The 56031-nt window shown below is 60.9% G+C and carries 53 protein-coding genes (1 of these 53 only partly in view); 40 read left to right on the top strand and 13 right to left on the bottom strand.

The window, feature by feature from the left end:
• A protein-coding gene (locus ACF8MC_RS19995) for a zinc/cadmium/mercury/lead-transporting ATPase (protein ID WP_164105558.1) crosses the window boundary here: on the bottom strand, window positions 1–1584 show its 5' portion. 735 nt of this gene lie to the left of the window's left edge; 1584 of the gene's 2319 nt are visible here — the first part of the coding sequence; it begins with the start codon at window positions 1582–1584; its stop codon lies off the left edge, out of view.
• Window positions 1585–2265: 681 nt separating this feature from the next.
• Between ACF8MC_RS19995 and ACF8MC_RS19990 the strand changes: the two genes are divergently transcribed.
• The gene (locus tag ACF8MC_RS19990) at window positions 2266–3729 is read left to right on the top strand and encodes a serralysin family metalloprotease (RefSeq protein ID WP_033636674.1); all 1464 of its coding nucleotides are present in this window, start codon (window positions 2266–2268) and stop codon (window positions 3727–3729) included.
• Between the two features lie 55 nt (window positions 3730–3784).
• The gene (locus tag ACF8MC_RS19985) at window positions 3785–4162 is read left to right on the top strand and encodes an AprI/Inh family metalloprotease inhibitor (protein WP_038874139.1); all 378 of its coding nucleotides are present in this window, start codon (window positions 3785–3787) and stop codon (window positions 4160–4162) included.
• A 42-nt stretch (window positions 4163–4204) separates the two neighbouring features.
• Here ACF8MC_RS19985 and ACF8MC_RS19980 read toward each other — a convergent pair whose 3' ends face one another.
• Window positions 4205–4831 (bottom strand): lysoplasmalogenase, encoded by a 627-nt coding sequence (locus ACF8MC_RS19980; protein ID WP_033636676.1) that lies wholly within the window; start codon window positions 4829–4831, stop codon window positions 4205–4207.
• Between the two features lie 159 nt (window positions 4832–4990).
• On the opposite strand from ACF8MC_RS19980, the gene ACF8MC_RS19975 reads away from it, so the two are divergent.
• Window positions 4991–5347, top strand: a complete 357-nt coding sequence (locus ACF8MC_RS19975) for a DUF2500 domain-containing protein (protein WP_033649654.1) — start codon at window positions 4991–4993, stop codon at window positions 5345–5347.
• 3 nt (window positions 5348–5350) lie between these two features.
• Here ACF8MC_RS19975 and ACF8MC_RS19970 read toward each other — a convergent pair whose 3' ends face one another.
• Complete coding sequence (locus tag ACF8MC_RS19970) at window positions 5351–5623, bottom strand: DUF1145 family protein (protein ID WP_004934327.1); 273 nt, start codon at window positions 5621–5623, stop codon at window positions 5351–5353.
• On the bottom strand, window positions 5613–6233 hold the full coding sequence (rsmD, locus tag ACF8MC_RS19965; protein ID WP_033636678.1) for a 16S rRNA (guanine(966)-N(2))-methyltransferase: 621 nt from the start codon (window positions 6231–6233) through the stop codon (window positions 5613–5615). The genes ACF8MC_RS19970 and rsmD overlap by 11 nt, the downstream gene beginning before the upstream one ends.
• Before the next feature lie 242 nt (window positions 6234–6475).
• On the opposite strand from rsmD, the gene ftsY reads away from it, so the two are divergent.
• The 4 genes from ftsY (at window position 6476) to rpoH (ending at window position 10905) form a co-directional block, all read left to right on the top strand.
• Entirely contained in the window at window positions 6476–8110 is a 1635-nt protein-coding gene (ftsY, locus tag ACF8MC_RS19960) for a signal recognition particle-docking protein FtsY (protein ID WP_353038711.1), read from the top strand.
• Between the two features lie 5 nt (window positions 8111–8115).
• Window positions 8116–8787, top strand: coding sequence for a cell division ATP-binding protein FtsE (ftsE, locus tag ACF8MC_RS19955; protein WP_004934337.1), 672 nt, complete (start codon window positions 8116–8118; stop codon window positions 8785–8787).
• Window positions 8777–9730: a permease-like cell division protein FtsX gene (gene ftsX, locus ACF8MC_RS19950; protein ID WP_033636680.1), complete on the top strand. Its 954-nt coding sequence runs from the start codon at window positions 8777–8779 to the stop codon at window positions 9728–9730. The genes ftsE and ftsX overlap by 11 nt, the downstream gene beginning before the upstream one ends.
• A gap of 317 nt (window positions 9731–10047) precedes the next feature.
• The gene (gene rpoH, locus ACF8MC_RS19945; protein WP_004934345.1) at window positions 10048–10905 is read left to right on the top strand and encodes an RNA polymerase sigma factor RpoH; all 858 of its coding nucleotides are present in this window, start codon (window positions 10048–10050) and stop codon (window positions 10903–10905) included.
• 63 nt (window positions 10906–10968) lie between these two features.
• Here rpoH and ACF8MC_RS19940 read toward each other — a convergent pair whose 3' ends face one another.
• The 3 genes from ACF8MC_RS19940 to panM are packed head-to-tail and all read right to left on the bottom strand — an operon-like array spanning window position 10969 to window position 14634.
• Window positions 10969–12984, bottom strand: a complete 2016-nt coding sequence (locus ACF8MC_RS19940) for a hypothetical protein (protein WP_164105574.1) — start codon at window positions 12982–12984, stop codon at window positions 10969–10971.
• Window positions 12985–13027: 43 nt separating this feature from the next.
• Window positions 13028–14245: a DUF3142 domain-containing protein gene (locus ACF8MC_RS19935; RefSeq protein WP_164105560.1), complete on the bottom strand. Its 1218-nt coding sequence runs from the start codon at window positions 14243–14245 to the stop codon at window positions 13028–13030.
• The gene (panM, locus tag ACF8MC_RS19930; protein WP_033655138.1) at window positions 14242–14634 is read right to left on the bottom strand and encodes an aspartate 1-decarboxylase autocleavage activator PanM; all 393 of its coding nucleotides are present in this window, start codon (window positions 14632–14634) and stop codon (window positions 14242–14244) included. Before panM ends, ACF8MC_RS19935 begins: the two co-directional genes overlap by 4 nt.
• A 405-nt stretch (window positions 14635–15039) precedes the next feature.
• On the opposite strand from panM, the gene ACF8MC_RS19925 reads away from it, so the two are divergent.
• The 12 genes from ACF8MC_RS19925 to ACF8MC_RS19870 all read left to right on the top strand — a co-directional run bounded on the left by ACF8MC_RS19925 (window position 15040) and on the right by ACF8MC_RS19870 (window position 27327).
• Window positions 15040–16155, top strand: a complete 1116-nt coding sequence (locus ACF8MC_RS19925) for a branched-chain amino acid ABC transporter substrate-binding protein (protein ID WP_164097856.1) — start codon at window positions 15040–15042, stop codon at window positions 16153–16155.
• A gap of 117 nt (window positions 16156–16272) precedes the next feature.
• Window positions 16273–17199 (top strand): high-affinity branched-chain amino acid ABC transporter permease LivH, encoded by a 927-nt coding sequence (livH, locus tag ACF8MC_RS19920; RefSeq protein ID WP_015376290.1) that lies wholly within the window; start codon window positions 16273–16275, stop codon window positions 17197–17199.
• Window positions 17196–18479: a high-affinity branched-chain amino acid ABC transporter permease LivM gene (locus tag ACF8MC_RS19915; protein WP_033649658.1), complete on the top strand. Its 1284-nt coding sequence runs from the start codon at window positions 17196–17198 to the stop codon at window positions 18477–18479. Before livH ends, ACF8MC_RS19915 begins: the two co-directional genes overlap by 4 nt.
• Window positions 18476–19246 (top strand): high-affinity branched-chain amino acid ABC transporter ATP-binding protein LivG, encoded by a 771-nt coding sequence (gene livG, locus ACF8MC_RS19910; RefSeq protein ID WP_033636686.1) that lies wholly within the window; start codon window positions 18476–18478, stop codon window positions 19244–19246. Before ACF8MC_RS19915 ends, livG begins: the two co-directional genes overlap by 4 nt.
• Window position 19247: 1 nt before the next feature.
• Window positions 19248–19949 carry a high-affinity branched-chain amino acid ABC transporter ATP-binding protein LivF gene (gene livF, locus ACF8MC_RS19905; RefSeq protein ID WP_033649661.1) on the top strand — a complete coding sequence of 234 codons (702 nt, stop codon included), beginning with the start codon at window positions 19248–19250 and terminating at the stop codon, window positions 19947–19949.
• A gap of 44 nt (window positions 19950–19993) precedes the next feature.
• Complete coding sequence (locus ACF8MC_RS19900; RefSeq protein WP_004934394.1) at window positions 19994–21181, top strand: PLP-dependent aminotransferase family protein; 1188 nt, start codon at window positions 19994–19996, stop codon at window positions 21179–21181.
• 188 nt (window positions 21182–21369) lie between these two features.
• On the top strand, window positions 21370–22689 hold the full coding sequence (ugpB, locus tag ACF8MC_RS19895; RefSeq protein WP_033636688.1) for a sn-glycerol-3-phosphate ABC transporter substrate-binding protein UgpB: 1320 nt from the start codon (window positions 21370–21372) through the stop codon (window positions 22687–22689).
• A gap of 78 nt (window positions 22690–22767) precedes the next feature.
• Window positions 22768–23655, top strand: a complete 888-nt coding sequence (ugpA, locus tag ACF8MC_RS19890; protein WP_015376293.1) for a sn-glycerol-3-phosphate ABC transporter permease UgpA — start codon at window positions 22768–22770, stop codon at window positions 23653–23655.
• On the top strand, window positions 23652–24497 hold the full coding sequence (ugpE, locus tag ACF8MC_RS19885) for a sn-glycerol-3-phosphate ABC transporter permease UgpE (RefSeq protein WP_019455301.1): 846 nt from the start codon (window positions 23652–23654) through the stop codon (window positions 24495–24497). The genes ugpA and ugpE overlap by 4 nt, the downstream gene beginning before the upstream one ends.
• A gap of 5 nt (window positions 24498–24502) precedes the next feature.
• Entirely contained in the window at window positions 24503–25573 is a 1071-nt protein-coding gene (locus ACF8MC_RS19880) for a sn-glycerol-3-phosphate import ATP-binding protein UgpC (protein ID WP_060425126.1), read from the top strand.
• Complete coding sequence (gene ugpQ / locus ACF8MC_RS19875) at window positions 25573–26310, top strand: glycerophosphodiester phosphodiesterase (RefSeq protein WP_060426715.1); 738 nt, start codon at window positions 25573–25575, stop codon at window positions 26308–26310. The genes ACF8MC_RS19880 and ugpQ overlap by 1 nt, the downstream gene beginning before the upstream one ends.
• Window positions 26311–26370: 60 nt before the next feature.
• Entirely contained in the window at window positions 26371–27327 is a 957-nt protein-coding gene (locus ACF8MC_RS19870; protein ID WP_049212052.1) for an AEC family transporter, read from the top strand.
• On the opposite strand, the gene ACF8MC_RS19865 is transcribed toward ACF8MC_RS19870, so the two are convergent.
• Window positions 27308–27637 (bottom strand): hypothetical protein, encoded by a 330-nt coding sequence (locus ACF8MC_RS19865; protein ID WP_033649665.1) that lies wholly within the window; start codon window positions 27635–27637, stop codon window positions 27308–27310. The genes ACF8MC_RS19870 and ACF8MC_RS19865 overlap by 20 nt on opposite strands.
• 151 nt (window positions 27638–27788) lie before the next feature.
• Between ACF8MC_RS19865 and ACF8MC_RS19860 the strand changes: the two genes are divergently transcribed.
• On the top strand, window positions 27789–28649 hold the full coding sequence (locus ACF8MC_RS19860) for a carboxylate/amino acid/amine transporter (protein ID WP_033649666.1): 861 nt from the start codon (window positions 27789–27791) through the stop codon (window positions 28647–28649).
• Window positions 28650–28671: 22 nt separating this feature from the next.
• Here the strand turns inward: ACF8MC_RS19860 and metR are convergent, their stop codons facing one another.
• On the bottom strand, window positions 28672–29616 hold the full coding sequence (gene metR / locus ACF8MC_RS19855; protein ID WP_033649667.1) for an HTH-type transcriptional regulator MetR: 945 nt from the start codon (window positions 29614–29616) through the stop codon (window positions 28672–28674).
• A 90-nt stretch (window positions 29617–29706) separates the two neighbouring features.
• On the opposite strand from metR, the gene metE reads away from it, so the two are divergent.
• Window positions 29707–31995, top strand: a complete 2289-nt coding sequence (gene metE / locus ACF8MC_RS19850) for a 5-methyltetrahydropteroyltriglutamate--homocysteine S-methyltransferase (protein WP_080353490.1) — start codon at window positions 29707–29709, stop codon at window positions 31993–31995.
• 84 nt (window positions 31996–32079) lie between these two features.
• On the opposite strand, the gene ACF8MC_RS19845 is transcribed toward metE, so the two are convergent.
• Window positions 32080–32907: a dienelactone hydrolase family protein gene (locus ACF8MC_RS19845; RefSeq protein ID WP_033655132.1), complete on the bottom strand. Its 828-nt coding sequence runs from the start codon at window positions 32905–32907 to the stop codon at window positions 32080–32082.
• Between the two features lie 488 nt (window positions 32908–33395).
• Between ACF8MC_RS19845 and udp the strand changes: the two genes are divergently transcribed.
• The 12 genes from udp (at window position 33396) to hemB (ending at window position 44016) form a co-directional block, all read left to right on the top strand.
• Window positions 33396–34157 (top strand): uridine phosphorylase, encoded by a 762-nt coding sequence (udp, locus tag ACF8MC_RS19840; RefSeq protein WP_004934432.1) that lies wholly within the window; start codon window positions 33396–33398, stop codon window positions 34155–34157.
• Window positions 34158–34287: 130 nt separating this feature from the next.
• Window positions 34288–35070: a tyrosine-protein phosphatase gene (locus ACF8MC_RS19835; RefSeq protein WP_164105562.1), complete on the top strand. Its 783-nt coding sequence runs from the start codon at window positions 34288–34290 to the stop codon at window positions 35068–35070.
• Window positions 35071–35149: 79 nt separating this feature from the next.
• Window positions 35150–35680 carry a DedA family protein gene (locus ACF8MC_RS19830; RefSeq protein WP_033649669.1) on the top strand — a complete coding sequence of 177 codons (531 nt, stop codon included), beginning with the start codon at window positions 35150–35152 and terminating at the stop codon, window positions 35678–35680.
• A 140-nt stretch (window positions 35681–35820) separates the two neighbouring features.
• Entirely contained in the window at window positions 35821–37368 is a 1548-nt protein-coding gene (rmuC, locus tag ACF8MC_RS19825) for a DNA recombination protein RmuC (RefSeq protein ID WP_033655131.1), read from the top strand.
• Window positions 37369–37446: 78 nt separating this feature from the next.
• Entirely contained in the window at window positions 37447–38202 is a 756-nt protein-coding gene (ubiE, locus tag ACF8MC_RS19820) for a bifunctional demethylmenaquinone methyltransferase/2-methoxy-6-polyprenyl-1,4-benzoquinol methylase UbiE (protein ID WP_025304918.1), read from the top strand.
• Between the two features lie 13 nt (window positions 38203–38215).
• Window positions 38216–38824, top strand: coding sequence for an SCP2 domain-containing protein (locus tag ACF8MC_RS19815; RefSeq protein ID WP_033636702.1), 609 nt, complete (start codon window positions 38216–38218; stop codon window positions 38822–38824).
• Window positions 38821–40452, top strand: a complete 1632-nt coding sequence (gene ubiB / locus ACF8MC_RS19810; RefSeq protein WP_033655130.1) for a ubiquinone biosynthesis regulatory protein kinase UbiB — start codon at window positions 38821–38823, stop codon at window positions 40450–40452. The genes ACF8MC_RS19815 and ubiB overlap by 4 nt, the downstream gene beginning before the upstream one ends.
• Window positions 40453–40532: 80 nt before the next feature.
• Entirely contained in the window at window positions 40533–40796 is a 264-nt protein-coding gene (tatA, locus tag ACF8MC_RS19805; RefSeq protein WP_033636704.1) for a Sec-independent protein translocase subunit TatA, read from the top strand.
• 3 nt (window positions 40797–40799) lie between these two features.
• The gene (gene tatB, locus ACF8MC_RS19800; protein ID WP_033649672.1) at window positions 40800–41369 is read left to right on the top strand and encodes a Sec-independent protein translocase protein TatB; all 570 of its coding nucleotides are present in this window, start codon (window positions 40800–40802) and stop codon (window positions 41367–41369) included.
• A 3-nt stretch (window positions 41370–41372) separates the two neighbouring features.
• Window positions 41373–42143 carry a Sec-independent protein translocase subunit TatC gene (gene tatC / locus ACF8MC_RS19795; RefSeq protein WP_033649673.1) on the top strand — a complete coding sequence of 257 codons (771 nt, stop codon included), beginning with the start codon at window positions 41373–41375 and terminating at the stop codon, window positions 42141–42143.
• Between the two features lie 53 nt (window positions 42144–42196).
• Window positions 42197–42979 carry a 3'-5' ssDNA/RNA exonuclease TatD gene (gene tatD / locus ACF8MC_RS19790; protein WP_033655127.1) on the top strand — a complete coding sequence of 261 codons (783 nt, stop codon included), beginning with the start codon at window positions 42197–42199 and terminating at the stop codon, window positions 42977–42979.
• 14 nt (window positions 42980–42993) lie between these two features.
• Complete coding sequence (gene hemB, locus ACF8MC_RS19785; protein ID WP_033636707.1) at window positions 42994–44016, top strand: porphobilinogen synthase; 1023 nt, start codon at window positions 42994–42996, stop codon at window positions 44014–44016.
• A gap of 45 nt (window positions 44017–44061) precedes the next feature.
• Here hemB and rfaH read toward each other — a convergent pair whose 3' ends face one another.
• A complete protein-coding gene (gene rfaH / locus ACF8MC_RS19780) occupies window positions 44062–44550 on the bottom strand; it encodes a transcription/translation regulatory transformer protein RfaH (protein WP_004934466.1) in 489 nt (162 codons plus the stop codon).
• A 245-nt stretch (window positions 44551–44795) separates the two neighbouring features.
• On the opposite strand from rfaH, the gene pepE reads away from it, so the two are divergent.
• From pepE to fre, 3 genes are all read left to right on the top strand, one after another.
• Window positions 44796–45521 (top strand): dipeptidase PepE, encoded by a 726-nt coding sequence (gene pepE, locus ACF8MC_RS19775; protein ID WP_033636709.1) that lies wholly within the window; start codon window positions 44796–44798, stop codon window positions 45519–45521.
• A gap of 86 nt (window positions 45522–45607) precedes the next feature.
• Window positions 45608–47104 carry a 4-hydroxy-3-polyprenylbenzoate decarboxylase gene (gene ubiD, locus ACF8MC_RS19770; protein WP_025304926.1) on the top strand — a complete coding sequence of 499 codons (1497 nt, stop codon included), beginning with the start codon at window positions 45608–45610 and terminating at the stop codon, window positions 47102–47104.
• 50 nt (window positions 47105–47154) lie between these two features.
• Window positions 47155–47856 carry an NAD(P)H-flavin reductase gene (gene fre, locus ACF8MC_RS19765; protein ID WP_004934474.1) on the top strand — a complete coding sequence of 234 codons (702 nt, stop codon included), beginning with the start codon at window positions 47155–47157 and terminating at the stop codon, window positions 47854–47856.
• A gap of 172 nt (window positions 47857–48028) precedes the next feature.
• Here the strand turns inward: fre and fadA are convergent, their stop codons facing one another.
• Window positions 48029–49192, bottom strand: a complete 1164-nt coding sequence (gene fadA, locus ACF8MC_RS19760) for an acetyl-CoA C-acyltransferase FadA (RefSeq protein ID WP_025304928.1) — start codon at window positions 49190–49192, stop codon at window positions 48029–48031.
• Window positions 49193–49202: 10 nt separating this feature from the next.
• Window positions 49203–51392: a fatty acid oxidation complex subunit alpha FadB gene (gene fadB / locus ACF8MC_RS19755; RefSeq protein ID WP_164105565.1), complete on the bottom strand. Its 2190-nt coding sequence runs from the start codon at window positions 51390–51392 to the stop codon at window positions 49203–49205.
• A gap of 430 nt (window positions 51393–51822) precedes the next feature.
• Here fadB and pepQ point away from each other — a divergent pair, with 430 nt between their 5' ends.
• Genes pepQ through hemG form a run of 4 tightly spaced genes read left to right on the top strand, consistent with a single transcriptional unit; the run spans window position 51823 to window position 55810 of the window.
• Window positions 51823–53154 carry a Xaa-Pro dipeptidase gene (gene pepQ, locus ACF8MC_RS19750; RefSeq protein WP_033649681.1) on the top strand — a complete coding sequence of 444 codons (1332 nt, stop codon included), beginning with the start codon at window positions 51823–51825 and terminating at the stop codon, window positions 53152–53154.
• A complete protein-coding gene (locus tag ACF8MC_RS19745) occupies window positions 53154–53768 on the top strand; it encodes an IMPACT family protein (protein ID WP_164105568.1) in 615 nt (204 codons plus the stop codon). Before pepQ ends, ACF8MC_RS19745 begins: the two co-directional genes overlap by 1 nt.
• Before the next feature lie 35 nt (window positions 53769–53803).
• Window positions 53804–55255, top strand: a complete 1452-nt coding sequence (trkH, locus tag ACF8MC_RS19740) for a Trk system potassium transporter TrkH (protein ID WP_004934492.1) — start codon at window positions 53804–53806, stop codon at window positions 55253–55255.
• A gap of 21 nt (window positions 55256–55276) precedes the next feature.
• Complete coding sequence (gene hemG / locus ACF8MC_RS19735) at window positions 55277–55810, top strand: menaquinone-dependent protoporphyrinogen IX dehydrogenase (RefSeq protein WP_033655124.1); 534 nt, start codon at window positions 55277–55279, stop codon at window positions 55808–55810.
• Window positions 55811–56031 lie beyond the last annotated feature (221 nt).

The raw sequence follows: 56031 nt of genomic DNA, 5'->3' as shown, positions 1-56031 counted from the left end.
CGGCAGCTCGGCCCCGCTTGCGGCGGCGCGGTTGATGATCGCCTGCGCCAGCGGGTGATGTGAACCGGCCTCCACCGCGGCGGCAAGCTGCAGCAGCCGCTGTTCGGTGAGCGCGCCGATCGGCAGCACGTCGGTCACCGTCGGCTTGCCTTCGGTCAGGGTGCCGGTTTTATCGAAGGCGATGGTTTGTATCTGGCCCAGTTGCTCCAGCGCCGCGCCGCCTTTAATCAGCGCGCCGCGCCGCGTGGCGGCCGCCAGCCCGGATGTAATGGCCGCCGGGGTCGAGATCACCAGCGCGCACGGACAGCCGATCAGCAGCAGCGTCAGGCCGCGATAGATCCAGGTATCCCACGGCTGCGAGAACAGCAGCGGCGGCACCAGGATCACAGCGACGGCCAGCAGCATAATGGCCGGGGTGTAATAACGGCTGAACCGATCGAGGAAGCGTTCGATCGGCGCGCGGCGCTCTTCGGCTTCTTCAATCAGCTGCAAAATGCGGTCGATGGCGTTTTTGCCGGGCTCGGAGATCACCTTCATCTGCGCCGCCTGATCGACGGACAGGCTGCCGGCGGCCACTTTCTCGCCCTGCTGGCGCTCGACCGGCACCGATTCGCCGGTCAGGGCGCTTTCGTCGAAGCTGGCGAACGGATTGAGCAGCTCGGCGTCGGCCGGCAGGCGCCCGCCGGGCGCGATTTCAATCACGTCGCCAGGGCGCAGGCTGGCGACCGGCACGCGTTTGCGTTCCGTGCCTTGCAGCAGCAGCGCGTCTTCCGGCACCAGCTCCATCAGCGCCGTCACGCCGCGTCGCGCGCGGTTGGCGGCGTAGGATTCCAGCAGTTCGCCGACCATAAACAGCAGCAGCACCATCGCCGCTTCGGCGGTGGCGCCGATGAACAGCGCGCCGATGGCCGCCACGCTCATCAGCGTTTCGATGGCGAATGGCGTGCCGGAGCGGATCAAACGCAGCGCCTTGGCGGCGACCGGCGCCAATCCGACCAGCGTGGTGGCGATAAAGGCGATGCGCCCCAGCTCCGGGTTAACCCGATCCAGCACCCAGCTGACGACCATCAGGGTAGTTAACAGCAGCAGCGGTGCGAATTCGCCGAAGCGTGAGGTTTTCGGCGCGGCGGCTTTGGCATTCTGAGTGCCGAGCAGGGTAAAGCCGGCCTGGGCGACCGCGTCCTGGATCCGCAGGCTGATGTCGGACTGTGCGTCGACTACCAGTTTCTCGGTCGCGAACAGCACCCGCGCGCTGTCGACGCCGGGGAGTGCGGTGACGGCATTTTCGATTTTCTTGGCGCAGCTGGGGCAGTCCATGCCGGTGACTTTCCAACTGAAACGTTGGCTGCCGGAAGGGGGAGCGGCGGCCAGCCTGTCGCTTTCCTCGTCCGGATCGTCGGGCGTGGCGGCGCAGCAGCCGCTATCGCCATGATCGTGATGATGGTGGGCCTGTTCGGCCTGCGCGGCGGCGTTTTTCGGTTCGCTGCTGCAGCCATGCTGCGTTTTGCTGTGGCTGTGGTTGCAGCCGCATCCGCCTTCGGCGTGGTGATGTTCCTGATGATTATGGTTTTGCTGATTGTGCATAACGTCCCCCTTCGGGCTGTTAAACGGGTTTGCTCAACTGACTCTACACCCTGGAGTCCACTCCAGAGTCAAGCGCCGGATGAGAATTATTGCTAACGGCGTTCAAGCGTAGAAAGGGGGATTCATTCAATAATGAATAATGCGAATTTTAATCTATCGGCTTTTCTTATCCCCTATTTGGGGAAACAGGCTCGCCGTCGATAGTTTAAATAAGAAAATAATATTCCTATAGAAACTAAAAAATCGCCCGACCTAATAATAAAGAGTTATTAATCTATAACGCTTTAGCAAAATTTACCTTTTACCCTGGGGAAAGCCAGCATGATTCGCTTGAGTCTGCAGGCCGCATTGCTATTGAAGTTTGGTGCCAACTTCTCCTCATCAAGTTTCATTTGTTTTGTAAAGAAGCCAAAAAAGCAGCATAACAAACTTTCGTTGCGATAATAAATGGTTGATTATTTTATGTGCAGTTTTGCGGCCCTGCCTATAATTGGAATCGATTACCATTTTTAATGGTGATCTTATTTGCTGATATATATGCATTAATTCTACCTAACACACTGCCGGCAACGGCGCATAAGCCCCTTCCAGCAAGCCTGAGGTTCATTAACCGTGGCTTACGGGGAGGTTATGTCTATCTGTCTGATTGATATCAATCAGGTAATGAGTGGAATCGAACCAATGCAATCTACTAAAAAGGCAATTGAAATTACTGAATCCAGCCTCGCGGCCGCGACAACCGGCTACGATGCTGTAGACGACCTGCTGCATTATCATGAGCGGGGTAACGGGATTCAGATTAATGGCAAGGATTCATTTTCTAACGAGCAAGCTGGGCTGTTTATTACCCGTGAGAACCAAACTTGGAACGGTTACAAGGTATTTGGCCAGCCGGTCAAATTAACCTTCTCCTTCCCGGACTATAAGTTCTCTTCCACCAACGTCGCCGGCGACACCGGGCTGAGCAAGTTCAGCGCGGAACAGCAGCAGCAGGCTAAGCTGTCGCTGCAGTCCTGGGCCGACGTCGCCAATATCACCTTCACCGAAGTGGCGGCCGGTCAAAAGGCCAACATCACCTTCGGCAACTACAGCCAGGATCGTCCCGGCCACTATGATTACGGCACCCAGGCCTACGCCTTCCTGCCGAACACCATTTGGCAGGGCCAGGATCTGGGCGGCCAGACCTGGTACAACGTCAACCAATCCAACGTGAAGCATCCGGCGACCGAAGACTACGGCCGTCAGACGTTCACTCATGAGATTGGCCATGCGCTGGGCCTGAGCCACCCGGGCGACTACAACGCCGGTGAGGGTAACCCGACCTATCGCGACGTCACCTATGCGGAGGATACCCGCCAGTTCAGCCTGATGAGCTACTGGAGTGAAACCAACACCGGTGGCGACAACGGCGGCCACTATGCCGCGGCTCCGCTGCTGGATGACATTGCCGCCATTCAGCATCTGTATGGCGCCAACCTGTCGACCCGCACCGGCGACACCGTGTACGGCTTTAACTCCAACACCGGTCGCGACTTCCTCAGCACCACCAGCAACTCGCAGAAAGTGATCTTTGCGGCCTGGGATGCGGGCGGTAACGATACCTTCGACTTCTCCGGTTACACCGCTAACCAGCGCATCAACCTGAACGAGAAATCGTTCTCCGACGTGGGCGGCCTGAAGGGCAACGTCTCGATCGCCGCCGGTGTGACCATTGAGAACGCCATTGGCGGTTCCGGCAACGACGTGATCGTCGGCAACGCGGCCAACAACGTGCTGAAAGGCGGCGCGGGTAACGACGTGCTGTTCGGCGGCGGCGGGGCGGATGAGCTGTGGGGCGGTGCCGGCAAAGACATCTTCGTGTTCTCTGCCGCCGGCGATTCCGCACCGGGCGCTTCAGACTGGATCCGCGACTTCCAGAAAGGGATCGACAAAATTGACCTGTCGTTCTTCAACAAAGAGGCGCAGAGCAGCGATTTCATTCACTTCGTCGATCACTTCAGCGGCACGGCCGGCGAAGCGCTGCTCAGCTACAACGCTTCCAACAACGTGACCGATTTGTCGGTGAATATCGGTGGCCATCAGGCGCCGGACTTCCTGGTGAAAATCGTCGGCCAGGTTGACGTCGCCACTGACTTTATCGTGTAACACAGCAACGGAACGCCCGGCGCAGTCTCGGCCGGGCGTGATGCGGGAGCCCGGTATGAAAGGTACTTTAACGCGCACCGCTTTGGCGGCGGGCGGCATGATGGTGACAAGTGCGGTCATGGCCGGCAGCCTGGCGCTGCCGACCGCGCAGTCGCTGGCGGGGCAATGGCAGGTGGCCGACAGCGAGCGGCAATGCCAAATCGAGTTTTTGGCGAATGAGCAAAGTGAAACCAACGGCTATCAGCTGGTGGATCGGCAACGGTGTTTGCAAAGCGTGTTTGCGGCGGAAGTCGTGGGCTGGCGCCCGGCGCCGGACGGCATCGCTCTGCTGCGGGCGGATGGCAGCACGCTGGCGTTCTTCTCGCGCGACGGCGATCTGTATCGCAATCAGCTGGGCGCCGATGATGCCCTGACGTTGAAAGCGCTGGCTTGATAATGAAAAACGGGTTCGGCGCGCCGAACCCGCGGCAGAGAGTTACAGGTAGAGCGAACGCACGATCAGGAAGTGGCCGGAGAAGTAACAGAAAGCCACGATGGCGTCCGCCGCGCGGAAGGTGAAACGGTAGCGGTTGAGCAGCCAAACCACGTTGGCCAGCAGCAGCAGCGAGGTGCCGGTCAGCAGCGAGAAGCCGAAATCGGTGCTGCGCAGGAAATATTGCTCGCCCGCCAGCCAGACCATCAGCAGCGTCATCGCCACGTAGGTGACGATCGGCCAGCGCATCTCTTCCAGCCGGGTCCAAAGGGTGGCCAGCAGCAACGCGCCGATCGCCAGCAGCGCCAGCGGCAGCGGCCAGAACAGGCTGAACGTCATCTGGCTGGCGAAGCTCAGGGTATACAGCAGATGGGACAGGAAAAAGGCGCCGATGGCGTACAGCACCCGCTCGCGCGGCAACAGGAGCAGCGCGTCGCCGATCAGCGTCGCCAGCAGGCCGAGCACGATCAGATAACCCGCGGCGCCGAGCACCGGCGCCTGCCAGGCCAACAGCAACAGCAGCAGCAGCGTGACGGGTTTGAACACCCAGCGCTGCCAGCGCGGGCCACGGTATGAGGCGTCGACGAACAGCCAACCGGAAAAGAATACGGCAAGGAACGGCCAACTCATTTATGTCTTCCTTATGCATGAGGGAGCCGCAACAACCGGCTCCAAACTGTCACCAATGTCACTTCTTATTTCAGTGTAGGTAGCCTGCCGACGATCGACAATGCTTTCTTGAGAATGCTATGTTTACGCCGATTTGGCCGTGAAGGAAATGGGAAACCGATGAGCAAGCCACCGTTATTTTTTGTCGCCGTGATTGCGCTGATCGCCGTGCTGGCCACGCAACGCTACTTCAAACAGCGCCAGCGGGAGGCGGAAAACGATCGCGCGCCGATGCGCAGCCTGCAGGTGACGGTGAGCGACAAGCGCAGCTTCCCGGTCGCCAGGACCCGCGCGCCGCAGCGCGAACCGCTGGTCAATGAGCCGATGTATTACGAGGTGGTGTTCAGCCCGAACCAGGGCGGTGAAGACATCACGCTTCGGCTGAAACAGTGGCAATACAACCCGATAGAAAAAGGCGCGCAGGGCACGTTGAACATGCAGGGCACGCGCTTCGTCTCTTTCAGCGTTCAGCCGTAGCGGTCATTTCTTCTTGATGGGCGGCTGTTTCTTTTGCCAGGCCAGCAGCTCGAACACGCCAAAGATAAAGATCTTGGCTTCTTGCCAGTAGCTGATTGGCTGATCCTTCGGCTGGGTGGATTTCAACAGCACCAGCTGCAGGCCGTGCATCACCACCATAAAGAACAGCGCCACGTCGATGAAATACTTCAGCGGCTTGGGAAAAGGATGGAACAGGTTAGAGAGCAGGAAGCCCCACACGCACAGCATCAGCAGGCGGCCCAGATTAATCAGCATGGTCGGTTTTCTCTTGCGAACGAATATAAAGGCGATAGGCCACCTGGCCGGCGACCTTCTCCCGGTGCAGCTGCCAGCTGGCAGGCACGTCCGCCGCGGCGCTTTCCGCCTCGGCTTCTACATAGATCCAGGCCTCGTCGGCCAGCCAGCCACGCTGCTCCAGCAGCAAGGCGGTCTCCGCCAGCAGGCCTTTGCGAAACGGCGGATCGAGGAACACCACGTCGAACGGTTGGCCCTCGCCCGCCAGCCAGCTCAGCGCGTTGGTGTTGATAACCACCCCCTTGCCCTGCAGCAGCGCCAGATTTTTTTCCAGCTGCTGCGCCACCGGCCGTTCGAATTCCAACAGCGTGGCGCTGCCGGCGTAGCGCGACAGCGCTTCCAGCCCTAATGCGCCGCTGCCGGCGAAACAGTCCAGGCAGCGCGCGCCCTGAATCACCGGCGCCAGCCAGTTGAACAGGGTTTCGCGCACCCGATCGGTGGTGGGGCGCAGCCCCGGGCTGTTCGGCACCGGAAGCTTGCGACCGCGCCATTGGCCGCCGATGATGCGGATCTGTCCGGCTGCGGCCTGGGGCGGTTTTTTGGCCGCCGCCCGTGGCGAGAGTCTTGTCATAAGCGTTGTTTGATTTCTTTTGCGGCGCGGAGCCGTAGAGGTTAACGAAAAGTTGCCCCTATTCTACCGGTGACGGGCTTCGGGGGGAACGGTAAAACTTTGTTGTCTGATTTCACACCGGAAAGCATGCCGGATGCGTGTTGCTGCGCGAGGGAAAGTGATAGACTCGGCGGATTATTGTCAGCATATATCCTTCAGGTATGTAGGGTAAGCGAGCCTTCGGTACGGAGTAGAGTCATAACATGGCAAAAGATAAGAAACGTGGGTTTTTCTCCTGGCTGGGGTTTGGCCAGAAGGAAAAGGAAGAAGAGCAACAGCAACCTGAGCAGCCGGTAGAGCAGGCGGAGCCTCAGGCCGCGGAGACGCCGGCTGAACCGGCCACCGCCAAGCTGGATGACAAGCTCCCCGCCCAGGAATCTGAACCTGCCGCCTCCGTCGACACCCCGGGAGAGTGGGATAGCGGCCAGGCCGGCGAACCCATCGCGGAAAACCTGCCGGCGGCGGCTGAACACCCGACGGCGCAAGCGTTGGCCGAAGAGATTGTCAGCGTGACCGAGCAGGTAGTGGCGCAGCAGCAGCCGGTCGTCGAGCCCGAGCCGGTGGTTGAGCCCGAGCCGGTCGTTGAACCCGAGCCAGTTGTTGAGCCTGAGCCGGTCGTTGAACCCGAGCCGGTTGTCGAGCCCGAGCCAGTTGTTGAGCCTGAGCCGGTCGTTGAACCCGAGCCGGTCATTGAGCCCGAGCCGGTTGTCGAGCCTGAGCCGGTCGTTGAACCCGAGCCGGTTGTCGAGCCCGAGCCGGTCGTCGAGCCCGAGCCGGTCGTCGAGCCCGAGCCGGTTGTTGAGCCCGAGCCAGCCGCTGAGCCCGAGCCGGTCGTCGAACCAGAATCGGAGCCGGAAGAAGAAGCGCCGCTTGAACCTGTGGTGCCGGCCGCTGCGCAAGAGCAGGAGCGGCCGACCAAAGAGGGCTTCTTCGCTCGCCTGAAGCGCAGCCTGCTGAAAACCAAGCAAAACCTCGGCTCCGGCTTTATGGGGCTGTTCCGCGGTAAAAAGATCGACGACGACCTATTCGACGAGTTGGAAGAACAGCTGCTGATCGCCGATGTCGGCGTGGAGACCACGCGCAAGATCATCACCTCCCTGACCCAGCACGCCAGCCGCAAGCAGCTGAAAGACGCCGAAGCGCTGTATGGCAAGCTGAAGGAGGAAATGTCCGAAATTCTGGCCAAGGTCGATCAGCCGCTGGATGTCAGCGGGAAAACCCCGTATGTCATTCTGATGGTCGGCGTGAACGGTGTGGGTAAAACCACCACCATCGGCAAGCTGGCGCGCCAATTCCAGGCGGAAGGCAAGTCGGTGATGCTGGCGGCGGGAGATACTTTCCGCGCCGCGGCGGTGGAGCAGCTGCAGGTGTGGGGCGAACGCAACCGCATTCCGGTGGTGGCGCAGCATACCGGAGCGGATTCCGCTTCGGTGATCTTCGATGCGGTGCAGGCCGCCAAGGCGCGCGGCATCGATGTCTTGATCGCCGATACCGCCGGCCGTCTGCAGAACAAATCGCACCTGATGGAAGAGCTGAAGAAGATCGTCCGCGTCATGAAAAAACTGGACGACCAGGCCCCCCATGAGGTTATGCTGACGCTCGATGCCAGCACCGGCCAGAATGCGGTCAGCCAGGCGAAATTATTTAATGAGGCCGTGGGCTTAACCGGCATCACGCTGACTAAACTGGACGGTACCGCCAAGGGCGGGGTGATCTTCGCCATCGCCGATCAGTTCGGTATCCCGATTCGCTATATCGGCGTCGGGGAAGGCATCGAAGATTTGCGGCCGTTTAAGGCTGACGATTTTATTGAGGCACTTTTTGCCCGAGAGGATTAATACGGATGATTCGCTTTGAACAGGTCAGTAAAGCTTATCTGGGCGGACGGCAAGCGCTGCAGGGGGTCGATTTCCATCTGCGCCCGGCGGAAATGGCGTTTCTGACCGGCCATTCCGGCGCGGGGAAAAGTACCCTGCTGAAACTGATTTGTGGTATCGAACGGCCCAGCGCCGGCCACATCTGGTTTGGCGGCCACGACATCAGTCGTTTGAAAAACCGCGAGGTGCCGTTCCTGCGTCGGCAGATCGGCATGATCTTCCAGGATCACCACCTGCTGCTGGATCGCACGGTGTATGACAATGTGGCGATGCCGCTGATCATCGCCGGCGCCAGTACCGAAGACATCCGCCGCCGCGTCTCCGCCGCGCTGGACAAGGTCGGTTTGCTGGATAAAGCGAAGAACTTCCCGATTCAACTGTCCGGCGGTGAGCAGCAGCGCGTGGGCATCGCCCGTGCGGTGGTGAACAAGCCGGCGGTGTTGCTGGCGGATGAACCGACCGGCAACCTGGACGACGCGCTGTCGGAAGGCATTCTGCGCCTGTTTGAAGAATTCAACCGCGTCGGCGTCACCGTATTAATGGCGACGCACGACACCGGGCTTATCGCCCGCCGCAATTACCGCATCCTGACGCTGAGCCAGGGCCGCATGCAAGGGGGCGCTCACCATGGCCAATAACGCAAAAACCGCCAAGAGCAAGGCGCTGCGCGGCGGCTGGCGCGAGCAGTGGCGTTACGCCTGGATGAACGCCATCAAAGACATGCTGCGCCAGCCGTTGGCGACGCTGTTGACGGTGATGGTGATCGCCATCTCCCTGACGCTGCCGAGCGTGTGCTACATCGTGTGGAAAAACGTCAGCACCGCGGCCAGCCAGTGGTACCCGACGCCGCAGCTGACGGTCTACCTGGATAAATCGCTCGACGACGACGCGGCGCTGAAAGTGCTCGACGCCATCAAGGCGGAAGCCGGCGTGGAGAAGGTGAATTACCTGTCACGTGAAGAAGCGCGCGGCGAGTTCCGCAACTGGTCGGGCTTTGGCGGCGCGTTGGACATGCTGGAAGAGAACCCGTTGCCGGCGGTGGCGATCGTTACGCCGAAGATGAGCTTCCAGAGTTCGGATACCCTCAACACCCTGCGCGATCGCGTGGCGGCGGTGCAGGGCGTGGAAGAAGTGCGTATGGATGACAGCTGGTTTGCCCGCCTGGCGGCGCTGACCGGGTTGGCGGGTCAGATCGCGGCGATCATCGGCGTGCTGATGATCGTGGCGGTGTTCCTGGTGATCGGCAACAGCGTGCGTCTGAGCATCTTCAGCCGCCGCGACACCATCAACGTGATGAAGCTGATCGGCGCCACCGACGGTTTTATCCTGCGGCCGTTCCTTAACGGCGGGGCGATGCTCGGCTTTGCCGGCGCGCTGCTGTCGCTGGTGCTGTCCGGTGCGCTGGTGTGGCAGCTGGAGTCGGTGGTCGCCGGGGTGGCCAAGGTGTTCGGCACCACCTTCACCCTGCACGGGCTGGGCTGGGACGAGGCGCTGTTGCTGCTGATCATCTCCGCGATGATCGGTTGGATCGCCGCCTGGCTGGCGACGGTGCAACATTTACGCCGATTTACACCACAGTAAGATTTTTTTGGTATACTCTTCTCCTGCTGCTTTTGATCGCGTTGCGGGAGAAGAGTGACCTCAAGCGAAGTCAGCAAAACACCTCTCTTCTTAGCGCACAAATTCCCTATCGGCCTGCACTCTCGTCACGTATTGTCAGCAACAATGCTTGCAAAAAAGGGTGAACTTTTAGGGCGGAGTACGGTCAAAAATTGCAGCAAATGTTAAGGTGCCCGGCGTGTGGAACCGCTTTTGCTTCAGCAACTGCCGTAGAATCAATCATTTCCCCGCTGTAATAATCACCTGCATGATTTTGTATTCTCATAGAGAGGGTTTGAATGACCAAAGAAATGCAAACTTTAGCCTTAGTACCCCAAGGTAGCTTGGAAGCCTATATCCGGGCAGCCAACGCCTATCCGATGCTGACGGCAGAGGAAGAGCGGGAGCTGGCTGAACGGCTGCATTATCAGGGCGATCTGGATGCCGCTAAGCAGCTCATCCTGTCTCACCTGCGCTTTGTCGCTCATATTGCCCGCAACTATTCAGGCTATGGTCTGCCACAGGCGGATCTGATTCAGGAAGGCAATATCGGCCTGATGAAAGCCGTTCGCCGCTTCAACCCTGAAGTCGGCGTGCGTCTGGTTTCCTTTGCGGTGCATTGGATTAAGGCTGAAATCCACGAGTACGTATTGCGCAACTGGCGCATCGTGAAAGTGGCGACCACCAAAGCGCAGCGCAAGCTGTTCTTTAACCTTCGCAAAACCAAACAGCGTTTGGGCTGGTTCAACCAGGACGAAGTGGAACTGGTGGCCCGCGAGCTGGGCGTAACCAGCAAAGACGTGCGCGAGATGGAATCTCGCATGGCGGCGCAGGACATGACGTTCGATCCGACTCCGGATGACGAGGCCCGCGATGGCCAGTCGATGGCGCCGGTGCTGTACCTGCAGGACAAGAGCTCCGACTTCGCTGAAGGCATTGAGGAAGATAACTGGGAAAGCAACGCCGCAGACAAACTGGCCTATGCGCTGGAAGGTCTGGACGAGCGCAGCCAGCATATCATCCGCGCCCGCTGGCTCGACGACGACAACAAGTCGACGCTGCAGGAGCTGGCCGATCAGTACGGCGTTTCCGCCGAGCGCGTGCGCCAGCTGGAAAAGAACGCCATGAAGAAATTGAAAATGGCGATCGAAGCCTGAGTCGATGCGATATTCGAAAAAAAAGCCCGGCAAGCCGGGCTTTTTCATGCCTGAAATTCGGCGTTATGGCGCCACGGCGGTAAAGTCCGGCGCCGGGCAGTCGTAGCCGAATTTCGCCGCCCACGGGTAGCGAGTGCCGGTGTTGATGTAGCGTTGATAAAGCGCCCGGCCGGTCTTGGCGTCGCGCTTGATAACCCAGCTGGCGGCGTTACACAGCACGGCGGCATAGGCCTGGCTCTTCGGCGGCAGCAGATCGGCCGCCTGTTGCGCCAGCCCCACCGCCTGCCAGCGATAGTGCAGGAAACGGTTGTCCTGCGCCGGCAGCGCCGCCTTGGCGCGCGCCGCTTCTGCGCTGTCGATCCAGCTTTTATGCTTCAGCTCGCGAGTATCGAACGCATCCCCCAGATAGGAATAGCCGGCGCCATAGATGGCGTAATCCGGCGTCATCTCATAGCCGGTAAACTCCAGCCCCTGGGCGCGCAGCAGGTTGGCCGCACGATAGTAAGCCTGCGCGCGCGCCAGCGGCGCGGCGGATTTGTCCTTGGCGGCCTTCAGCTCATCGGCGTACTGCTGCGCCGCTTGCCGGTAGTTGGGGATATCGAAATAGGCCTGGGCTTCCGCGGCCCGCCCGGCGCGCATCAAGCGCCGCGCCAGCAGTTCGCGCAGCTGCACTTCCGGCGTGATTTGCTGGCCGCCACCGTAGTCGTCCGGGTTAACCGGCTTGAGCGGCGTCGTCGGCGCCGGGGCGTGCTTATCGACAAAGTCTTTCAACTCATCGACGGTCAGCACGCGCTCTGCCACATCGGCCACGTCGGCCCAGTAGATCGCCTTGCCGCGATACAGCAGGTCCATCGCCTGCAGATAGTCGCCGCGGTTCAGCGCCAGAATAGCCTGTTCGCCAGCCACCCGGCACTCGGGGACGATGGTTTCCGCGACGAAGTCGGCGTTGCGCTGTTCGCCCCAGCTTTCGTCGGCGGGGAACGCGCTTGCCGCCTTGGCGTAGGCGGCGGTGGCGGCTTTCACGTCGCCGTCGCGCAGCGCCATTTTGGCGCGCAGCCACCACGCCAGGCCGCCGTCGCCGGCGTTTTTCAGCAGGCTCGCCGCCATCGAGTACTGCCCGGAACGGTAGGCCAATGCCGCCAGCCGATCGCTGCCGGCGAAGCCGCTTTTCACCGTGCCGTCCAGCAGCGTCAGGATCTGGCTGATGATCTGGGCAGAGCGGCCGTTGCCGTCGGTATCCGCCATTTGCAGGTTGCCGCTGCGGGCGAACAGCTCAATGGTCACCAGCTGCTGGATCAAAGGATCGCCAATCACCTGCTTCAGCGTTTCCAGATGGTCGGGATTGACCAGGTAGCTGGAGACGTACTGCAGCGACTGCCCGCCGCTCGGATCGCCCTGCGCCGCCTGCTGTGCGTACAGGTGGGCAGCGGGGGCGACGTCACCCAGCCACAGGTGGATGCGCGCCTGCTGCCCGAGGCTGCTCAGCGCCAGCTGGTCGGGATCGGCGGCGCCGCTTTTCACCCGATCGATCACCTGCTGGAACGCCGCCAGCGCCTGTTCAAGTTCGGCTTTAGGCGGATGCTCGGCGGCGGGGGCCGCTTCACCCGATTCATTCACCGGCGTACCGTGGTCAGCCATCAACACCCGCCCAAGCGAATACTGCGCCCGCAGCCCCCAGTCGCCCTGTTCGGCGGCCGGGAGCTTCAGCACCTGCTGGAAATAGTCTGTGGCGCGCGGATCGTGGCTGGCGAAAGCGACGGCGCCCAGTTGATAAAGGCGTGCGGCGTTGGACAACCCCTGAGTATTGACGGCGTCAGCCTCTTCCACCGTTTTGGCGGCGCGCATTTTGCCGATCGCCACCGTTTCCGGTGACTGCGGCATCGGTTTCGGCGGCATCGGCGGCGGCGGGGCTTGCCAGTGCGGCAGCTGTTTATCCGCCGGCACCAGTCGGCCGGCTTCGAAGGCGAAATTGCCCTCCGGCATATACAGCAGGGTGCCGTTGCGGTCGATCAGTAGCCGGTTAGGGAAATCCGGGCCGCAGGCATAGCCGCTCAGCGGCAGCGCGGCGCCGATCAGCATGGCCAGCGGAAGAAGGCGGCGGGTGTTCCGTGCCGCGCGCGTATCAAGGTGTGACAAGGGTGCCTCCTGGCGTCAGTTGTTGGCAGCGCAGCCAGCCCAGCGGCCGGGATTGCCCGGCGCGCAGCTGATCGCCGCTGATGCGAATAAAGCGTTGCCGCTGCGGTGCGGATTCCAGCCGGTAGTTGCCGACCGCGTCCGCCGCCAGGCAGTCGTCGGCGCGGATGGCCACCTCTTGCGGCAGCGGGGCGTCCACCGGCCCGTTGTTATGAATTATCAGATCATACAGCCCGTTTTGCTGTGGCTGAGGCCTAAATTTTATCTGCCAGTCGACGTTCAGCGGCTGCCGTTCGATCACCGCTCGCAGCGTGGCGAGCGACCAGGTGCGCCGATCGTCCGCCAGCGGCAAGCGGAACCAGATAATGCCGCGCAGCCGGGGCGGCGTTTGCTGCGCCAGCGTCTGCAGAAAATCGGCGATCTGCTGCGGCGCGACCGTCAGCTCGCGGCCGTTGCCCGCCACGCGCAACGAGGACTCGCTCTCCACCTGCGCGCCCTGCGCATCAAACCCCAGCAGCGCCATGCCGTAGGCCGGCAGCGCGACGCGAAACGGCTTCGGTGTGACGGAGGCGTACTGCCGCACCCAGCGCAGCGCCAAGGAGCCGTCAAACAGCCCCTGCTGCGGCGAGAGCACCGCATGTACCTGCAGGACGGAGCTGTCGGCCTGTTGCAGTACGCCGGGCAGGTCGGGCGAGCCGATCCAGGCCGGCAGGGCGGTGATGCCGAGCTGCAAAGCGGCGGGCAGCCGTTGGCGCAGTTGCTGCAGAAAGCGTTGGTAGTCCGGCAGGCGGGCGGTGGCGGCGTCATGATCGATCTCGACGCCGGTGACGGGCAGCCCGGCCGCCTGCCAGCGCTGGGTGAGCGCCTGCAGGCGCTGGATAATGGCCTCTTGGTCCAGCTGCGGCAGCTGGCCGTCGAGGCGCGCCACCAGCCAGAGCGGGCGGCCGTCCTGCCGCAACAGGCTGAGATCGGCCGGGATCTCCCGCCAGCCCTCGCGCGGATGCACCTGCAGCGCCAGCACGCGCAGCCCACTGAACAGATCGCGGCTGTGTGCCAGCGCATCGGCGTGCTGCGGCGTCCAGACCCGCTGCCAGATATAAACCTGCTGATCCCAGCCTGAGGCCAGGCGCAGCGCCTGCTGGCGCCCGAGGAGCGCGGCCGCCAGCCCCAGCGCAATCAAGATCAGCGCCGCCAGCCGGCGTTTCATTTTTGCCAGAGATCGCCCTGCGGTGCGAAACCGCAGGCGCGCATGAAGTTATCGACTTCCCCGCGTTCGCGCGGCGCCAGGCCGGCGGTCGACAGCTGCCAGTGGGCGATCTGCGGCAGCTGACGCTGCGCATCCTGTACCAGGTAAAGACCGACGCCGCGGCGGCGCGTCACTTCGCGTACCAGCAGGTCCTGCAGCTCGGCGCGGTCGTCCTGCAGCGCGATTTTCACCGCCCCCAGCAGCCGCTCGTTGAAGCGGGCGGCGAACAGCGCCTTGCCGTCGCTCAGCCAGCTCTGCCACTGTTCCGGCTGCTGGTGCGGCCAAATTTTGCCGAGGTCGATAAGGTCTTGCGGGGACAGCGCGGTCAGGCGCTCGATGGTCAGTTTCATGCAGAATTTCCGCGCAGCTAAATGATGCCGACAGTGTAATAGATCTTGTGCAGAGCGTTGTGTAAGTTTTTCTGTACGATTACTGTGCAATATGTTTTTTGCACGGGGCATTTTCCGAGTAAATAGTTAGTAAACGGATTGTTAACCAGCACAACGCACTACGCCTCAAGGTAAAGAGCGCAGATTTAATTCGAATTTTATCCTGTTTACACCGCTTGTTTCTGCCTGATGAAGTTGATTTGCAGAAGAAAATTCCTGTTTAATGGCATGAAAAATAAAGTCTTATTAGAAAATAATGCCGACAAAGCGCCTAAATCATTATTACTTATAACAAAAGCGGTCAATAACGATCCGGTGCAGGCAAACACAACAGGTACGTTCACAACGACAGATGGGGATTTGCGGATGAAATTAACAACAGGTAAGGCACTGCTGGCGGGTTGTATTGCGATGGCCATGAGCCAGGCGGCTATGGCGAAAGACATCAAGGTGGCGATCGTCGGGGCGATGTCCGGCCCGGTCGCGCAGTATGGCGACATGGAGTTTACCGGCGCGCGCCAGGCGATTGCCGACATCAACGCCAAGGGCGGCATCAAGGGCGACAAGCTGGTCGGTGTGGAATACGACGACGCCTGCGACCCGAAACAGGCGGTTGCGGTCGCCAACAAGGTGATCAACGACGGCATTCGCTACGTGATCGGCCACCTGTGCTCCTCGTCCACCCAGCCGGCGTCCGATATTTATGAAGACGAAGGCGTGATCATGATTACCCCGGCGGCCACCAACGCCGATCTGACCACCCGCGGCTACAAGATGATCATGCGCACCACCGGCCTGGACTCGGATCAGGGCCCGACCGCTGCCAAATACATCCTCAGCGACATCAAGCCGAAGCGCATCGCCGTGGTGCACGACAAGCAGCAATATGGCGAAGGCCTGGCGCGCTCGGTGCGCGACAGCCTGAAAAAACAGGGCACCGAAGTGGCGATGTTCGAAGGCATCACCGCCGGCGACAAAGACTTCTCCACCCTGGTGGCGCGCCTGAAGAAAGAGAATATCGACTTCGTGTATTTCGGCGGTTACTACCCGGAAATGGGCCAGATCCTGCGTCAGGCCAAGCAGGCCGGGTTGACCACCCGCTTCATGGGGCCGGAAGGCGTGGGCAACTCCTCGCTGTCCAACATCGCCGGGGCCGCTTCGGAAGGCATGCTGGTGACGCTGCCGAAGCGCTACGATCAGGTGCCTGCCAACCAGCCGATCGTCGATGCGTTGAAAGCCAAGAAGCTGGATCCGACCGGCCCGTTCGTCTGGACCACCTATGCCGCGCTGCAGTCGCTGACCACCGGCATGGAGCGCAGCGGAAGCCAGGAGCCGGCGGACATCGTCAAGGATCTGAAAACCGGCAAGCCGGTGGATACCGTGATGGGGCCGCTGAGCTGGGATGACAAGGGCGATCTGAAAGGCTTCGAGTTCGGCGTGTTCGAATGGCATGCCAACGGCACGTCCACACCGATCAAATAAGCCATAATGATTAGGGTGGGGCGCGGCTCGCTGCGCCCGGCGGGTCGGCTTGCCGGCCCCGTCTCCCTTTACCCGCCGGTTCTCCGCCGGCGGGTTTCGCAGCCAAGGGTTCAGAGTATGTCAGAGCAGCTCCTCTATTTTCTGCAGCAGATGTTCAACGGCTTAACGTTGGGCAGCACCTATGCATTGATCGCCATCGGTTACACCATGGTTTACGGCATCATCGGCATGATCAACTTCGCCCACGGCGAGGTGTACATGATCGGCAGCTATGTCTCCTTTATCGTTATCGCCGCCCTGATGATGCTCGGCATCGACGTCGGCTGGTTGCTGATCGGCGCCGCGTTTCTGGTCTCGATCGTCATCGCCAGCGCCTACGGCTGGAGCATCGAGCGGGTGGCCTACAAGCCGGTGCGCAACTCCAAGCGCCTGATTGCGCTGATCTCGGCCATCGGCATGTCGATATTCCTGCAAAACTACGTCAGCCTGACGCAGGGCTCACGCGATCTGGCGCTGCCCAGCCTGGTGACCGGCCAGTGGGTGCTGGGGGAAAGCAACGGCTTCGCCGCCACCATCAGCACCATGCAGCTGACCATCTGGCTCGTGACCTTCCTGGCGATGCTGGCGCTGACGCTGTTTATCCGTTATTCGCGCATGGGCCGCGCCTGCCGCGCCTGTGCGGAAGACCTGAAGATGGCCAGCCTGCTGGGCATCAACACTGACCGGGTGATCTCGCTGACCTTCGTCATCGGGGCGGTGATGGCGGCGGTGGCCGGGGTGTTGCTCGGCCAGTTCTACGGCGTCATCAACCCTTACATCGGCTTTATGGCCGGCATGAAAGCCTTCACCGCCGCGGTCCTGGGCGGAATCGGCAGCATTCCCGGCGCGATGATCGGCGGCCTGGTGCTGGGCGTGGCGGAAGCGCTGACCTCCGCCTATCTCAGCACCGAATACAAAGACGTGGTGTCGTTCGCGTTGCTGATCGTGGTGCTGCTGATCATGCCGACCGGCATCCTCGGGCGTCCGGAGGTTGAGAAAGTATGAAACTCAATCTGCTCAATGCGCTGATCGCCACGGCGGTGCTGTTCGTGATGGCGTCGTTCCTGATGGGCATGCAGCTTAGCCTGGACGGCACCAAGCTGGTGGTGCACGGCGCGGCGGAAGTGCGCTGGATGTGGATCGGCATCGGCTGCGTCATCGTCTTTTTCTTCCAGCTGTTGCGCCCGCTGCTGCAGCAGGGATTGAAAAAAGTCTCCGGCCCGGCGTTCGTGCTGCCGAGCTTCGACGGCACCACGCCGCGGCAAAAGCTGCTGGCGGCTCTGCTCATCGTCGCGGCGGTCGCCTGGCCGTTCCTGGTATCGCGCGGCACGGTGGATATCGCCACCCTGACGCTGATCTACGTGATGCTGGGCCTCGGCCTCAACGTGGTGGTGGGCTTGTCCGGCTTGCTGGTGCTCGGCTACGGTGGTTTCTACGCCATCGGCGCTTACACCTACGCGCTGCTGAATCACTATTACGGCCTCGGCTTCTGGGAGAGCCTGCCGCTGGCGGGCATCGTCACCGCCGCCTTCGGCTTCCTGCTCGGTTTCCCGGTGCTGCGGCTGCGCGGCGACTATCTGGCGATCGTGACGCTCGGCTTCGGTGAGATCGTGCGCATCCTGCTACTGAACAATACCGAGATCACCGGCGGGCCGAACGGCATCAGCCAGATCCCGAAACCGACCTTTTTCGGCCTGGAGTTCAACCGCAGCGTGCGCGACGGCGGTTGGGATACCTTCCATAACTTCTTCGGCCTGAAATACGATCCGAGCGATCGCATCATATTCCTGTATCTGGTGGCGCTGCTGCTGGTGGTGCTGACGCTGTTCGTCATCAACCGCCTGCTGCGCATGCCGCTGGGGCGCGCCTGGGAAGCGCTGCGCGAAGACGAGATCGCCTGCCGCTCGCTGGGCCTCAGCCCGACGCGCATCAAGCTGACCGCCTTTACCATCAGCGCCGCTTTCGCCGGGTTTGCCGGCACGCTGTTCGCCGCGCGCCAGGGCTTCGTCAGCCCGGAATCTTTCACCTTCGTCGAATCGGCCTTCGTGTTGGCGATCGTCGTACTGGGGGGCATGGGCTCGCAGTTCGCGGTCATTCTGGCGGCGATCCTGCTGGTGGTGTCGCGCGAACTGATGCGCGATCTGAATGAATACAGCATGTTGCTGCTGGGTGCGCTGATGGTGTTGATGATGATTTGGCGGCCGCAGGGGCTGCTGCCGATGAAACGGCCGCAGCTGAAGCTGCAGGCGGCGGACATTCAGGCGGGCAAGGGGGAGCAGGCATGAGCGTTCAACCTTTACTGCAGGTGGAAGGCCTGTCGATGCGTTTCGGCGGGCTGCTGGCGGTCAACAACGTGGCGTTGACGCTGAACGAAGGCGAAATCGTGTCGCTGATCGGCCCCAACGGCGCCGGTAAGACCACGGTGTTCAACTGCCTGACCGGTTTTTACCGCCCGACCGGCGGCACCATCAAATTGCGCGATCGCCACCTGGAAGGGCTGGCGGGGCAGGCCATCGCCCGCATGGGCGTGGTGCGCACCTTCCAGCACGTGCGGCTGTTCCGTGAAATGACGGTGATCGAGAACCTGCTGGTGGCGCAGCATCAGCACCTGAAAAGCGGCGTGTTTGCCGGGTTGCTGAAAACCCCGGCCTTCCGCCGCGCCGAAGCCGAGGCGCTGACGCACGCGGCGGAGTGGCTGGAGCGCGTCGGCCTGCTGGAGATGGCCAACCGTTCGGCGGGCAACCTGGCCTACGGGCAGCAGCGGCGGCTGGAGATCGCCCGCTGCATGGTGACCCGGCCGGAGCTGCTGATGCTGGACGAACCGGCCGCCGGCCTCAACCCGAAAGAGACCGACGAACTGGATCACCTGATCGTCGAGCTGCGCGATCGGCATAAAGTATCGGTGCTGCTGATCGAGCACGACATGAAGCTGGTGATGGGCATCTCCGACCGCATTTATGTGGTGAATCAGGGCACGCCGCTGGCGCAGGGCACACCGGCGGAGATCCGCAACAACCCGGACGTGATCCGGGCTTATTTGGGCGAAGAATAATATGTTGTCATTCAATCAGGTATCCGCCCATTACGGCAAAATTCAGGCGCTGCATCAGGTCAGTCTCACGATAAGCCAGGGCGAAATCGTGACGTTAATCGGCGCCAACGGCGCCGGTAAAACCACGCTGCTCGGCACTCTGTGCGGTGAGCCGCGCGCCAGCGAAGGCAGCATCGTCTTTCAGGATCAGGACATCACCCAGTGGCAAACCTCGCGCATCATGCGCGAAGCGGTGGCGATCGTGCCGGAAGGGCGGCGCGTCTTCTCGCGCATGACGGTGGAAGAAAACCTGGCGATGGGCGGCTTCTTCGCCGATCGCCGGCAGTATCAACAGCGCATCGAACGGGTGTTCACTCTGTTCCCGCGCCTGCTGGAGCGCCGAAGCCAGCGCGCCGGCACCATGTCCGGCGGCGAACAGCAGATGTTGGCCATCGGCCGCGCGCTGATGAGCCAGCCGAAGCTGCTGCTGCTCGACGAGCCCTCGCTCGGGCTGGCACCGATCATCATCCAGCAGATCTTCGACATCATTCAGCAGCTGCGGGAAGAGGGCATGACCATCTTCCTGGTGGAGCAAAACGCCAATCAGGCGCTGAAATTGGCGGACCGCGGTTATGTGCTGGAAAACGGCCGCGTGGTGTTGGAAGATACGGGGGCTGCATTGTTAGCCAACGAAGCAGTGAGGTCGGCGTATCTGGGCGGTTAATCCGCCCCCCTACGAATTAAAATAATCAGGTACGAGAAGAAGAAATGAAGACAGAAGGGTTACTCGCGCAGCGCATCGTTAACGTAAAAAGTTCGGCCATCCGTGAATTGCTTAAACACAGCAAGATGGAACACGTCATTTCGCTGGCGGGCGGCATCCCCTCTGATGCGCTGTTCGATTTCGAAGGATTGAGCATCGCCACCCAGCAGGCGATCACCGAACAGCCGAAAAGCGCGTTCCAGTATGGCCTGACCGAGGGCAGCCCGCTGCTGCGTGAGCGCATTTGCGCGCTGTGCGCCGAGCGCGGCGTCACCGCGCGCGCGGAAGAGGTGATGGTCACCGCCGGCTCGCAGCAGGCATTGGATTTGGTGATGCGCGCCATCGTCAACCCCGGCGACGTGTTCGTGGTGGAGCGCCCGACCTACCTGGCGGCGCTGCAAACGCTGGAACTGGCGGAAGCCAACATCATGTCGGTCTCGTCAGACAGCGACGGTATGGTGGTGGAAGAGCTGGCCGAGCTGCTGAAAACCCAGCGCATCAAGGGCGTGTACGTGGTGCCGAACTTCGGCAACCCCAGCGGCATCACCCTGAGCGCCGCGCGCCGCGAACTGCTGGTGAAACTGGCCGCCGAACATAACTTCCTGATCATCGAAGACGATCCGTACGGCGAGCTGCGTTTCACCGAAGAGCGCCACCCGACGCTGCATCAGGTGTCGCAGCGGGTGCTGGGCAACACCGACCACATCATTTATACCTCGACCTTCTCCAAGATCCTGGCGCCGGGTCTGCGGTTGGGCTGGGCGATCCTGCCGCCGTTCCTGCTGCATAAAGTGGCGATCATCAAGCAGGCGGCGGATCTGCACGCCAGCGCGCTGTCGCAGAGCATCGTCGAATGCTACCTCGGCCTGGATCGCCTGCCGGCGCAGATCGACAAGATCCGCGCCGCCTACAAACAGAAGGGCGAGATCCTGGCCGGATTGGTGGAGCAGGAGCTGGGCGACTACATCACCTTCGATAAGCCGAAGGGCGGCATGTTCCTGTGGGCGCGTTTCCGCCAGCCGTTCAACGCCACCGAATGGCTGAATACCACGCTGCAGCAGGGCGTGGTGTTCGTGCCGGGGGAATACTTCTTCTCCGACAACCCGGATCGTTCGACCTTCCGCCTGTCGTTCGCCACCGCCACCGAGCAACAAATGCAGGAAGCGGTGGCGCGCCTGCGCCGTTCGCTGTAATCCCCGCGGCGGCGGAGCCCATGCCCGCCGCCGACATCAAACTGCCATCTTCACTTCACTCTCCTGTCACATGGCTGTCACTTTTTAGTTATTTTTCTGTCATCCGCGCATGGCATGTTAGCTTCCGAACAAAAAACTGATTCTTTTCGCTCACGCGCTTTTACACCAGCTTTTTTCAGGAGTTAGGCATGCTCACCTACGCTATTCGCAAAACCACGCTGTGCGTCGCATTGACCCTGGCGGTCAGCACTCAGGCGCTGGCGGCGACCGAGATCCCGTTCTGGCATTCGATGGAAGGCGAACTGGGTAAGGAAGTGGACTCCCTGGCGGATCGCTTCAACCAGTCGCACAGCGACGTCAAGATTGTGCCGGTTTACAAAGGCAACTACGAACAGAGCCTGGCGGCGGGCATCGCCGCTTACCGCTCCGGCAAGGCGCCGGCGATCCTGCAGGTTTACGAGGTGGGCACCGCCACCATGATGGCCAGCAAGGCCATCAAACCGGTCTACGAAGTGTTTAAAGAGGCCGGCATCAACTTCGACGAGTCGGTGTTCGTGCCGACGGTAGCCGGCTATTACACCGACAACAAGAGCGGCCATCTGCTGTCGCAGCCGTTCAACAGCTCCACGCCGGTGCTGTACTACAATAAAGACGCCTTCAAGAAGGCCGGTCTGAACCCGGATCAGCCGCCGAAAACCTGGCAAGAGCTGGCGGCGGATACCGCCAAACTGCGTGAGGCCGGCATGAAGTGCGGCTACGCCAGCGGCTGGCAGGGCTGGATCCAGCTGGAGAACTTCAGCGCCTGGCACGGCGTGCCGTTCGCCAGCGAAAACAACGGTTTCGGCGGCACCAACGCCAAGCTGGAGTTCAACAAGCCGCTGCAGGTCAAGCATATCGCGCTGCTCGAAGCGATGAACAAGAAGGGGGATTTCACCTACTTCGGCCGCAAAGACGAATCCACCGAGAAGTTTTATAACGGCGACTGCGCCATCACCACCGCGTCATCCGGTTCGCTGGCGGACATCAAGCACTACGCCAAATTCAACTACGGCGTCGGCATGATGCCGTACGACGCCGACGCGAAAAACGCGCCGCAGAACGCCATCATCGGCGGGGCCAGCCTGTGGGTGATGAACGGTAAAGACGCCGCCACCTACAAGGGCGTGGCCGAGTTCCTGCAGTACCTGGCGCAGCCGGAAATCGCCGCCGAATGGCACCAGAAGACCGGCTATCTGCCGATCACCACCGCGGCTTACGATCTGACCAAGCAGCAGGGCTTCTACGACAAGAACCCGGGGGCCGACGTCGCCACTCGCCAGATGCTGAACAAGCCGCCGTTGCCGTTCACCAAGGGCCTACGCCTCGGCAACATGCCGCAGATCCGCAGCGTGGTGGATGAGGAGCTGGAAGGCGTATGGACCGGCAAGAAAACGCCTCAGCAGGCGTTGGACGCCGCCGTGCAGCGCGGTGATGTATTGCTGCGCCGTTTCGAAGCATCAACCAAGTAACCCTGCGTCGCGGGCCCGTCCGATCGGGCTCGCGTCTTCACGCCGATCCTTCCGTACCCGATTAATGGTTTAACTGCTATGTCATCTTCCCGTCCCGGTTTCGGCTGCAGCTGGTTGCCCTATGCGTTGGTGCTGCCGCAGCTGCTGATTACCGCCGTCTTCTTTTTATGGCCCGCCGGCGAGGCGCTGTGGTATTCGGTGCAGAGCCTCGATCCGTTCGGCCTGTCCAGCCAGTTTGTTGGGCTGGATAACTTTAAGCAGCTGTTTCAGGATCCTTACTACCTCGACTCGTTCTACACCACGCTGATCTTCAGCTTCCTGGTGGCGGGCATCGGGCTGGCGGTTTCGCTGTTCTTCGCCGCGCTGGTGGACTACGTGCTGCGCGGCAGCCGGCTCTATCGCACGCTGATGATCCTGCCCTATGCGGTGGCGCCGGCGGTGGCGGCGGTGCTGTGGATCTTTCTGTTCAACCCCGGCCTGGGGTTGATCACCCATTTCCTCAACGGGCTGGGCTATAACTGGAACCATGCGCAAAACAGCGGCCAGGCGATGTTCCTGGTGGTGCTGGCCTCGGTATGGCAGCAGATAAGCTATAACTTCCTGTTTTTCCTCGCGGCGCTGCAGTCGATCCCGCGCTCGCTGGTGGAGGCGGCGGCCATCGACGGCGCCGGCCCGGTGCGGCGTTTCTTCCATCTGGTGCTGCCGCTGATCGCGCCGGTGAGCTTCTTCCTGCTGGTGGTCAATCTGGTGTACGCCTTCTTCGATACCTTCCCGGTGATCGACGCCGCCACCGGCGGCGGGCCGGTGCAGTCCACCACCACGTTGATCTACAAGATCTACCGCGAAGGCTTCGCCGGATTGGATCTCTCCAGCTCTGCCGCGCAGTCGGTGATCCTGATGCTGCTGGTGATCGGCCTGACGGTGATCCAGTTCCGCTTCGTTGAACGTAAGGTGCGCTATCAATGATTGAGAATCGACGCGGGCTGGATATCTTCAGCCATGTGATGCTGATTATCGGCGTGCTGGTGGTGCTGTTCCCGCTGTACGTGGCCTTTGTCGCCGCCACGCTGGACGACAAGCAGGTGTTTCAGGTGCCGATGACGCTGGTGCCCGGCGGCCACCTGTGGGAAAACATCCGCAATATCTGGCAGGGCGGCGTGGGCAACCTCAAGGTGCCGTTCTCGCTGCTGCTGCTGAACAGCGTGATCATGGCGCTGGCGATCACCTTCGGCAAGATCGCGGTGTCGGTGCTGTCGGCTTACGCCATCGTGTACTTCCGCTTCCCGCTGCGCAGCCTGTTCTTCTGGCTGATTTTCCTCACCCTGATGCTGCCGGTGGAGGTGCGTATCTTCCCGACGGTGGAGGTGATCTCCAACCTCAACCTGCTGGACAGCTACACCGGCCTGACGCTGCCGCTGATGGCCTCGGCCACCGCGACCTTCCTGCTGCGCCAGTTCTTCATGACGCTGCCGGATGAGCTGCTGGAGGCGGCGCGCATCGACGGCGCCGGGCCGATGCGTTTCTTCTGGGACATCGTGCTGCCGCTGTCGAAAACCAATCTGGCGGCGCTGTTCGTCATCACCTTTATCTACGGCTGGAACCAATACCTGTGGCCGATCCTGATCACCAGCGACGCCTCGATGGGCACCGCGGTGGCGGGCATCAAGAGCATGATCTCCACCTCCGGCGCGCCGACCCAGTGGAACCAGGTGATGGCGGCGATGATTCTGACTTTATTGCCACCGCTGGCGGTGGTGCTTCTGATGCAGCGCTGGTTTGTGCGCGGTCTGGTTGATAGCGAGAAATAACGACGATGGCAGGATTAAAACTACAGGCGGTCACCAAGTCTTACGACGGTAAAACGCCGGTGATCAAACAGATCGACCTCGACGTGGCGGACGGCGAATTCATCGTGATGGTCGGCCCGTCCGGCTGCGGCAAATCCACGCTGCTGCGGATGGTGGCCGGGCTGGAACGCACCACCAGCGGCGATATCTATATCGATACCCGACGCGTGACCGATCTGGAGCCCAAGGATCGCGGCATCGCGATGGTGTTCCAGAACTACGCGCTCTATCCGCACATGAGCGTGTACGACAACATGGCCTACGGCCTCAAGATCCGCGGTTTCGGCAAGGATCATATCCGCCAGCGGGTGGAAGAAGCGGCACGCATCCTGGAGCTGGAGCCGCTGCTCAAGCGCAAACCGCGCGAGCTTTCCGGCGGCCAGCGCCAGCGCGTGGCGATGGGGCGCGCCATCGTGCGCGAACCGGCGGTATTCCTGTTCGATGAGCCGCTGTCCAACCTGGATGCCAAGCTGCGGGTGCAGATGCGCCTGGAGCTGCAACAGCTGCATCGTCGTCTGAAAACCACCAGCCTGTACGTGACCCACGATCAGGTGGAGGCGATGACGTTGGCGCAGCGGGTGATCGTGATGAACAAGGGCGTGGCGGAGCAGATCGGCACCCCGAGCGAAGTGTACCAACGGCCGGCTTCGCTGTTCGTCGCCGGCTTTATCGGATCGCCGGCGATGAACCTGCTGCCAGGCACCCTGAGCGCCGACGGCGGCCAACTGCTACTGGCGGACGGCATGGCGCTGCCGTTGCCGGCGGCCAAACCGCAGTGGGCGGGGCGGCCGTTGACGTTGGGCATTCGGCCGGAGCATATTCAGTTGGTGGCGCAAGGCCAGGGCGTGCCGCTGCAGCTGCAGACGCTGGAGCTGCTGGGGGCCGATAATCTGGCGCACGGCCAGTGGGGCGGCCACGGGGTGATCGTGCGGCTATCGCATGAAACCTTGCCGGCGGCGGGCAGTACGCTATATTTGCAGCTGCCTGCTCAGGCGCTGCACTTCTTTGACACCGACAGCGGATTACGGATGGATTGATGACCAGACACTGGCCTTACCCTCATATTGTCGCCCACCGCGGCGGCGGTTCTCTGGCGCCGGAAAACACCCTGGCGGCGATCGACGTCGGCGCGCGCCACGGCCACAAGATGATCGAGTTCGACGCCAAGCTGGCGCAGGACGGGCAAATTTTCCTGCTGCACGACGACACGCTGGATCGCACCAGCAACGGCTGGGGCGTGGCGGGCGAGCTGCCGTGGGACAAACTGGTGCAGCTGGACGCCGGCAACTGGTACAGCTCGGCCTTCAAGGGCGAGCGGCTACCGCTGCTGTCGGAGGTGGCAGAACGCTGCCAGGAACACGGCCTGATGGCCAATATCGAGATCAAGCCGACCACCGGCAGCGACGATGAAACCGGCCGGGTGGTGGCGCTGGCGGCGCGGCTGCTGTGGCAAGGGCAGACCGATCCGCTGCTTTCTTCCTTCTCGGTGGACGCGCTGGCGGCGGCGCAGCGCACCGTGCCGGATTTGCCGCGCGGCCTGCTGCTGGAGGACTGGGACGACAACTGGCGCGAGCTGACCGAACGCCTGGATTGCGTCTCGCTGCATATCGATCACAAAGCGCTGACCGCCGAGCGGGTAAAAGCGTTGAAAGACGCCGGGCTGCGCATTCTGGTGTATACCGTCAACCAACCGGAACGCGCGCGCCTGCTGCTCGACTGGGGCGTTGACTGCATTTGCACCGACCGGATAGATTTAATCGGCCCGGATTTTTAATCCGGCGCCGATGAATCCCGCGACGACAAGCCTTGCCGCCGCACCACCGGAAGGAATGCGATGCCTGGCTTTATGATGTCACTGTGGCACCAGATCGTGCTGTCTTTACCGCTGTTTGTGCTGATCGCGTTGGGTTATGGGCTGATTCGCTGGGGGAAATGGCCTGCCGGCATCACCGATGGCCTGACGCGCTTCGTGTTTTCCCTCGCCTTGCCCGCCATGCTGTTTCGCATGATGTGCGACTTCTCGCAGCGCCCGGCGGTTGACGCCCGGCTGCTGATCGCGTTTTTCGGCAGTTGCCTGATCGTGTTCGTGCTCGGCCGTCTCGTCGCCCGGCACCTCTTTCGGCTGGATGGCGTCGCCGGATCGGTGTTTGCGCTGGGCGGCATTTTCTCCAATAACGTGATGCTCGGCTTGCCGATCGCCAGCGTGATGCTGGGGGAGGCGGCGATCCCGTCGGTGGCGCTGGTGCTGGTGTTCAACGGCCTGATCCTGTGGACGCTGGTGACGGTGTCGATCGAATGGGCGCGCAACGGCTCGCCGACGCTGAGCGGTTTCGTTAAAACCGCGCGCAGCGTGCTGACCAATCCGCTGATCGTCGGCATTCTGTCCGGCACCCTGTTCAGCCTGACCGGCCTGCCGCTGCCGGCCTTCGTCGATCGGCCGATCAGCATGCTCGGCCAGGTGGCGGCGCCGCTGTCGCTGGTGGTGCTCGGCATGGGGCTGGCGGAGTACCGCATCGGCGAAGGCTGGCGGCTGAGCAGCGCCATCTGCGTGCTGAAACTGCTGGTGCAGCCATTAGTGATTTGGCTGCTGGCCTGGATGATGGATCTGCCGCCGATGGAAACCCGCGTTGTGGTGCTGCTGGGCTCGATGGCGGTGGGGGTGAACGTCTACCTGATGTCGCGCCAGTTCAATACGCTCACCGGCCCGGCCGCCACCAGCCTGGTGATGTCCACCGTGCTGGCGGCGATCACTACGCCGCTGATCCTCACCGTTATGGGCGTGCGGGCGTAGCCGGCATCGGCGCCTGCGGCACCGCCGGCGCGGTGCGATTGAACGGATCGCGCGGCTGGTTGCCGTTGGGCAGCAGCTGCCCGCCGTTCGGCGTGGTTTGCAACAGCTGCTGCCGTTGATTGTCGAACTGCCGTTGCTGCTGCAGGCGGCGTTGATCCATCTGCCGATTGTTCAACAGGCGCTGTTGCTGAGCCTGTTGGCTGTTTTGGTTGAGCAACTGCTGCTGTGAGCGCAGGTCGGTTACGCCGTTGGCCGCCGCAGCCAAGCCGGGCAGCCACAGCAGAACAAACAGGATGTGAGAAGTTTTCATAATGGTTACCTCGCCTTTTTATTAAGCCTAACCCAACGGTGAAATTTTGCCGGTAGTTTGTCTTTTGTTCAGATGTAAACCGCCTTTTCGCCAACGCGGCGCGCATCTTCCGTTACAATCGCCCTTTCGGTCTTTTTAGGGTGAACCCATCGTGCTGCTTTTGGTTATAACCACCATCCTGTGGGCGTTTTCTTTCAGCCTGATTGGCGAGTACCTGGCGGGCCAGGTCGACAGCGGGTTCTCGGCGCTGGTGCGCATCGGGCTGGCGGCGTTGGTGTTCCTGCCGTTTCTGCGCTGGCGCAATATCAAGCCCAGGGTGATCCTGCTGTATATGCTGGTGGGCGCCTTCCAACTGGGCATCATGTACCTGTTCAGCTTCCGCGCCTATCTCTACCTGACGGTGCCCGAATTCCTGCTGTTCACCGTGCTGACGCCGCTGTACATCACCTTGATCTACGATTTGCTGAGCGGCCGGCGTCTGCGGTGGGGCTACGTATTCAGCGCGCTGCTGGCGGTGCTGGGCGCGGCGATCATCCGCTATCACCAGCTGAGCGAACACTTTTGGTGGGGGCTGCTGTTGGTGCAGGCGGCGAATATCAGCTTCGCCATCGGCATGGTCGGCTATAAGCGCCTGATGGAAGTGCACCCCTTGCCGCAGCACACCGCATTTTCCTGGTTCTACCTGGGGGCGGCGGTGGTGGCGGTGGTGGCCTGGTTCCTGTGGGGCAATCCGCAGCAGCTGCCGACCACCAATCTGCAGTGGGGCGTGTTGATCTGGCTGGGCGTGGTGGCGTCGGGGCTGGGCTACTTTATGTGGAACTATGGTGCGACGCAGGTGGATGCCGGCACGCTCGGCATCATGAACAACATGCATGTGCCGGCCGGTTTGTTGGTCAACCTGGCCATCTGGCAACAGCAGCCGCATTGGCCGAGCTTTATCATTGGCGGGGCGGTGATCGTCGCTTCGCTGTGGGTGCATCGCCGCTGGGTGGCGCCGAAACGGCTCGGCTAAGCGGGCGGGCCACCCGGCACGTTTATACGTCGGCCGTCAACGCTTTGGCGCCGGCAGCGCCAGGGCGCGCCGCGTCGCGCACAAACGGCAGATGATCGCAGGCGTGCTGGCGGGCCGAGCGGATAAAGGCTTCGGTCACCGCCTGGCGCTGTTCGCCGTCGCGCACGGCGGCGTACAAGCGGCTCCACAGGCCGTCACCCAGGGTTTTGGTCACTATCAGCCCCTGCTGTTCGAAACTTTCCACCACCCAGTGCGGCAGCGCCGCAATCCCCATCCGCGCCGATACCATCTGGATCAGCAGCAGCGTGTTATCGACGTTCTTCAACGCCGGGCTAACGCCCGCCGGCTGCAGAAAATGCCGCCAGATATCCAGCCGCTGGCGCTGCACCGGGTAAATCAACAGCGTTTCGTCACTCAAGTCTTCCGGCTCGATGTGCGGCTTGCCGGCCAGCGGATGATCCGGCGCCAGCACCAGGCGTACCTCGAAATCAAACATCGGTGAATAGTGCAGGCCGCTGCGCGGCAGAATATCCGACGTCATGACCAGATCCAGCTCGCCCTGTTGCAAGGCCGGCTGCGGATCGAAAGTCACGCCGGAAGTAAAGTCCATCACCACCTGCGGGAAACGCCGGCGGAAGTTGTCCAGCGCCGGCGTCAGCCACTGAATGCAGCTGTGGCATTCGATGGCGATGCGCAGCGTGGTCTGATGCGGCTCGTGGCAGGCCTGCAGCGCCTGTTGGATCTGCGGCAGCACCTGTTCTGCCAGCTGCAGCAGGATCTCGCCCTGGGCGGTGAAGCGCAGCGGCTGGCTCTTGCGTACGAACAGCTTGAAGCCCAGACGTTGCTCAAGATCGCTGAACTGGTGCGACAGGGCAGACTGCGTCTGATGAAGTTGGGCCGCCGCCCCCGCCAACGAACCGCTGTTGCGCAGGGCCTGCAGCGTCCGTAAATGTTTCAGTTCGATCATGAGAGTCCTTCACATTGACAGTGAATAAATTGCGCTTGTGGTTAATACAGTACCTGCTGATTATGGATGTGTAAACATCTGGACGGCTAAATGGGGAATATGACGATGGCAATTTTGAATCACACACTGGGTTTTCCTCGCGTTGGGCTACGACGTGAGCTGAAAAAAGCTCAGGAAAGCTACTGGGCCGGCAACTCAACGCAGGAAGAGCTGTTGGCGGTTGGCCGCGAGCTGCGCGCTCGTCATTGGCAACAGCAACAGCAGGCCGGGGTGGATTTGGTGCCGGTCGGCGATTTCGCCTGGTACGATCATGTGTTGACCACCAGCCTGCTGCTGGGCAACGTGCCGGCGCGCCATCAGAATGCGGATGGCACGATCGATCTGGACACGCTGTTTCGCATCGGCCGTGGCCGCGCACCGACCGGCGAGCCGGCGGCCGCGGCGGAAATGACCAAATGGTTCAACACCAACTATCACTACATGGTGCCCGAATTCCAGCAAGGCCAGCAGTTCAAGCTGGGCTGGACTCAGTTGCTGGACGAAGTGGACGAAGCGCTGGCGCTCGGCCATCGCATCAAGCCGGTGCTGCTGGGCCCGGTGACCTATCTGTGGCTGGGTAAGGTGAAGGGCGAGCCGTTCGACCGCCTGTCGCTGCTGAAAGACATCCTGCCGGTTTACCAACAGGTGCTGGCCGAGCTGGCGAAACGCGGCGTCGAGTGGGTGCAAATTGATGAGCCTGCGCTGGTGCTGGAACTGCCGCAAGCCTGGCTGGATGCGTTCAAACCGGCTTACGACGCGCTGCAGGGGCAGGTGAAGCTGCTGCTGACCACGTATTTCGACAGCGTCGGCCACAACCTCGATACCGTCCGCACGCTGCCGGTGCAGGGGCTGCATGTCGATCTGGTCGCCGGCCATGACGATATCGCCGCGCTGAGCGCCGCATTGCCGCAAGACTGGCTGCTGTCGCTGGGGGTAATCAACGGGCGCAACGTCTGGCGCGCCGATCTGAGCCGCTGGTTCGAACGTCTGCAGCCGCTGGTGGGCAGCCGTCCGCTGTGGATCGGCAGCTCCTGTTCACTGCTGCACAGCCCGATCGATCTGAGCGTGGAAAGCCGTCTGGACGAAGAAGTGAAAAGCTGGTTCGCCTTCGCCCTGCAAAAATGCGCCGAGCTGGCGCTGTTGAGCTCGGCGCTGAACGCGCCTGACGCGACGAAACGGGCCGAACTGGACGCCTACAGCGCGCCGATCCGCGCCCGCCGTCAGTCGAGCCGCGTGCACAACCCACAGGTCGAGCGCCGCCTGGCGGCGATCACCGCGCAGGACAGCGAACGCCACAGCGCTTACGCCGAACGCGCCAGGGCGCAGCGCGAACGTTTCAACCTGCCGGCCTGGCCGACCACCACCATCGGTTCGTTCCCGCAGACCACCGAGATCCGCGGCCTGCGTCTGGACTTCAAACAGGGCCGTTTGGACGGCAACAACTACCGCACCAGCATCGGTGAGCACATCAAACAGGCGATCGTCGAGCAGGAGCGCCTCGGGCTGGACGTGCTGGTGCACGGTGAAGCTGAGCGCAATGACATGGTGGAATATTTCGGCGAGAACCTCGACGGCTTCGTGTTTACCCAGAATGGCTGGGTGCAGAGCTACGGCTCCCGCTGCGTGAAGCCGCCGGTCATCATCGGTGACGTCAGCCGCCCGGAAGCCATCACCGTCGAATGGGCCAAATTCGCCCAGTCGCTGACCGACAAGCCGGTGAAAGGCATGTTGACCGGGCCGGTGACCATCCTGTGCTGGTCGTTCCCGCGTGAAGACGTGACCCGCGAAGTGATTGCCAAGCAGATTGCGCTGGCGCTGCGCGATGAGGTGGAAGATCTGGAAAAAGCCGGCATCGGCATCATCCAGATCGACGAACCCGCGCTGCGCGAAGGGCTGCCGCTGCGCCAATCCGACTGGGCGGCGTATCTGAACTGGGCGGTGGACGCCTTCAAACTGAACGCCGCCGTGGCGCGGGACGACACCCAGATCCACACCCACATGTGTTACTGCGAGTTCAACGACATCATGGACTCCATCGCCGCGCTGGACGCCGACGTGATCACCATCGAGACCTCGCGTTCCGATATGGATCTGCTGGAAGCCTTCAAAGAGTTCGAATACCCGAACGAAATCGGGCCGGGCGTCTACGATATCCACTCGCCGAACGTGCCGAGCGTGGAATGGATTGAAGCGCTGCTGCGTAAAGCGGCGCAGAACATCCCGGCGGAACGCCTGTGGGTTAACCCGGATTGCGGCCTGAAAACCCGCGGCTGGCCGGAAACCCGGCAGTCGCTGGCCAACATGGTATTGGCGGCACAGCGCCTGCGCGAGCAAGCGTGATGCCGTGCGGCGGATAAACCGCCGCTTATAGATTTACTAGTGTGATGATTGGGCGCTTCGGCGCCCTTTTTTATGCGAGGGAAATTATTTGACGCCGTGCTGGGCAAACCACGCCAGCATGCGCTGCCAGCCGTCCTCCGCCGCTTCGGCGTTGTAGCTGGGACGATAATCGGCGTTGAACGCATGCCCGACCTCGGGATACACCACGATTTCGGCCTCGGCGTTGGCGGCGCGGATCGCCTGACGCATGGTTTCCACCGTCTCCAGCGGGATGCCGCTGTCTTGCCCGCCATACAGCCCCAGCACCGGCGCCGACAGGTGGGTGGCGACATCGACCGGATGCTTCGGCGAGTTCAGCGTTTTCTCGCCGACCAGTTTGCCGTACCAGGCGACCGCCGCCTTCAACTGCGGGTTATGCGCCGCGTACAGCCAGGTGATGCGGCCGCCCCAGCAAAAACCGGTGATCGCCAGCTTGCCGGCGTCGCCGCCGTGGCGAATAGCCCAGTGCGCCGCGTGATCCAGATCCGACAGCACCTGACGATCCGGCACCTTGGTCACCAACTGCTGGAACAGCTCGCCGATATCGGTGTAGTCGTTGGCGTCGCCCTGGCGGAAATAGAGCTCGGGCGCGATCGCCAGATAGCCCTGCTTGGCCAGGCGGCGGCACAGATCCTGAATATGTTCATGGACGCCGAAGATTTCTTGCACCACCAGCACGATGGGGAAAGGGCCGCTCTGGTCGGCGGGTTTGGCGACGTAGGCCGGCAGCGCATCGCCTTGGGAAGGGATGGTCGTTTGCCCGGCGTGAATGCCCTGTTCGTCGGTGATAATCGCGGAGGCGGCCAATGGCGCGGCGGCCGGGGCGAATCCCCCCTGAGCCTGTTCTAATGTCATCACATGTTCGGTTTTCATTGCGGTCTCCGTGCAATAGAAAAAAGCGCTGAGATTAACTATAGGAAAGATTACCCATTATTGGCGCTGCGTGGCGCACTTTCGGACAAGTCGATAAAAAACGGCTAATTATCTGGCTTTGCGGCATTTTTAAGCGCTTTTTATCATGTTATTACGCGTTTTGCCCCGCGTAAGTGCCATAAGGTGCGTTAGAGGGCTTTTTTGTCCCTAAGCAACCGATAAGTTGGGGTTATTTCGGATTGATGAGCTAAATAGTTTCAGCCGGCAACCAACGGGCGAGGAGCAGCCGAGTTTGTCGGCTAGACTGAGATTTAGCGGCGCGTTCTGGATGCGTCATAGTTCTTTTTTTGTGATAAAAATCACAAAAAATATGTAGCATGTAATTTGTTTCTCTTTTCATAGTGATTGTCGTCACGAAATTAAGCGGCGATTTTCAGTAGAGTGCTTTTTTGTTCCTCCCAATAAACATGATCCATGAGGAGTCTCGTATGTCTCAGTCTGACGTTTTTCATCTCGGCCTCACCAAGAACGATTTACAAGGGGCCCAGCTTGCCATCGTGCCGGGCGATCCGCAGCGCGTAGAGAAGATTGCCAAGCTGATGGAAAATCCGGTGCATCTGGCCTCCCATCGTGAATTCACTACCTGGCGCGCGGAGCTGGACGGCAAGGCGGTGATCGTCTGCTCCACCGGTATCGGCGGCCCGTCTACCTCTATCGCGGTGGAAGAGCTGGCGCAGCTGGGCATTCGCACCTTCCTGCGCATCGGCACCACCGGCGCCATTCAGGCAAACATCAACGTCGGTGACGTACTGGTCACCACGGCGGCGGTACGCCTCGACGGCGCCAGCCTGCACTTCGCGCCGATGGAGTTCCCGGCGGTTGCGGACTTCGCCTGCACCACCGCGCTGGTGGAAGCGGCCAAGGCCAGCGGCGCCACCACGCACATCGGCGTGACCGCCTCTTCCGATACTTTCTATCCGGGCCAGGAGCGTTACGACACTTACTCCGGCCGTGTGGTCAGCCGCTTCAAAGGCTCGATGGAAGAGTGGCAGGCGATGGGCGTGATGAACTATGAAATGGAATCCGCCACGCTGCTGACCATGTGCGCCAGCCAGGGCCTGCGTGCCGGCATGGTGGCTGGGGTGATCGTCAACCGCACCCAGCAAGAGATCCCGAACGCCGAGACCATGAAAAACACCGAAAGCAAAGCGGTGCAGATCGTGGTGGACGCCGCCCGCCGCCTGCTGTAATCGCCTTTCCCCCAACGGGCCGCCGACGCGGCCCGTTTTTCCATTCGCGGCGAATCTGTTACGGTGATACTCCTCAGCGCTGCGCCGATGGCCGCCGCGCGTTGTCATAACAAAAACAACGAGGACGTTTATGACCGCCCAGATCCTGCTTCATCCTTCGCTCGCGCCGCTCGACGGCGGCATCAATTTCCGCGACTTCGGCGGCAACGGCGTGGCCGACGGGCGCCGCATCAAGCGCGGCCTGCTGTTCCGCTCCGGTTCCCTCGAGCGGCTGACGGAAAACGACTGTGCCTTTCTCGCCGGCGTGCCGGTGCGCTCGGTGCTGGACTACCGTGATGCCGACGAGGTGCAGGCCAAGCCGGATATTCTGTGGAGTGGCGCCGACTATCACCACGTGCCGGCCAACCCGCTGAGCAGCGAAGTCAACGCCAACCTGGAGAAGCTCACCAACGAGACGCTGGCCGCCTTCGACGCCCGCGCGTTCATGCTGGAGCTGTATCGCCGCCTGCCGTTCGGCAATGCGGCCTATCAGCGGCTGGCGCAGCTGTTGAGCAATCCTGGCGGCGGCGCCATCGTGCAGCACTGCGCGGTCGGCAAGGATCGCACCGGGGTCGGTTCGGCACTGGTGCTGTTCGCGCTGGGGGCCAACGAAGCGACGGTGCTGGAAGACTATCTGCTGACCGAAACCACGCTGGCCACTTTCCGCGAGCAGATGCTGGATCAGCTGTCTATCAAGCTGAATGCGGCGGCGCTGGAGCAATTCGCCTACGTGCTCAGCGCGCGCGAGGAGTTCCTGATGACGGCGTTGGGCTGCATCCGTCAGCAATACGGTTCCACCGACCGCTGGCTGGAAGCGGAATACGGCCTGGGCGCAGCCCAGCGCGAAGCGCTGCAGGCGTTCTACCTCGAGTAAATCGCCGCGCGTTTAGCCGGGGTTTAACTCGCCCCGGCCTATCCTAGGCGGCGAATTATCGCGTATCAGGAGCCCCGCATTGAGCCTCAATGACGTTATCAACTGGGTCAGCGACGTCGTGCGTCAGCACGAAGGCTGGGCCATTCCCATCATCTTCTTCCTGGCGTTCGGCGAGTCGCTGGCGTTTTTGTCACTGCTGCTGCCGGCCACGGTGATCCTGCTGGCGCTGGGCGCGCTGATCGGCGAAAGCGGCATCGCCTTTTGGCCGATTTGGGCCGCCGCCGCCGTCGGGGCTTTTTTCGGCGACTGGCTCTCTTACTGGATCGGCTATCACTATCAGGATCGCGTGGCCCATATGTGGCCGCTGTCGCGCAATCCGCAGCTGCTGGTGCGCGGCCACGCGTTCTTTGAACGCTGGGGCGTGCTGGGCATTTTCATCGGCCGCTTCTTCGGCCCGCTGCGCGCCGTGGTGCCGCTGGTGGGCGGCATTTGCGGTATGCCGCAGCGTTATTTCCAGTTAGCCAACGTCACGTCGGCGATGATCTGGGCGTTCGGCATTCTGGCGCCGGGGGCATTCGGCATCAAGTGGCTCAGCCAGTGGCTGGGCTGATTTCTCGCTAAATTGCGCAGCGCCGCGCAATATTGTGCTCGGCGGGCAAAATCAGGCTGGACATCCATACAGCCTCCCCTTAACGTGACGGGCAATGGGCGTGCGAAACGCCGGAACGGCAAGGTGCAACAGGAGGCAGGGTGGATACCAGTCTGATTTATGGGATTGGCGGTGTCGCGATCGGCATGCTGTTGGGGTGGCTGATCGCCAGTCTGCGGGTGCAGCAGGCGAATGCGCAACATGAAACCGAACTGCGGTTGCTGGAGCAAGCGTTGCAGCAGGCGCAGCAGGAAACGGCGGCGCGGCAAGAGGCTCTGCAGCGCCACGAGCAGCAGCTGCGGCAGAGCGAGCTGGAGCTACGCAACCTGCACAGCCAGTTGGCGGCCGGGCATGAAAAGCTGCAACAGCTCAACCATTGGCGCAACGAATGTGAACTGCTTAATCAGGAGCTGCGCGCCCAGCGCGAGGTCAACAGCGCGCAGGAGGCCGAGCTGCGCGAAGTCACCATCCGTCTGGAAGAGACGCGCATGGCGGCGGAAGAGAAGCAGCGCCTGCTTATCAACAGCGAACAGCGCCTCACCACCCAGTTTGAAAACCTCGCCAACCGCATTTTTGAACACAGCGGCCGCAAGGTGGACGAGCAAAATAAGCAAAGCTTGGATCGGTTGCTGCTGCCGCTGCGTGAACAGCTGGACGGTTTCCGCCGGCAGGTGCAGGACAGTTTTGGTCAGGAAGCGCGGGAGCGCCACACGCTGACGCACGAGATACGCAATCTGCAGCAGTTGAACGCGCAGATGGCGCGCGAAGCCATCAACCTCACCAAGGCGCTCAAAGGCGACAACAAGACGCAGGGCAACTGGGGCGAGGTGGTGCTGAGCCGGGTGCTGGAGGCTTCCGGCCTGCGCGAAGGGCACGAGTATGAAACGCAGGTCAACGTGCGGGTGGATCACCAGAGCCGCATGCAGCCCGATGTGATCGTACGCCTGCCGCAGGGCAAGGACGTGGTGATCGACGCCAAGATGTCGCTGATCGCCTACGAGCGCTATTTCAACGGTGAAGACGAGGTGGAGCGCGAAGCGGCGCTGAGCGAACATATCGCCTCGCTGCGCGGCCACATTCGCATGCTGGGCCGCAAGGACTATCAGCAACTGCCGGGGCTGCGCTCGTTGGACTATGTGCTGATGTTCATTCCGGTCGAGCCCGCCTTCCTGCTGGCTATCGATCGCGAACCGGAGCTGATCAGCGAAGCGCTCAAGCACAACATCATGCTGGTCAGCCCGACCACGTTGCTGGTGGCGCTGCGCACCATCACCAACCTGTGGCGCTATGAGCATCAAAGCCAGAACGCGCAGCGCATCGCCGATCGCGCGGCGAAACTGTATGACAAGATGCGGCTGTTCGTGGACGATATGTCCGCGCTGGGGCAGAGCCTGGACAAGGCGCAGGGCAGTTATCGTCAGGCGATGAACAAACTGAGCGAAGGCCGTGGTAATCTTATCGGCCAAATTGAAGGTTTCCGCGCGCTGGGGGTTGAGGTCAAACGGCCGATAAACCCGCTGCTGGCGCAGCAAGCCGGCGCGCAACACGATGAAGCGGAAGAGGCGAACGACGACGATGTCGCCGCGCTGCCGCAGACGAAAGACGATGACGATACCGCCGGGGAACCGGGCTTCGTTTCGCACGGCTGAGGCCGTGGCGAGGTGGGGTATTCTCCGAGCTTCTGGTACACTCATCCACACAAAATTGACTGAATAGCAGGCAGGACAATGGCAGATCAACCGCAGGAAACCACCGATTTCGGTTTTCGCACCGTCGCTAGAGACGAAAAACAGGCCATGGTGGCGGACGTTTTTCATTCGGTAGCGGCAAAGTATGACGTGATGAACGACCTGATGTCGTTCGGCATCCACCGTATCTGGAAGCGTTTCACCATTGACTGCAGCGGCGTGCGCCGCGGGCAGCGCGTGCTGGATCTGGCCGGCGGTACCGGCGACCTGGCCGCCAAGTTCTCCCGTATGGTCGGCGAACAGGGGCAGGTGGTGCTGGCGGACATCAACGATTCGATGCTGAAGATGGGGCGCGAGAAACTGCGCGATCGCGGCATCGTCGGCAACATCAATTACGTGCAGGCCAACGCCGAAGCGCTGCCGTTCCCGGACAACTACTTCGATTGCATCACCATCTCCTTCGGCCTGCGCAATGTCACCGACAAAGACAAAGCGCTGCGCTCGATGTTCCGCGTGCTCAAGCCGGGCGGCCGCCTGCTGGTGCTGGAGTTCTCCAAGCCGCTGCTGGCGCCGCTGAGCAAGGCTTACGATGCCTACTCCTTTCACGTGCTGCCGAAGATCGGCGAGCTGGTGGTGAAAGATCCGGACAGCTACCGCTACCTGGCGGAATCGATCCGCATGCACCCCGATCAGGAAACCCTGAAGGGCATGATGGGCAACGCCGGTTTTGAGAACGTCACCTATTTCAACCTGACCGGTGGGATTGTCGCCCTGCATCGCGGCTTCAAGTTCTGAGAGGGAGATGCCGATGCTGTTTACCCCTCTGCTGACCGCTGCGCTGGAAACCTCGCTGAATAATCTGCTGTTTCGCGATCGCAGCATGAAAGCCGCTCGCCAACGCCTGGCGGGCAAGGTGCTGCGCATCGAACTGGAAGAGCTGGCTTCGCCGCTGGTGCTGGTGTTCAGCGAACTGCGCGTGGACGTGCTGGGGCAGTCCGAAGACAGCGCCGATTGCACGGTGCGCAGCCGTATTCCCGTCTTACTGAAGCTGCGCGATCGCCAGCAGTTGCCGGTGCTGATGCGCAGCGGCGAATTGACGGTGGAAGGCGATATTCAGGTGGTGCAACAGCTGGTTGGCCTGCTCGATCTGGCGGAGTGGGACCCGGCGGAGTGGCTGGCGCCTTACATCGGCGATATCGCCGCCCAGGGCATTACGCAGGCGCTGGGAAAAGGCGCCTCGCTGCTGAAAGCCGGCTTTATGCGCCGGCAGCAGGACATGGCGGAGACGTTGACGGAAGAGTGGCGCCTGGCGCCGGGGCCACTGGAAGTGGTGTGGTTCAACGAAGAAGTTGATGCTCTCGCCCGCAGCGCGGAAGCGCTGTTTGCCCGCATGGACAAGTTGGAGGGCAAGCGATGACCCCAGGCGAACTGCGCCGTTTGTATTTTATCGTCCGCGTTTTTCTCAGCTATGGGCTGGACGAACTGATCCCTAAAATGCGTTTGACGCTGCCGCTGCGCTTTGGCCGCCGTCTGCTGTTCTGGATGCCGAATCGGCACAAGGACAAGCCGCTGGGCGAACGTCTGCGGCTGGCGCTGCAGGAGCTGGGGCCGGTATGGATCAAGTTCGGCCAGATGATGTCGACCCGTCGCGATCTGTTTCCGCCGCACATTGCCGATCAGCTGACGTTGCTGCAGGATCGGGTGGCGCCTTTCGACGGCGCGCTGGCGCGTAAACATATCGAGCTGGCGATGGGTGGCCCACTGGAAACCTGGTTCGACGATTTCGATCAGCAGCCGTTGGCCTCTGCCTCGATCGCGCAGGTGCATACCGCGCGGTTGAAAACCACCGGCCAGGAAGTGGTGCTGAAGGTGATCCGGCCGGATATCGGGCCGATCATCAAGGCCGACGTGCGGCTGATGTACCGGTTGGCCGGCTGGGTGCCGAAGCTGTTGCCGGACGGCCGCCGTCTGCGCCCGCGTGAAGTGGTGCGCGAGTACGAGAAAACCCTGCTGGACGAATTGAACCTGCTGCGCGAAGCGGCCAACGCCATTCAGCTGCGCCGCAATTTCGACGGCAGCCCAATGCTGTACGTACCGGAAGTTTATTCCGACTACTGCCGTGAAAGCGTATTGGTGATGGAACGCATCTACGGCATTCCGGTCTCGGACATCGCCACGCTTGAACGGCAGGGCACCAACATGAAACTGTTGGCGGAACGCGGCGTCCAGGTGTTCTTTACCCAGGTATTCCGCGACAGCTTCTTCCATGCGGACATGCATCCCGGTAATATTTTCGTCAGCTACGAACATCCTGAAGATCCTTGCTATATCGGCATCGACTGCGGCATCGTCGGCTCGCTGAACAAGGATGACAAGCGCTATCTGGCGGAAAACTTCATCGCCTTCTTCAACCGCGATTACCGCAAGGTGGCGGAACTGCACGTCGACTCCGGTTGGGTGCCGCGCGACACCAACGTGGAAGACTTCGAATTCGCCATTCGCACCGTGTGCGAGCCGATTTTCGAGAAGCCGCTGGCGGAAATTTCCTTCGGCAACGTGCTGCTGAACCTGTTCAACACTGCGCGCCGCTTCAATATGGAAGTGCAGCCGCAGCTGGTGTTATTGCAGAAGACCTTGCTGTATGTTGAAGGGCTGGGGCGCCAGCTCTACCCGCAGCTGGATCTGTGGACTACCGCCAAGCCGTTCCTCGAGAGCTGGCTGCGCGATCAGGTCGGCATTCCTGCCGTGGTGCGCGCGCTGAAAGAGAAAGCGCCGTTCTGGGCGGAGAAGCTGCCCGAACTGCCCGAGCTGTTTTACGACAGCCTGCAGCAGCATAAACTGTTGCAACAAAGCGTTGATAAGCTGACCAACCAAATGCAGGCTCAGCGGGTTCGTCAGGGGCAGTCACGTTATTTGTTCGGCGTTGGCGCTACACTGTTAGTAAGCGGTACGCTGTTGCTGCTGGGGCAAATCGAGGTGTTTCCCGCCTGGATGATGGCCGCCGGCATCGTATGCTGGGTGATTGGCTGGAAGCGAACCACCTGATTTAATTCGTTACTCTGGTAAGGCCGAGCCTATAATGCGGGCTGGCTTTAAAAGACCCTTTAAAATTAGAGGTAATTGAAATGGGCGGTATTAGTATTACGCAATTGTTGATCATCGCAGTGATCGTGGTGCTGCTGTTCGGCACCAAAAAACTGCGCACGCTGGGCTCCGATCTCGGCGCCTCGATCAAGGGCTTCAAAAAGGCGATCGGCGACGATACGCCGTCGAACCCCAACACGGCTGAAAAAAGCAGCCTGGATGACGCTGACTTCGCGGCCAAGCCTATTACCGATAAGCAGCCGGAAGTGAAACCGGAAGAGTCGAAGAACAAAGAGCAGGTATAAACCGTGTTTGACATTGGGTTTAGTGAGCTGCTGCTGGTGCTGGTGATCGGCCTGATTGTTCTGGGGCCGGAACGGTTGCCGGTCGCGGTCAGAACGGTGTCGGGCTGGATCCGCGCGCTGCGCTCGCTGGCGGCCTCGGTGCAGCACGAACTGTCTCAGGAACTGAAGCTGCAGGAGCTGCAGGACAGCCTGAAAAAAGCCGAACAGGCCGGCCTGCAGAACCTGACGCCGGAACTGAAGGCATCGATGGATGAGCTGAAAGACGCGGCGGAATCATTGAAACGCACCTACCGGGGCGAGACAGAAGAGCTGGCGAACACCATTCATAACCCGCAGGCCATCGATCCGGAAGCCTTGCACGACGGCGTGACGCCGGCGGAAGCGGCAACCCGCGCCAGCGCGCCCGCTGCCGTGCCAAAACCGGCAGCGGAGCCTGAGGCCGTTGCGGCTGCATCCCCGGCTGCGCCCGTGGCGGCGCAACCGGCCAAAGCACCGGTGGAAACCGCGCCGGCACCTGTCGAACCTGTTGCGGATAAAACCCCAGCGTCTCACCAACCTAGTGGCGATCGTTAATACATGGCTGTTGAAGATACCCAACCCCTTATCAGTCATCTGATAGAGCTGCGCAAGCGGCTGTTGAACTCGATTATTTGCGTGCTGGCGGTGTTCGTGGTGCTGGTGTTTTTCGCCAACGACATCTACCAGCTGGTTTCTGCACCGCTGCTCAAGCAACTGCCGGCCGGGGCGAGCATGATCGCCACCGACGTGGCGTCACCGTTCTTTACGCCGATCAAGCTGACCATGATCGTCTCGGTGTTCGTCTCCGCGCCGATGATTCTGTATCAGGTGTGGGCATTCATCGCGCCGGCGCTGTACAAGCATGAACGCCGCCTGATGATGCCGCTGCTGGTGTCCAGCAGCCTGCTGTTCTACCTCGGCATGGCCTTCGCCTACTTCATCGTGTTCCCGCTGGCCTTCGGCTTCTTTGCCAAGACCGCGCCGATGGGGGTGACCATTGCGACCGACATTAAAAACTACCTCGATTTCGTCATGGCGCTGTTTATGGCGTTCGGCGTCGCCTTCGAAGTGCCGGTCGCCATCATTCTGCTGTGCTGGAGTGGCGTCACCTCGCCGGAAGATCTGAAGAAGAAACGGCCGTATGTATTGGTCGGCGCGTTTGTGGTCGGCATGCTGTTGACGCCGCCGGACGTGTTCTCGCAAACCCTGTTGGCAATACCGATGTATCTGCTGTTTGAAGTGGGGGTATTCTTCGCTCGCTTCTATACCGGCAAGCGTCGTCCGCAAGCGGAAGAAGAAGACGAGGGTGACGAACCCCCAGCCTCATGATCCACATTGATTGCTAAGCCGCCCACTGGGCGGCTTTTGCTTTGGAAAAAACCATGTTTGATATCGGCGTTAATCTCACCAGCAGCCAATTCGCCAAAGATCGCCAGGCGGTGGTGGAACGCGCCCGCGCCGCGGGCGTGACGGGGATGTTGATTACCGGCACCGATCTGGCGGAGAGCCGCGAGGCCGCCGAATTGGCGCGGCAACATGCGGGCTACTGTTGGTCTACCGCCGGCGTGCATCCGCACTACGCCAGCGGCTGGGATGAACACACCGCCGAGCAGATTTATGCGTTGGCCGCGCGCCCTGAAGTGGCGGCGATCGGCGAATGCGGCCTGGATTTCAACCGCAATTTCTCGACGCCCGCGCAGCAGGAAGCGGCGTTCACCGCGCAGCTGGCGCTGGCGGCGGAGTTGGCGCTGCCGGTGTTTCTTCATTGCCGCGACGCACACGCACGTTTTGCCGAGCTACTGACGCCGTGGTTGGATAAACTGCCCGCGGCCGTGGTGCACTGCTTCACCGGCACCGCCGAAGAATTAACTAGCTGCCTGTCGCTGGGCCTGTCGATCGGGATTACCGGTTGGGTCTGCGACGAGCGGCGCGGCCTGGAATTGCGCGCCCTGTTGCCGCAGATCCCGGCCGAGCGTCTGCTGCTGGAAACTGACGCCCCTTATCTGTTGCCCCGGGATTTACAGCCTAAACCCGCATCTCGCCGCAACGAACCCTGTTTCCTGCCCCATATCGTGCATCAGGTCGCCGTCTGGCGACAGGAAGAGCCGCAATGGCTGGGGCAAAAAACCGATGAGAACGCCCGCCGGCTATTCCGGCTGGTTTGAGCTAGGAGAAAACTATGAGCTATGCATTTCCGGGCACCTTCCCTGGTCGCCGTATGCGCCGCGTGCGCCGTCATGACTTCAGCCGCCGCCTGGTGGCCGAGAACCAACTGACGGTCAACGACCTGATTTATCCGGTGTTTGTCATGGAAGGCAGCAACCGTCAGGAAGAAGTGGCCTCGATGCCGGGCGTATCGCGCATGACGATCGATCTGCTGGTCAAGGAAGCGGAAACTATCGCCAAACTCGGCGTGCCGGTGATCTCCCTGTTCCCGGTGATTGAGCCAGGTCTGAAATCGCTGCATGCGGAAGAAGCCTATAACCCGGAAGGGCTGGTGCAGCGCACGGTGCGCGCGCTGAAAGACGCGGTGCCTGAGCTGGGCATTCTGACTGACGTAGCGCTCGATCCCTACACCACGCACGGGCAGGATGGGGTAATCGATGAGCAGGGTTATGTGATTAACGATGTGACCAAAGACATCCTGGTGCGTCAGGCGCTTTCCCATGCCGAAGCGGGCGCGGAAATCGTGGCGCCGAGTGACATGATGGACGGCCGCATCGGGGCGATCCGCGATCGTCTGGAATTGCAGGGTCTGGTGAATACCCAGATTATGGCCTACTCCGCCAAGTATGCTTCCTGTTACTACGGCCCGTTCCGCGATGCGTTGGGTTCCAGCGGCAATCTGAAGGGTGGCAACAAGAAGACCTATCAGATGGATCCGGCCAACAGCGATGAAGCGCTGCAGGAGATTGCACAGGATCTGCAGGAAGGCGCGGATATGGTGATGGTGAAACCGGGCATGCCGTACCTCGACGTTGTGCGCCGCGTGAAGGATACCTTCGGCGTGCCAACCTTCGCTTATCAGGTGTCCGGCGAGTACGCCATGCATATGGCGGCGATTCAGAACGGCTGGCTGCAGGAGCAGCCTGCGGTGATGGAGTCGTTGATGTGCTTCAAACGCGCCGGCGCCGACGGCGTGCTGACCTACTTCGCCAAGCGTGTCGCCCAGTGGCTGCACGACGACGCGATGCGTCGCTAGGCGTGAAATGAGCCAACAAAAAGGCGCCTGAGGGCGCCTTTTGCATTACATCTTCTGGAACTGTCGGTTGTCGATGCTTTGGCTGACCTGTTTGTTGATCAGGTTCAGCAACAGCATCGAGCGGGCCTCGCCGTCCGGCTCGGTGTAGATCGCCTGCAGCCCTTCGAACACGCCGTCGACGATCAGGACGGTATCCCCCGGCTGCGGGGTTTCCGGATCGACATAGGTTTCGCTGGCGTGCGTGCGCAGCTCATCGATCACCTTGCTCGGGATGACGCTCGGCAGCGCGCCGAAGCGCACGAAGTGGCTGACGCCGCGGGTGGCGCTGATGGTGGTGGTGTGAATGCGCTCCGGGTCGAACTCCACAAACAGATAGTTGGGAAACAGGGGTTCGCTGACCGCGATACGCTTGCCGCGCACGATCTTTTCCAGCGTGATGATCGGGCTGAGGCAGTTTACCTGCTGCCGTTCCAGATGTTCCTGCGCCCGCAACAGCTGACCGCGTTTGCAATAAAGTAGATACCAGGATTCCATAATTTCACATGCCTTTCTGCCAGCCGGTAAGCATATCAAAAGCGCTTCCGGATACATAGTGATGCAAGTTTCAGCGTGTAACATCACCTATCTCTATGAATATGCGGCTATTAGCGAGGGGTCACACACTTATCGATACGGCGCTGGTATAACAGAGGGCTAAAAATTTGTTACCGTCACAGTATGGCAAGGCGTTGCGCCACCGGCTGTGACGCTATTCATCGTTTTTGACCGAGGGAAGATAAATGGAGCTGTTTCTGTTGAGCAACGGCAAGCTGTCTGGCGAAGCCGAGCTGCTGGGGTATGCCAAAAGCCAACTGCTGGCGATGATTGCGCGTCGCGGCATCAAATCCGCCGTTTTTATCCCTTATGCGCTGATCCGTTACGACTACGACCAGCGTGCGCAGGAGCTGGCGCAAACGCTGGGCATCGAAGTCACCAGTATCCACCACGCCGCTTCGCCGGCGGCGGCGATCGCGCAGGCGGAGTGCATTTTGGTCAGCGGCGGCAATACCTGGTTGCTGAACCAAATGCTGCACGAACAAGGCCTGATCGTGCCCATCCAGCGCGCGGTGCGCGAGCGTGAAGTGCCTTACGTCGGCTGGAGCGCCGGTTGCAACGTGGCCACGCCGAGCATTCGCACCACCAATGATATGCCGGTGCGCTGCAGCGTGGTGCTGCCGGCGCTGGGGCTGTTCCCGGTGCAAATCAACCCGCATTACATCGACGCGCATATCAGCGGCCACATGGGCGAAACCCGTGACGAGCGCCTGGCGGAGTTCTGCGCGATCAACCCAAGTGAATCGGTGGTGGCGTTGCGTGAAGGCAGCCTGCTGCACGTTGAAGGCAACGAGCTGCGTTACTTCAGCGCCAACGGGCAGGGCTTCAAGGTGTTCCGCCACGGCGAGGAGACGCGCGAATATCAGGATACGCGTGCGCTGGCTGCGCTGGTGCCGTTCAACTGCGGCTGAGGGCCACCCGATGGCGGGCGGCGTTAACAAAATTGCAGCAACAACCGTGAAGAGGGCTTATAATGCCCTCCCCACTGGCCGTTATAATGATCAGCATGAAATACCGTGACTTACGCGATTTCCTCTCGTTGCTGGAGAAGAGAGGGGAACTAAAACGCATCAGCCAGCCGATCGATCCTTACCTGGAAATGACGGAGATTGCCGATCGCACCCTGCGGGCGGGCGGCCCGGCATTGCTGTTTGAAAACCCGAAAGGCTACGACATGCCGGTGCTGTGCAACCTGTTCGGCACCGCCAATCGCGTAGCGATGGGCATGGGGCAGGAAGACATCAGCGCGCTGCGCGAAGTCGGCAAACTGCTGGCGTTCCTCAAAGAGCCGGAGCCGCCGAAAGGCTTCCGCGATCTGTTCGACAAAATGCCGAAGTTCAAGCAGGTGCTGAACATGCCGACCAAGGTGCTGGGATCCGCGCCTTGTCAGGAGCAGGTATGGCAGGGCGAGGACGTCGATCTGGGCCGTATTCCGGTGATGCACTGCTGGCCGGAAGACGCCGCGCCGCTGATCACCTGGGGGCTGACGGTGACCCGCGGCCCGCATAAGGAACGGCAAAATCTCGGCATCTATCGCCAGCAGGTGCTGGGCAAGAATAAAGTGATCATGCGCTGGCTGTCGCATCGCGGCGGCGCGCTGGATTATCAGGAGTGGTGCCAGGCGCACCCCGGCGAGCGTTTCCCGGTTGCGGTGGCGCTGGGCGCCGATCCCGCCACCATCCTCGGCGCGGTGACGCCGGTGCCGGATACCCTGTCTGAATACGCTTTTGCCGGGCTGCTGCGCGGCAATAAAACCGAAGTGGTCAAGTGCCTTTCCAACGATCTGGAAGTGCCCGCCAGCGCCGAAATCGTGCTGGAAGGCTATATCGAGCCGGGTGAAATGGCGCCGGAAGGCCCCTACGGCGACCACACCGGTTACTACAATGAAATCGACCAGTTCCCGGTGTTCACCGTCACCCACATCACCCAGCGCCGCAACGCGATCTACCACTCGACCTACACCGGCCGGCCGCCGGATGAGCCGGCGATCCTGGGCGTGGCGCTGAATGAAGTGTTCGTGCCGATCCTGCAAAAGCAGTTCCCGGAAATCGTCGATTTCTATCTGCCGCCGGAAGGGTGCTCGTACCGCCTGGCGGTAGTGACCATGAAGAAACAGTACGCCGGCCACGCTAAACGCGTGATGATGGGTGTCTGGTCGTTCCTGCGGCAGTTTATGTACACCAAATTTGTTATCGTCTGCGATGACGACGTCAATGCGCGCGACTGGAACGACGTAATTTGGGCGATCACCACACGAATGGATCCGGCAAGGGATACCGTTCTGGTGGAGAATACGCCGATCGACTATCTGGACTTCGCCTCACCGGTTTCCGGCCTGGGTTCGAAGATGGGGCTGGACGCCACCAATAAATGGCCGGGTGAAACCGATCGCGAATGGGGCCGTCCGATTCAGATGGATGAAAAGGTACGTGCGCGCGTCGACGAAATCTGGGATGAGCTCGCAATCTTCAGTGACAGGGAACCGACGCTGTAGCGTCAGGCCCTGTTCTCAGCTTTGCATTGATGACCCGACAGAGGGAACGCATGACAATATTGAGCTGTAAAGTGACCTCGGTAGAGGCCATTACCGATACGGTTTATCGGGTACGTCTGGTGCCCGAGCAGCCGTTTTCTTTCAAGGCAGGGCAATATCTGATGGTGGTGATGGACGAGCGCGACAAGCGCCCGTTCTCGCTGGCATCAACCCCGACGCAGCAAGATTACATCGAGCTGCACATCGGCGCTTCGGAGCTGAATCTGTACGCCATGGCGGTGATGGATCGCATCCTGAAAGAGCAGGCGATCACCGTCGACGTGCCGCACGGCGACGCTTGGTTGCGGGAAGAGGGCAGCCGTCCGCTGGTGCTGATTGCCGGCGGCACCGGTTTCTCTTATGCGCGTTCAATCCTGTTGACCGCGTTGGAGCAGCAGCCCGATCGCGATATTTCTATCTACTGGGGCGGGCGTGAGCTGAAGCACCTGTACGATCTGAGCGAGCTGGAAGCGCTGTCGTTGCAGCATCCGAATCTGAAGGTGATCCCGGTGGTCGAGCAGCCGGAAGCCGAATGGCGCGGCCGCAGCGGCACCGTGCTCAGCGCGGTGCTGCAGGATTTCGGCACACTGGCGGAGCACGACATCTATATCGCCGGGCGTTTCGAGATGGCGAAAATCGCCCGTGAGCGTTTCTGCGCCGAGCGCGGCGCGCTGGAAGCGCATATGTTCGGTGACGCGTTTTCGTTTATCTGACCGATGCGATGCGCAGTGAACGGGGTGGCCGAGGGTCGCCCCGTTTTTATTTGGGCGCCGGCAAACGTCAGGCATAAAAAACCCGCCCCTGACAGGCGGGAAGAACGGCAACTAAACTTGGCGGGATGCCGCGATTTGAAGTGGTGACGCGGTCATCCCAAGATAGACACAGCTAAACGCGTTCAAAGACGGTGGCGATGCCCTGGCCCAGGCCGATGCACATGGTCGCCAGGCCGAACTGCGCGTCGCGACGTTCCATGTTGTTCAACAGGGTGGTCGAGATGCGGGAGCCTGAACACCCCAGCGGGTGGCCGAGCGCGATGGCGCCGCCGTTCAGGTTGATCTTGTCGTCGATGCTGTCCATCAGCCCCAGATCCTTGATGCATGGCAGCGACTGGGCGGCGAACGCTTCGTTCAGCTCGAACAGATCGATGTCCTGCACGCTCAGGCCGGCGCGTTTCAGCGCCAGCTTGCTGGCCGGCACCGGGCCGTAACCCATGATGGAAGGATCGCAGCCGACGACCGCCATCGAGCGGATGCGGGCGCGGGCCTTCAAACCGAGCGCTTTGGCACGTGATTCGCTCATCAGCAGCATGGCGGAAGCGCCGTCCGACAGGGCGGAAGAACTGCCGGCGGTGACGGTGCCGTTGACCGGATCGAACGCCGGGCGCAGGGCCGACAGACTTTCGACGGTGGTTTCCGGGCGAATGACTTCATCGAAATCGTAACGGGTCAGCACGCCATCGGCGTCGTGACCGTTGGTCGGTATGATCTCGTTTTTGAAGTAACCAGCCAGCGTCGCCGCATGCGCGCGCTGGTGGGAGCGGGCGGCGAACTCATCCTGCATCTGGCGGCTGATGTTGTGCATCTTGGCCAGCATTTCGGCGGTCAGCCCCATCATCCCGGCGGCTTTGGCCACGCTGCGGCTCAGCCCCGGATGGAAATCCACGCCGTGGTTCATCGGCACATGGCCCATGTGTTCCACGCCGCCGATCAGGCTGACGTGTGCGTCGCCAACCATGATGGCGCGCGCCGCGTCGTGCAGCGCCTGCATCGAAGAGCCGCACAGGCGATTGACGGTCACCGCCGGCACGCGGTGCGGGATCTCGGCCAGCAGCGCGGCGTTGCGGGCGATGTTGAAGCCTTGTTCCAGCGTCTGCTGTACGCAGCCCCAGTAAATATCATCGATCTCGGCGGCGTCCAGCGCCGGGTTGCGGCTCAGCACTTCACGCATCAGGTGAGCGGAGAGATCTTCGGCGCGCACCTGGCGGAAGGCGCCGCCCTTGGAGCGGCCCATCGGCGTGCGTACGGCATCAACAATAACTACGTTTTCCATCTTTATGACCTCATGCCGGTTGGCGGGTAGCGACGTCGGACAGCGGTGTCGCCACCGGGTAGTAGCTTTCATTGCGTTCGGCCTTGGCGCGCAGACCGGCCGGCACCTGATACAGGGCGCCGAGGTGTGCGTAACGCTGGGCCAGCTCAACGTAGTTGGCGGTGCCGAGCGTATCCAGGTAGCGGAACGCGCCGCCGTGGAACGGAGGGAAGCCAATGCCGTAGACCAACGCCATATCGGCTTCCGCCGGGCTGGCGACGATCTTCTCTTCCAGGCAGCGAACCACTTCGTTGATCATCGGGATCATCATGCGCGCGATGATTTCTTCGTCGCTGATGGTCTGGCGCGGTTGGCTCACTTCGGCCAGCAGCGCATCGGTCTGCTCGTCGTTGTCCTTGCGCGGCTTGCCTTTGCTGTCCTGGCTATAGCGGTAGAAGCCCTGCTGATTTTTTTGACCGAAGCGCTGGTTGTCGAACATCACGTCAATGGCGTCGCGGTAGTCTTTGCTCATGCGATCCGGGAAGCCGGCGGCCATTACCGCCTGCGCATGATGCGCGGTGTCGATGCCCACGACGTCGAGCAGGTAGGCCGGGCCCATTGGCCAGCCGAACTGTTTTTCCATCACTTTATCGATCTGACGGAAGTCGGCGCCGTCGCGCAGCAGCAGGCTGAAGCCGGCGAAATACGGGAACAGCACGCGGTTGACGAAGAAGCCCGGGCAGTCGTTCACCACGATCGGCGTTTTGCCCATGCGGCTGGCGTAGGCCACCACCTTGGCGATGGTGTCATCGCTGGTCTGTTCGCCGCGGATGATTTCAACCAGTGGCATGCGGTGTACCGGGTTAAAGAAGTGCATGCCGCAGAAGTTTTGCGGGCGCTTCAGCGATTTTGCCAGGTGATTAATCGGAATGGTCGAGGTGTTCGACGCCAGCACGGTGTCCTCACCGATCAGGGTTTCCACTTCCGACAGCACGGCGGCTTTGACTTTCGGGTTCTCGACGACCGCTTCGACGATCACCTGCGCGCGTTCGATACCGGCGTAGTCCAGCGTCGGCTGAATGGTCGACAGCACCTGTGCCATTTTCAGGCCATCCAGCTTGCCGCGTTCCAGTTGCTTATTGAGTAGCTTGGCCGCTTCGCTCATGCCCAGCGTCAGCGACTTGTCGCTGATGTCTTTCATGATCACCGGCACGCCTTTCAGCGCCGATTGGTAAGCGATGCCGCCGCCCATGATGCCGGCGCCCAGCACCGCCGCCTGTTTCGGCGCATCCACATTCTTGGCCAGCTTTTTCGCCTGGCCCTTCACGAACTGATCGTTGAGGAAGATGCCGACCAGCGCGCGCGCTTCGTTGGAACGCGCCAACGGCACGAAGCTGGCGGTTTCCAGTTTCAGCGCTTCATCACGGCCCAGCTTGGCGGCGGCTTCAATGGTCTTCACCGCGGTCATCGGCGCCGGGTAATGTTTACCGGCGGTCTGCAGCACCATGCCTTTGGCGGTGGTGAAGCTCATCGCCGCTTCAATCGGGCTGAGTTTCAGCGGCTCCAGCTTAGGTTGACGCGCGGCGCGCCAGTCCAGCTTGCCGTCGATCGCCTGTTGCAGCATTTTCAGCGCCGCTTCGGCCAGTTTTTCCGGTGCCACCACCGCATCCACCAGGCCGACTTTCAGTGCCTCTTTGGCGCTGACGTCTTTGCCGGCGGCGATGATTTCCAGCGCGCTGTCGTTACCCAGCAGGCGCGGCAGGCGGACGGAACCGCCGAAGCCCGGCATGATGCCCAATTTGGTTTCCGGCAGGCCAATGCGCGCGTCCGGTGAGGCGACGCGGAAATCGGTCGCCAGAATGCATTCGCAACCGCCGCCGAGCGCATAGCCGTTAATGGCCGAAATGGTCGGCACCGGTAAATCTTCCAGCCGGTTAAAGACGTTGTTGGCGAACACCAGCCACTCTTGCAGCTTTTCAGCCGGTGCGGCGAACAGAGAAAGGAATTCGGTGATATCGGCGCCGACGATAAACGCGGCTTTGGAGGAACGCAGCAGCAGCCCTTTCAGCTCAGGCTGGTTTTCCAGCACGGTGAGCGCTTCGCCCAGGCTGGCTACGGTGCGGGTGTCCAGCTTGTTGACCGAGCCCGGTGCGTTGAACACCAGCTCGGCGATGCCGTTATCGAGCCAGTGCAGTTGTAATGTTTCGCCTTGGTAGAGCATGTCTATCTCCTGAATCAGCGTATGATCTGGTATGACCAGATGATGAGGAGTGTGGTTTTTATGTTAAAAATATGCAAATGAGAGATTGCATATTTGCTGGTCGGATCACATCTCACCAAGTTAGCGTTTTGATTTAAAACGAAGTTATATTTTATGTGCTATCGGCATTTGCTGGCGGTTGTCGGTCTTCATACACTTGCCAGCGGCGATTTAGCATTCAGACGAGGTAAGGCATGACTAAGGCGGCTGGCGTCATGGCGACGACGATGCGGGGCTGACGATGGCACTCGGCTGGCTAAGGTTAAACTGCGGATGTAACGGCATTTGCCGGGAATTGCGAGCTGCTCCGCATGCCCAACGCGATGAGGTTGGTGCGCCGGAGCGCTGTGTTAAGATGACTTCTTTCGTGCTAAGGCATAAGGGTAATGTGATGGAAACGCTGGCTTCTTTGTATAACGACCACCTGGCAGAGCTGCAAAAACGCGCGCGCGAAGTGCTGGAGCGCAACAAGTTGGATGCGCTGCTGATTCACTCCGGTGAACTGCAAAAGGTATTTTTGGACGACCATAGCTATCCGTTCAAAGTGAACGCGCATTTCAAAGCCTGGGTGCCGGTGACGTCGGTACCGAACTGCTGGTTGTGGATTGATGGCGTCAACAAGCCGAAGCTGTGGTTCTACTCCCCGGTCGACTACTGGCACAGTGTAGAGCCGCTGCCGGACAGTTTCTGGACCAAATCCCTTGAATTGATGCCGCTGGCCAACGCCGACGCTATCGCCCAGCAGCTTCCGCCGCAGCGCGAGCGCGTGGGCTATATCGGTTATGCGCAACAGCGCGCCCGCGATCTCGGCATCCCTTCGGAGAACATCAACCCGAAAGCGGTGTTGAACTACCTGGATTTCCATCGTTCGATCAAAACCGGCTACGAGCTGGCCTGCATGCGCGAAGCGCAGAAGACGGCGGTAACCGGCCATCGTGCGGCGCATGAAGCCTTCCTCTCCGGCATGAGCGAGTTCGACATCAATCTGGCCTACCTCACGGCGACAGGCCACCGCGATACCGACGTGCCTTACGACAACATCGTGGCGCTGAACGAACACGCTTCGGTACTGCACTACACCAAGCTGGATCATCAGCCGCCGGCCGAATCCCTGAGTTTCCTGATCGACGCCGGCGCGGAATACAACGGCTACGCCGCCGATCTGACCCGCACCTACGCGGCGCAAAGCGGCAGCGAATTCGCCCATCTGGTGAAAGATCTCAACGGTGAACAGCTGGCGCTGATCGACACCATCAAAACCGGCGTGCGCTATACCGACTACCATGTGCAGATGCACCAGCGCATCGCCAAGCTGCTCAAGAATCACAAACTGGTGAACGGCCTCAGCGAAGAGGCGATGGTTGAAACGGGCATCACTACGCCGTTCCTGCCGCACGGGCTGGGCCACCCGCTGGGCCTGCAGGTGCACGACGCCGCCGGCTTTATGCAGGACGAGCAAGGCACCCATCTGGCGGCGCCGGCCAAGTATCCGTTCCTGCGTTGTACCCGCGTGTTGCAGCCGGGCATGGTATTGACCATCGAGCCGGGTCTGTACTTCATCGAGTCTCTGTTGGCGCCGTGGCGCAGCGGTGAGTTCAAGCAGCACTTCGCCTGGGATCGCATCGATGCGCTGAAGCCGTATGGCGGCATCCGCATCGAAGACAACATCGTGATCCACGAAAAGCGCATCGAGAACATGACGCGCGATCTGAACCTGGCCTGATGCGGCCGTATCCGATACCGGCGGAAGCAACCTGCTTTACCGAAGAAATAAAGAAGAGCCGTTTTATCACCCTGCTGGCGCCGACCAGCGGGGTAGAAGCGGCAAAGACGTTTATTCAGCAGGTGCGGGATGAACACCCGGCGGCACGGCACCATTGTTGGGCCTTCGTCGCCGGCAGCCCCGATGACTCGCAGCAGTTGGGATTCTCCGACGACGGAGAGCCGTCGGGTACCGCCGGCAAACCGATCCTCGCGCAGCTCATGGGCAGCGGTATCGGGGAAGTGACCGCCGTGGTCGTTCGTTACTACGGCGGCGTCAAGTTGGGCACCGGCGGATTGGTGAAAGCCTATGGCAACGGTGTTCAACAGGCGTTGAAGCAGCTGGCGTTGGCTCAAAAGGTGCCGGAAGTCGAATATATCTTGCAGTGCGACTATGCGCAGTTGGCGTTGGTGGAGAACTTGCTGCAGCAAACCGCAGGTCGGATCCTGCAGGGTGAATACGGCGCCGCCGTCGTGCTGCATCTGGCGTTGCCGGCCACGGAGGTCGAGCTGTTTGGGAATAAATTGCGTGATCTCAGTCGCGGTAATTTGCAATTAACCCCCATTTCGCAATAATTCCTCCCAATTGAATTGCTAAGGATCGTGCTGAAATGCATTTTCGCGCCATAACCCGTATCGTTGGTCTGCTGGTCATCCTGTTCTCCGGGACGATGTTTATTCCTGGCTTGGTGGCATTGATTTACCGCGATGGGGCGGGGCGCGCGTTCAGCCAAACCTTCTTCGTGGCGCTGACCATCGGTCTGATGCTGTGGTGGCCGAACCGCAAACAGAAACACGAGCTGAAACCCCGCGAAGGCTTCCTGATCGTCGTGCTGTTCTGGACCGTGCTGGGCAGCGTGGGGGCATTGCCGTTCCTGTTTTCTGAACGGCCCAACTTGTCGCTGACCGACGCCTTCTTTGAATCCTTCTCGGGGCTGACGACCACCGGTGCGACGACGCTGGTGGGACTGGATTCGCTGCCGAAGGCCATTCTGTTCTATCGCCAAATGCTGCAATGGATGGGCGGCATGGGGATCATCGTGTTGGCGGTGGCGATACTGCCGATACTCGGCGTCGGCGGCATGCAGCTGTATCGGGCGGAAATGCCCGGGCCGCTGAAAGATAACAAGATGCGCCCGCGCATCGCCGAAACAGCCAAAACCCTGTGGCTAATCTATGTGTTGCTGACCGTAGCCTGTGCGCTGGCGCTCTGGGGAGCAGGAATGTCGGTGTTCGATGCCATCGGCCACAGTTTCTCGACCATCGCCATCGGCGGCTTTTCTACCCACGACGCCAGTATCGGTTATTACGCCAGTCCGACCATCAACACCATCATCGCCGTGTTCCTGCTGATTTCCGGCTGTAACTACGGCCTGCACTTCGCTTTGCTCAGCGGCCGCAGTCTGAAGGTATATGGGCGCGATCCTGAATTCCGCATGTTCATCTTCGTCCAGCTGACGCTGGTGGTGGTGTGCACGTTGGTGCTCTGGGGACATGGCGTCTATAAGAGCGGTATGGAAACGCTCAATCAGGCGTTCTTCCAGGTGGTATCGATGGCGACCACGGCCGGTTTTACGACCGACAGCATCGCCAAGTGGCCGCTGTTCCTGCCGATGCTGTTGTTGTGTTCGGCATTCATCGGCGGCTGCGCCGGCTCGACCGGCGGCGGCCTGAAGGTGATCCGTATTCTGCTGTTGTACCTGCAGGGCTCGCGCGAGTTGAAAAGGCTGGTGCACCCTAACGCGGTCTATACCATCAAATTGGGCAACCGCGCGCTGCCGGAACGCATTCTGGAGGCGGTGTGGGGATTTTTCTCCGCCTATGCGCTGGTGTTTATCGTCAGCATGCTGGCGATCATTGCTACCGGCGTTGATGATTTCTCCGCGTTTGCCGCAGTGACGGCAACGCTGAATAACCTCGGCCCCGGCCTGGGCGTAGTGGCGGATAACTTCACCACGATGCCGGCGGCGGCCAAGTGGATCCTGGTGGTGACGATGCTGTTCGGGCGCCTGGAAGTGTTTACATTGCTGGTGCTGTTCACGCCAACCTTCTGGCGTGAGTGAGCCTGATATAAGGAGTACGCCATGAAGGCATTGATACTTTATTCGAGCCGTGACGGGCAAACACGTGCTATCGCTTCTTATATAGCAAGCAAATTGCAGGATACGCTGCGCTGTGAGGTGATCGATCTGCTGCAGGCGGAACAGGTCGACCTTAATCAGTATCAGTTGGTGATGATCGGTGCTTCTATCCGTTACGGGCACTTTAACCCGGCGCTGGATAAATTCGTCAAACGTCATGCCGAGCAGCTGAATCGAATGCCGAGCGCGTTCTTTGCCGTGAACCTGACGGCGCGCAAACCGGAAAAGCGCTCGCCGCAAACCAACGCTTATACCCGCAAGTTTCTGCTGACCTCGCCGTGGCAGCCAAAACAGTGCGCGGTGTTTGCCGGCGCATTGCGTTATCCGCGCTATCGCTGGTTCGACCGCATCATGATTCAATTTATTATGCGTATGACGGGTGGTGAAACGGATACCAGTAAGGAAGTGGAGTACACCGATTGGCAGCAGGTCGATCGTTTCGCCCAGGAATTTAGCCAGATCCCGTACGAAAAGTGACAAAAACGCGGGTTTTGCCAGCGTTTTGCCGAAAAAATCCGCGCTTGAAAAGTTTTTTGCATTTAGGGGTTGCGGCCTGCCGAGAACTCCCTATAATGCGCCTCCACTGACCGGGAACAACGACTGACAAGCCGCCGGGTCAGCGAGAAGACAGCGAAATAAACGCTTGACTCTCCGGGCTAAAAGCGTAATATACGCAGCCCGCGCCGATGAGTTTCTCG

Source organism: Serratia sp. LACPHL-BACT-2024-00286, from assembly GCF_043109535.1.
GTDB lineage: Bacteria > Pseudomonadota > Gammaproteobacteria > Enterobacterales > Enterobacteriaceae > Serratia > Serratia sarumanii.
Note: the sequence above shows the minus strand (reverse complement) of the source record. Positions and strands in the feature narration are given on the sequence as shown.

Bases quoted from the DNA above. Each gene is read 5' to 3' on its own strand.
- ACF8MC_RS19990 (WP_033636674.1), top strand. From the start codon at position 2,266: ATGCAATCTACTAAAAAGGCAATTGAAATTACTGAATCCAGCCTCGCG.
- ACF8MC_RS19985 (WP_038874139.1), top strand. From the start codon at position 3,785: ATGAAAGGTACTTTAACGCGCACCGCTTTGGCGGCGGGCGGCATGATG.
- ACF8MC_RS19980 (WP_033636676.1), bottom strand. From the start codon at position 4,831: ATGAGTTGGCCGTTCCTTGCCGTATTCTTTTCCGGTTGGCTGTTCGTC.
- ACF8MC_RS19975 (WP_033649654.1), top strand. From the start codon at position 4,991: ATGAGCAAGCCACCGTTATTTTTTGTCGCCGTGATTGCGCTGATCGCC.
- ACF8MC_RS19970 (WP_004934327.1), bottom strand. From the start codon at position 5,623: ATGCTGATTAATCTGGGCCGCCTGCTGATGCTGTGCGTGTGGGGCTTC.
- rsmD (WP_033636678.1), bottom strand. From the start codon at position 6,233: ATGACAAGACTCTCGCCACGGGCGGCGGCCAAAAAACCGCCCCAGGCC.
- ftsY (WP_353038711.1), top strand. From the start codon at position 6,476: ATGGCAAAAGATAAGAAACGTGGGTTTTTCTCCTGGCTGGGGTTTGGC.
- ftsE (WP_004934337.1), top strand. From the start codon at position 8,116: ATGATTCGCTTTGAACAGGTCAGTAAAGCTTATCTGGGCGGACGGCAA.
- ftsX (WP_033636680.1), top strand. From the start codon at position 8,777: ATGGCCAATAACGCAAAAACCGCCAAGAGCAAGGCGCTGCGCGGCGGC.
- rpoH (WP_004934345.1), top strand. From the start codon at position 10,048: ATGACCAAAGAAATGCAAACTTTAGCCTTAGTACCCCAAGGTAGCTTG.
- ACF8MC_RS19940 (WP_164105574.1), bottom strand. From the start codon at position 12,984: ATGCTGATCGGCGCCGCGCTGCCGCTGAGCGGCTATGCCTGCGGCCCG.
- ACF8MC_RS19935 (WP_164105560.1), bottom strand. From the start codon at position 14,245: ATGAAACGCCGGCTGGCGGCGCTGATCTTGATTGCGCTGGGGCTGGCG.
- panM (WP_033655138.1), bottom strand. From the start codon at position 14,634: ATGAAACTGACCATCGAGCGCCTGACCGCGCTGTCCCCGCAAGACCTT.
- ACF8MC_RS19925 (WP_164097856.1), top strand. From the start codon at position 15,040: ATGAAATTAACAACAGGTAAGGCACTGCTGGCGGGTTGTATTGCGATG.
- livH (WP_015376290.1), top strand. From the start codon at position 16,273: ATGTCAGAGCAGCTCCTCTATTTTCTGCAGCAGATGTTCAACGGCTTA.
- ACF8MC_RS19915 (WP_033649658.1), top strand. From the start codon at position 17,196: ATGAAACTCAATCTGCTCAATGCGCTGATCGCCACGGCGGTGCTGTTC.
- livG (WP_033636686.1), top strand. From the start codon at position 18,476: ATGAGCGTTCAACCTTTACTGCAGGTGGAAGGCCTGTCGATGCGTTTC.
- livF (WP_033649661.1), top strand. From the start codon at position 19,248: ATGTTGTCATTCAATCAGGTATCCGCCCATTACGGCAAAATTCAGGCG.
- ACF8MC_RS19900 (WP_004934394.1), top strand. From the start codon at position 19,994: ATGAAGACAGAAGGGTTACTCGCGCAGCGCATCGTTAACGTAAAAAGT.
- ugpB (WP_033636688.1), top strand. From the start codon at position 21,370: ATGCTCACCTACGCTATTCGCAAAACCACGCTGTGCGTCGCATTGACC.
- ugpA (WP_015376293.1), top strand. From the start codon at position 22,768: ATGTCATCTTCCCGTCCCGGTTTCGGCTGCAGCTGGTTGCCCTATGCG.
- ugpE (WP_019455301.1), top strand. From the start codon at position 23,652: ATGATTGAGAATCGACGCGGGCTGGATATCTTCAGCCATGTGATGCTG.
- ACF8MC_RS19880 (WP_060425126.1), top strand. From the start codon at position 24,503: ATGGCAGGATTAAAACTACAGGCGGTCACCAAGTCTTACGACGGTAAA.
- ugpQ (WP_060426715.1), top strand. From the start codon at position 25,573: ATGACCAGACACTGGCCTTACCCTCATATTGTCGCCCACCGCGGCGGC.
- ACF8MC_RS19870 (WP_049212052.1), top strand. From the start codon at position 26,371: ATGCCTGGCTTTATGATGTCACTGTGGCACCAGATCGTGCTGTCTTTA.
- ACF8MC_RS19865 (WP_033649665.1), bottom strand. From the start codon at position 27,637: ATGAAAACTTCTCACATCCTGTTTGTTCTGCTGTGGCTGCCCGGCTTG.
- metR (WP_033649667.1), bottom strand. From the start codon at position 29,616: ATGATCGAACTGAAACATTTACGGACGCTGCAGGCCCTGCGCAACAGC.
- metE (WP_080353490.1), top strand. From the start codon at position 29,707: ATGGGGAATATGACGATGGCAATTTTGAATCACACACTGGGTTTTCCT.
- ACF8MC_RS19845 (WP_033655132.1), bottom strand. From the start codon at position 32,907: ATGAAAACCGAACATGTGATGACATTAGAACAGGCTCAGGGGGGATTC.
- udp (WP_004934432.1), top strand. From the start codon at position 33,396: ATGTCTCAGTCTGACGTTTTTCATCTCGGCCTCACCAAGAACGATTTA.
- ACF8MC_RS19835 (WP_164105562.1), top strand. From the start codon at position 34,288: ATGACCGCCCAGATCCTGCTTCATCCTTCGCTCGCGCCGCTCGACGGC.
- ubiE (WP_025304918.1), top strand. From the start codon at position 37,447: ATGGCAGATCAACCGCAGGAAACCACCGATTTCGGTTTTCGCACCGTC.
- ACF8MC_RS19815 (WP_033636702.1), top strand. From the start codon at position 38,216: ATGCTGTTTACCCCTCTGCTGACCGCTGCGCTGGAAACCTCGCTGAAT.
- ubiB (WP_033655130.1), top strand. From the start codon at position 38,821: ATGACCCCAGGCGAACTGCGCCGTTTGTATTTTATCGTCCGCGTTTTT.
- tatA (WP_033636704.1), top strand. From the start codon at position 40,533: ATGGGCGGTATTAGTATTACGCAATTGTTGATCATCGCAGTGATCGTG.
- tatC (WP_033649673.1), top strand. From the start codon at position 41,373: ATGGCTGTTGAAGATACCCAACCCCTTATCAGTCATCTGATAGAGCTG.
- tatD (WP_033655127.1), top strand. From the start codon at position 42,197: ATGTTTGATATCGGCGTTAATCTCACCAGCAGCCAATTCGCCAAAGAT.
- hemB (WP_033636707.1), top strand. From the start codon at position 42,994: ATGAGCTATGCATTTCCGGGCACCTTCCCTGGTCGCCGTATGCGCCGC.
- rfaH (WP_004934466.1), bottom strand. From the start codon at position 44,550: ATGGAATCCTGGTATCTACTTTATTGCAAACGCGGTCAGCTGTTGCGG.
- pepE (WP_033636709.1), top strand. From the start codon at position 44,796: ATGGAGCTGTTTCTGTTGAGCAACGGCAAGCTGTCTGGCGAAGCCGAG.
- ubiD (WP_025304926.1), top strand. From the start codon at position 45,608: ATGATCAGCATGAAATACCGTGACTTACGCGATTTCCTCTCGTTGCTG.
- fre (WP_004934474.1), top strand. From the start codon at position 47,155: ATGACAATATTGAGCTGTAAAGTGACCTCGGTAGAGGCCATTACCGAT.
- fadA (WP_025304928.1), bottom strand. From the start codon at position 49,192: ATGGAAAACGTAGTTATTGTTGATGCCGTACGCACGCCGATGGGCCGC.
- fadB (WP_164105565.1), bottom strand. From the start codon at position 51,392: ATGCTCTACCAAGGCGAAACATTACAACTGCACTGGCTCGATAACGGC.
- pepQ (WP_033649681.1), top strand. From the start codon at position 51,823: ATGGAAACGCTGGCTTCTTTGTATAACGACCACCTGGCAGAGCTGCAA.
- ACF8MC_RS19745 (WP_164105568.1), top strand. From the start codon at position 53,154: ATGCGGCCGTATCCGATACCGGCGGAAGCAACCTGCTTTACCGAAGAA.
- trkH (WP_004934492.1), top strand. From the start codon at position 53,804: ATGCATTTTCGCGCCATAACCCGTATCGTTGGTCTGCTGGTCATCCTG.
- hemG (WP_033655124.1), top strand. From the start codon at position 55,277: ATGAAGGCATTGATACTTTATTCGAGCCGTGACGGGCAAACACGTGCT.